Origin of the sequence: Malikia spinosa (assembly GCF_002980625.1) — a bacterium.
Taxonomy (GTDB): domain Bacteria; phylum Pseudomonadota; class Gammaproteobacteria; order Burkholderiales; family Burkholderiaceae_C; genus Malikia; species Malikia spinosa.
This window is the reverse complement of the sequence record NZ_PVLR01000022.1, coordinates 1-57,065: the sequence shown is the minus strand read 5'-3', so window position 1 is coordinate 57,065 and position 57,065 is coordinate 1. Positions and strand designations below refer to the sequence as shown.

Here is a 57,065-nt window from a genome sequence, read left to right as displayed (position 1 = left end):
CGGCCAGGGCACGGCTCAGCACCGGCCTGACCGCCAGCGAGTCGGGTCCGAACAGCACGCCGACGCGCTTGTGCTCGGGCAGGGCCAGCCGCAACAGCCTGGCGATGCGCTCGGGCGGCTGATCCAGGAACAAGGCCGAGGAATTGCGCGCCAGCACCTTGGCCGCCAGCGCCGGGTAACTGGCCTGCGGCAGCAAGGTCGCCAGCAGGGGCACGCGCGCCAGCGCCGGATTGGCCAGCGTCAGCTCGACGGCCTCGAGGCAGGCCCTGGCACCCAGGGTCACGGTCAGCTGGGGCAAGGGCTCCAAGTCCAGCGGCAGTTCGGACCAGGTCGCGACGCGCCAGTTCAGCGCCAAGCGGAATTCACGCGCCCAGGCCTCCTGCAGGGCCCGGACTGCCTCGGCATAGGCACCACCGTTCTCGGACAGGACGACCCAGACCTCGGCCTCGGCCGCCTGGGCCAGACGTCCGGGCAAAGCCAGGCCGGCAACGCCGCCGAGCAGCGTTTGCAGGCAATGGCGGCGCGAATGGTCCAGTTAATGCTCCAGTCTGAGGGTCAGAAAGGCGCGGCGCTCGAACTGGTACTGGTACTGCCGGCCACCACCCGCGCGGGAGTTGAATTCGATCTGGTCGCCGTTCAATGACTGCAGCGTGAGTGCCACCTCGGCCTTGCGGCCACCCTCGAGCCGCCAGGGACGGGCCAGGCGCAGGTCGAGCCGGCGGGCACTGGGCAGCGTCTGCGCCGTGCCGGCCCAGGTCATGGCTTCGCGCTCATGCCACATCAGCGCGAGGTCGAGCCCGCGCGGCAGCGACTGCAACCAGGCCAGCGTGCTGGTGCGCGGCGGCGGCAGGTTGGTGCTGCGGGCCGGATCGGACCATTCGAGCTGGCTGAAGTTCTGCTGCCACTGCAGCTGAGTCCCGCTACGCGGCGACCAGTTCAACTGGTACTCGATGCCGCGCAGCGTGAAGGAGGCGAGGTTGTCGAACAGCTGCCTGGGAATATCAGGCGCGCCCTTGTTCGCGACGTAATTCGGGTTGGTGACAACGCTGACCCAGTCGCTGATGCGCTCGCGGTAGGCCCGCAGGTCCACCGTCAGATGCCAGGGCCGGAAGCTGCCGAGGTAGGAGATCTCGTGGCTCAGCAGCTGCTCGGGCCGGATGTCGCCGCCCCCCAGGTAGCCACGCCCTGCCAGCTCGCCGGCAGGCGTGTAGTAGTGCATGTCGCCCGCCAGCTCAAGCAGGCTGTTGGTGCGCACCGACCGGTTGACGCCGAAGCGCAGCGTCTGATCGGGGGTGAAGTGATGGTTGAGCATCAGGCGCGGCGCCAGATAGTCGCCGACCCGGCTGTGCTGGCCGGCAAAGAGGCCGGCGTTGACGGTCCAGCGCGGGCTCGGACGCCACTCGAGGTGACCGAAGGCCCGCGCCTCGTCGTAGCCCACGCGGTCGGAGGTCTGGTAATAGGGCAAGGACTGCGCCTGCTCCTGCTTCCAGCCCAGGCCCCAGACCGCGCGCAGATTGGAACTCAGACTGTCCGAATGCTGGAATTCGATGTTGGTGCGTCGGCCCTTGGCGCTGTAGTCCAGTATGCAGCTGTCAATGGCCGGGCGCCCGTTACGCAGGAAGGCGCAGGGCACGACCGAATAATCGGTGATCTGTTCGTCCGACAGGTCGGCGCTGAGCTGCCACTGTGCATCGGCTGACAGCTGGCGCTGCCAGCGGCCCTGCAGGAACCACTCGCGCCACTCCAGGTTGCGTTCGGCATCGCCCGCATTGCCGGCAATGCCACGACCACTCTGCAGGTCACCGACACCGGCTCTCAGCATGAGGTCGTCGCCACCATTGGGCTGGAGGTCGGCGCGCCAGTCCAGCGCCTGCAGCCGCCGGTCGTCAAAGGCCTGGGCATAGCCCTGGTCGGCCTTGGAACTGGCCGACAGGCGGTAGGACCTGTGCTCATCGCCCCAGCCATGACTCAGGCGCAGATCGCGTACGCCACCCGCGCCGGTGTTCACGGCCACTTCGCTGCCTTGCGCATCGAAGCTGTGGCGGGTGATGATGTTGATGACACCGAACATCGCATTGGCGCCATAGGCGGCCGAGTTGGCGCCACGCATGACCTCGATGCGCTCGATGTCGTCAGGCGACACCGCCATCATGCCGTAGTGGGTGTCCCCCAGAAAGGAGGAGGAATAGACCGAACGGCCATCGATCAGCACCAGGTTGCGAATGCCGAACTCGTCCTGTGGCACGTGATAGGCCGCGACCGGGTTGGCGCCATTGACGCCGCCGATCAGATAGCCCGGCACCAGGCGCAACAGCTCGGTGACGTCGCGCGCGCCCCAGCGCCGGATCTGGTCGCGGTCGATCACGGTCATCGAGCCCGGCACATCGTGCAGCGACTGGCGCAGGCGGCTGGCGGTCAGCACCACCGGAACCTCGGACAGGTAGTCGGCCTCGGTCAGGGACTGCGCCCTAGCTGGGCTGGCCCATGCCGCCAGCAGCGCCAGCGCCGCCGGCTGCAACCAGCCGCCAGCAGGCCGCAGTCGGCCGGGGAAAACGGTCGAAGCCCGTCGTATCGAAGGCAGCTCACTCTGGCAGCTGTCGGTATCAGTCCACTCGTCTGTCATGAGCAGGATTATCCAGGATCGATCGACGAGAAGGTCGCAAGCCTCGTCCGATCCACCCCGGCCATGGAATACCCTTAGACTGTCCGTCATCCCCTTCACTTCCTCCGATCGAGACCTGCGGCTTGAGCCAGATGATGAAAAAATTCACCGGAACCGAGAACTATGTCGCCACCCAGGACCTGATGCTGGCGGTCAATGCCGCGCTCCAGCTCAGGCGTCCGCTGCTGGTCAAGGGCGAGCCCGGCACCGGCAAGACCTTGCTGGCCGAGGAGGTCTCGGCCGCACTGGACATGCCGCTGCTGCAGTGGCACATCAAGTCGACCACCAAGGCGCAGCAGGGCCTGTACGAATACGACGCGGTCAGCCGGCTGCGCGACAGCCAGCTCAACGACCCGCGCGTGGGCGACATCCGCAATTACATCGTCCAGGGTGTGCTGTGGCAGGCCTTCACCGCCGAGCAGCCGGTCGCGCTGCTGATCGACGAGATCGACAAGGCCGACATCGAGTTCCCGAACGACCTGCTGCGCGAGCTCGACCGCATGGAGTTCTACTGCTACGAGACGCGCGAGCTGATCAAGGCCAAGCACCGGCCGCTGGTCTTCATCACCTCGAACAACGAGAAGGAGCTGCCCGACGCCTTCCTGCGCCGCTGCTTCTTCCACTACATCAAGTTCCCCGAGGCGGCGACGATGAAGCAAATCGTCGATGTGCATTTCCCCGGCCTGCGCGATGAGCTGCTGGGCGCTGCGCTGAAAGCCTTCTTCGACATCCGCAGCCTGCCGGGCCTGAAGAAGAAGCCGTCTACCTCCGAGCTGATCGACTGGATCCGGCTGCTGCTGGCCGAAGACATCCCGCTGCACCGCCTGCAGGGCGAGGGCCAGCAGATCGCGGTGCCGCCGCTGGTCGGCGCGCTGCTCAAGAACGAGCAGGACATCGCGCTGTTCGAGAAGCTGGTGCTGATGAACCAGCGCCACCGCTGAACCTGACGACAGCGCCCCCCCCCCCTTCCGCCACCCCGACCAGGAGCCCGACATGAGCGCGATCACGACCCCCGTCAGCCTCGAGGGCCGGCATGCCCGGCTGGTGCCGCTGTCGCATGAGCAGCACGATGACCTGGTCGATGCGGTCTGCGACGGCGAGCTCTGGCGGCTCTGGTACACCGCGATCCCGACCCCCGACGGCATGGCCGCCGAGATCGAGCGTCGCCTCGGCCTGCACGCGCGGGGCAGCATGCTGCCGTTTGCCGTGATCGCGACCGAAGGGCCGCTGGCAGGCCGCGCCGTCGGCATGACGAGCTACATGAACATCGACGCCGCCCACCGCCGGGTCGAGATCGGCTCGACCTGGTACCGGCAGGCGGTCCAGCGCAGCGGCGTCAACACCAGCTGCAAGCGGCTGCTGCTGGCACATGCCTTCGACCAGCTGGACTGCATCGCGGTCGAATTCCGCACCCACTGGTTCAACCAGGCCAGTCGGCGCGGCATCGAGCGCCTGGGCGCCAAGCTCGACGGCGTGCTGCGCAACCACCAGATCAACCCGCACCCCGACGCGGCCGGCTCGCTGCGCGACACCTGCGTCTACAGCATCATCGACAGCGAATGGCCGGCGGTGAAGGCGCATCTGGACCATCAGCTGCACCGCCCTCGCACCAGCAGGCCCGCATGAGCGTCAATCGCCGCGCCCGTCTGGTCGAGTCCCGGATTGCGCCACTCTGAACCACCCCAGTCGCCATGCTGATCGATTTCTTCTACTCGCTGCGCGCGGCCAAGCTGCCGGTCTCGGTCAAGGAACTGCTGACGCTGCTCGAATGCCTGCAGGCCGATGTGGTCGGCCCGCGCGCCGAGGCCTGCTCGCTGGACGACTTCTACTTCCTGGCGCGCACCGTGCTGGTCAAGGACGAGAAGCATTTCGACCGCTTCGACCGCGCCTTCGGTTCCTATTTCCACGGCGTCGAGCAACTGACGGACTTCAGCCGCGAGATTCCGGCCGACTGGCTCAGGCAGCAGCTCGAGCGGCTGCTGTCAGCCGAGCAGAAGGCCAACGCGCCCAAGCTGGACTGGGATGAGCTGATGAACACGCTGCAAAAAAGGCTGGAGGAGCAAAAGGAAAAACACGAAGGCGGCAACAAGTGGATCGGCACCGGCGGCACCAGCCCGTTCGGCCACGGCGGCCACAACCCGCAGGGGATACGGATCGGCGGCCAGAGCCGCAACCGCAGCGCGGTCAAGGTCTGGGAGCAGCGTGCCTACCGCGACTATGACGACAGCCAGGAGCTCGGCACGCGCCACATCAAGCTGGCGCTGCGCCGGCTGCGCCAGTTCGCGCGCAACGGCAACGAGCTCGAACTCGACCTGCCCGGCACCATTCGCGCGACCGCGGCCAATGCCGGCTGGCTCGACCTGCGCATGGTCCCCGAGCGCCACAACAGCGTCAAGGTGCTGCTGCTGATGGATGTCGGCGGCAGCATGGACGACCATGTCAAGCAGGTCGAGGAGCTGTTCTCGGCCGCCCGGACCGAGTTCAAGCACCTCGAGTTCTACTACTTCCACAACTGCGTCTACGACCACCTGTGGCGCCACAACCAGCGCCGCCACGCCGAGCGCATCGACACCTGGGACCTGATCCGCAAGTACCCGCGCGACTACAAGCTGGTCTTCGTCGGCGACGCCACCATGAGCCCGTACGAGATCCTGCAGCCGCACGGCAGCGTCGAGTACAACAACCCCGAGCCCGGCGCCGAATGGCTGCAGCGCCTGACCGACGCCTTCCCGCATTGCGCCTGGATCAACCCGGAGCCGCAGGGCGTCTGGCAGTACCGCCAGAGCGTGGACCTGATCCGCCAGCTGATGGGCAACCGCATGTACCCGCTGACGCTGCAGGGCCTGGAGCAGGCGATGCGCCAGCTCATGAAGTGAATCCGGCGCGCGGCCGGCAGCGCGCCGGCGCTTCGTCCGTTCGGTTTTCCGAATGATGTGGCAGGCCAGAACGCGGATTTCCGAACGCCAGCCTGGCGCTTGAGAAATATTATTCAGCCAAATCATTGACTTGAGACTCCGCTCGCGTCCCTGGCAACAAGGCACGAAAGCTGCAATGGAAAGGGTCGACCCGGCCCGAGCAGGCATAGCCCTGCGGGTACCGGTCCACCCTCGACCACAGCCACCGCCCTGCCCCGGGCGGCCACGGAGACCTCAATGAAAATGAACAAGCTCACGACCTGGATCCTGCTGGCGCTGCTGGCCGGCATCGGCGTCGGCTACCTGTGCCACGCGCTGGCACCCGACGCCGCCGCGGCCAAGGAAATCGCCGGCTATTTCTCGATCCTGACCGACATCTTCCTGCGCATGATCAAGATGATCATCGCGCCGCTGGTGCTCGCGACCCTGGTGTCGGGCCTGGCCGGCATGGGCGACGGCAAGGCGGTCGGACGCATTGGCGGCAAGGCGCTGGGCTGGTTCCTCGGCGCCTCGCTGTGCTCGCTGCTGATCGGCCTGGTGATGGCCAACCTGCTGCGCCCGGGTGACGCGATCTCGCTGCCGCTGCCCGACGTCAGCGCGACGACCGACCTCAAGACCTCGTCGCTGAACCTGAAGAACTTCATCACCCATGTGTTCCCGAAGAGCATCTTCGAGTCGATGGCCAACAACGAGATCCTGCAGATCCTGATCTTCGCGCTGTTCTTCGGCATCGCGCTGGGCAAGCTGCACGACAAGACCGCGCTCGGCCTGGTCAAGACCTGCGAGGAAATCGTCCATGTGATGCTGCAGGTCACCGACTACGTGATGCGCTTTGCACCGGTCGGCGTGTTCGCCGCGGTCGCCTCGGTGATCACCATCCACGGCCTGGGCGTGCTGGAGGTCTACGGCCGCTACATGGCCTACTTCTACCTGGCGCTGGCGCTGCTGTGGCTGGTGCTGATCACGGCCGGCTATTGCGTGCTGGGCAAGGAAGTGTTCCGCCTGATCAAGCTGATCCGCGGCCCGATGCTGATCGGCTTCTCGACCGCCAGCAGCGAGTCGGCCTACCCGAAGCTGATGGAGCAGCTCGAGAAGTTCGGCATCAAGGACCGCATCACCGGCTTCGTGCTGCCGCTGGGCTACTCGTTCAACCTCGACGGCTCGATGCTCAACACCGCCTTCGTCGCGATCTTCATCGCCCAGGCCTACGGCATCGAGATGTCGATCGGCCAGCAGGTCACGATGCTGCTGGTGCTGATGGTCTCGTCCAAGGGCATCGCCGGCGTGCCGCGCGCCTCGCTGGTGGTGATCGCGGCCGTGCTGCCGATGTTCAACCTGCCCGAGGCCGGCCTGCTGCTGATCCTGGGCATCGACCATTTCCTCGACATGGCGCGCACCGTGACCAACGTGCTGGGCAACTCGATCGCCACCGCCGTGGTCGCCAAGTGGGAAAATGCGATCGAGCCGGTCGATGCGGCGCTGGCCGAGTCCGATACGGTGCTGCCGCTGGCGAGCGAACAGCAGCCGGCCGCACTGGCTGCCTGAGCCTGAGCAGCGAGCGCCAGCCTGGAGACAGGCTGGCCGCAGCCGGGCCGGACTGGCCATGCTGACTGCCCCGGGCGCGCTGGTCGCGCCCTCTTTCACCCGGATCTGACGATGGAATTCAACTGGTTTTTGCTCGCTGGCGCCGCCTTCTTCGCTGGCATGGTGGATGCCGTGGTCGGCGGCGGCGGGCTGATCCAGATCCCGGTGCTGCTGTCGCAGTTTCCCCAGACCGCGATCCCGACCCTGTTCGGCACCAACAAGCTCTCCAGCCTGGCGGGCACCGCGTCGTCGCTCTGGCGCTATGCCCGGACGGTTTCGATTCCCTGGGCCGTGGTGCTGCCGGCCACGCTGGCAGCGCTGCTGGGCGCCTGGCTGGGCGCCGCCGTCACGGCCTGGCTGCCGCGCGAGGCGATGCGCCCGCTGGTGCTGGTCATGATGCTGGCGGTCGCGCTCTACACCTTCCTGCGCAAGGACTTCGGCCATGTCGAGGCCCGCGCGCTGGTGCCGGCCGACCGCTGGCGCGCCGCCGCGCTCGGTCTGGTGATCGGCTTCTATGACGGCTTCTTCGGTCCGGGCACCGGCAGCTTCCTGATCTTCGGCTTCGTGCGGCTGTTCGGCATGGACTTCATCAAGGCCTCGGCCAGCGCCAAGGTCATCAATGCCGCGACCAATATCTCGGCGATCGCCTTCTTTGCCAGCCACGGCCCCATCCTGTGGCTGGTGGCGCTGGTGATGGCGGTCTGCAACCTGGCCGGGGCCCAGCTCGGCACCGCGCTGGCGCTGCGCCGCGGCGCGGGCTTCGTGCGCCAGGCCTTCTTGCTGGTGGTGACGGTGCTGATCGGCAAGCTGGCCTGGGACATGCTGGGCGGCTGAGCGGCCGCCAGCACATTCGGAAAACCGAACACCCATGCATTCGCGCCAGAAGCTGCTGCGCCTGAGCCTCCTGCTGCTGGCCTTTGCCGCCCTGATCGCGGGCACCGGCCTGCTGGCCTACCGGCTGAGCCTGGCGATGGGACTGGCCGAACTGCAGGTGACCGGGCGCCATCGGCTCGACCTCTACGCCAGCAGCCTGGAACGCGAAATCGACAAGTACGCCTATTTCTCGACCACGCTCGGGCTCGAGCGCGATGTGCTGCAGCTGCTGGCCAGCCCGCAGCCGGCGCTGGCCGGCCAGGTCAACCGCTATCTGGAGCAGCTCAACGAGCGCGCCGGCACGCTGGCGATCTATGTGCTCGACGCGCAAGGCCGGGTCGTGGCCAGCAGCAACTGGCGCCGGCCCGACAGCTACCTGGGCGAAGACCTGTCGTTCCGGCCCTATTTCCGCCAGGCGCTCGAGACCGGTGGCGGGCGCATCTTCGGCATCGGCACCACGCGCGGCGAGCCGGGCTACTACCTGGCCTCGGCGCTGGGCGGCGCCCAGGGCACGCTGGGCGTCGCGGTGGTCAAGGTCGGCCTGCAGCAGCTCGAGCAATCCTGGGCCACGGTCGAGGCTCCGGCGCTGGTGGCAGACGAGAACGGCGTGGTGATCCTGGCCTCGGTGCCGGACTGGAAGTTCACCACCTTGCAGCCGCTGGACCCGGCGACCCGGCGCGCCTTCGACCAGACCCAGCAATACAACCGGCGCGCGCTGGCGCCGCTGGGCGTGATCGAGCTCGAGCGGCTCGAGCATGGGGCGCGGCTGGTGCGCCTGCCCCGGGTCGGGCCGGAACGGGTCTCGATGTTCCCGGTCGCCGGCAAGTTCCTGGCCCAGACCCAGGCCCTGCCCGGCACGCCCTGGAACATCACCGTGTTCTCGCAGCAGGAAGAGGTGCGCGGCATGGCGGCCAGCCGGGCCACGCTGGCCGGCGCGGGCACGGCCTTCCTGTGCATCCTGGCCTTGATGCTCAACGAGCGACGCCGTCACCTGAAGGACCGGCTGGCGGCGCGCGAGGCGCTGCAGCAGGCGCATGACGAGCTCGAACGCAAGGTGGCCGAACGCACCGCCGACCTGTCAGCCGCCAACTTGCAGCTGCAGGCCGAGGTCGCCGAGCGCACCCGGGCCGAGCGCACCTTGCGCGCGGCACAGGACGAGCTGGTGCAGGCCGGCAAGCTGGCGGTGATCGGCCAGTTGGCCACGGGCATCGCGCATGAGCTCAATCAGCCGCTGGCCGCGCTGCGCACGCTGTCGGGCAATGCGCGCAAGTTCCTGGCGCGCGGCGACCAGCCGACCGCCGACGGCAACCTGGCGCGCATCGCCGAGCTGGTCGACCGCATGGGCCGCCTCACTGGCCAGCTCAAGTCCTTCGCGCGCAAATCGTCCGGACGGCCGCAGGCGGTGCCGCTGCGGCGTGCGATCGACAACGCACTGTTTCTGCTCGAGCAGCGCTGCCAGCGCGCCGGGGTGCTGGTCAACATCGAGCTGGCGCCGCCCGAGCTGCTGGCCTGGTGCGATGCCAACCGGCTTGAGCAGGTGCTGGTGAACCTGATCGGCAACGCGCTCGATGCCATGGCAGGCCAGCCGGCACCCAGGCTCGACATCAGCGCCAGGCGCGATGGCGAGCGGATCGAGCTGCAGGTGCGCGACCGCGGGCCTGGCCTGGCCGAGGAGGCGCGCAGCCATCTGTTCGAGCCCTTCTTCACCACCAAGGACGCCGGCAGCGGCCTCGGGCTCGGACTGGCGATCTCGGCCGGCATCGTGGCCGACTTCGGCGGCAGCCTGTCGGGCGACAATCATCCCGAGGGTGGCGCTGTCTTCACCCTGGACCTGCCCATTGCCCCGGAACCCGGACATGAATGACCCGCTGCAAGTGCTACTGATCGAAGACGACCCCGATGTGCGACTGGGCTGCGAGCAGGCGCTGCAGCTCGAGGACATCGCGGTCAGCGGCGTCGCCAGCGCCGAGCAGGCGCAGCGCCGCATCGGGCGCGACTTTGCCGGCGTGGTGGTCAGCGACATCCGGCTGCCGGGCATGGACGGCATGGCGCTGCTCAAGGCCTTGCGCCTGATCGACCCCGAGCTGCCGGTGGTGCTGATCACCGGCCACGGCGATGTGTCGCTGGCGGTGCAGGCAATGAAGGACGGCGCGCACGACTTCATCGAAAAGCCGTTCTCGCCCGACCTGCTGGTCGAAGTGGTACGGCGGGCGCTCGACAAGCGCCGCCTGACGCTGGAATTGCGCCAGCTCAAAGCCCGGCTGGCCAGCCGCGACCGGCTTGAAGCCCAGTTGATCGGCCGCTCGCCCGCGATGGCGCGGGTGCGCCAGCTGGTGGCGGACCTGGGTAACAGCGCGGCCGACATCCTGATCCAGGGCGAGACCGGCAGCGGCAAGGAGCTGGTGGCACGCTGCCTGCACGAGGCCGGCCCCCGGCGCAGCGGCCATTTCGTCGCGATCAACTGCGGCGGCCTGCCCGAGGCCCTGTTTGAAAGCGAGATCTTCGGCCACGAGGCTGGCGCCTACACCGGCGCCGGCAAGCGCCGCATCGGCAAGATCGAATACGCCAGCGGCGGCACCCTGTTCCTCGACGAAATCGAGTCGATGCCGATCGCGCTGCAGATCAAGCTGCTGCGCGTGCTGCAGGAGCGCAGCCTGGAGCGGCTGGGCTCCAACACCCTGATCCCGGTCGACTGCCGGGTGGTGGCCGCGACCAAGGCCGACTTGAAGGCGCTGTCGGACCAGGGCCGCTTTCGCGCCGACCTCTACTACCGGCTCAGCGTCGTCACGCTGGCGCTGCCGCCGCTGCGCGAGCGGCGCGAGGACATCCCGCTGCTGTTCGAGCATTTCCTGCTGCAGGCCGCCGCGCGCCACCAGCGCCCGCTGCCCGCCGCCGACCCCACGCGCCAGGGCCGGCTGCTGGCCTACGACTGGCCGGGCAATGTGCGCGAGCTGCGCAACGTGGCCGACCGCTGCGTGCTCGGCATCGCGGCCGGTGCGCCGCCCTTCAGCGACGAGCCGCCCGCCGGCCCGCGGCCGCTGGCCGCGACGGTGGAAGACTTCGAACGCGCCCTGATCGCCGAGGCGCTGGGCCGACACGCCGGCAGCCTGGCGCGCACCGCCGAAGCGCTCGGCATGGCCAAGACCACGCTGCACGACAAGATCCGCAAATACCGGCTGGCCCAGCCGCCGGACTGAGCCCGGCGGACCCGGCCCGCTGATCAGCCGATCGGCCGGTCGCCAAGCCTGGGTGGGGCTGTTAAATTCACAGCCTCAGCATCCGAAGGAAACCATGCTTGTCGCGAATCCCGAGCCGGCTGGCGCCAAACGGCGGGCAGCCGCGCACGCCCTCCAGCCATGACGTCCTCCATCAGGCCCGCCTTGCCCGACCCGCCCAAGGCCAGCCGCTGGCCAGCGCGGGCTGCTGCGCTGCTGCTCGCCAGCCTGGCCGGGATGGGCAGCGCGTGGGCGCAGGCGCAAGACGCCTTGCCAGCGCCGGAGGCAGCCGCCAGGCAAGACAGCAACCAGGCCAGCGCTGCCGCCCCCACGGCAGCCCGCACACCATTCAGGATAGAGCTGATCGCACCCGCACCGCTCGACGCCTGGCTGCTGCGCCATGCCGAACTCGAACGGCTGCGGACCCTGCCCGACCTCGGCGAGACCGAGCTCGAACGCCTGCTGCTGACCGCGCCGGCCGACCTGCGCCAGCTGCTGGCCAGCCAGGGCTATTTCTCACCCCGGATCACGATCGAACGGACCGGCTCGATCGACGCCAAGGACGCCAACAACAGCACGGGTGCCACCGCTGCGCCCGCGCTGGTGCGGATCGAGGTCGAACCCGGACCGCTGGCCCAGGTCGCCGACTGGCAGATCCTGCTGAGCGGCCCGGTCCTGGACGACCCGGCAGCGGCCGAACAACGTGCGGCCCTGCAGGAAGACTGGAAGCTGACCGCGGGCCGGGTCTTCACCCAGCAGGACTGGGACGATGCCAAGCAGGCGGCGCTGCGCGCGCTGAGCCGGCTGCGCTACCCCGAGGCGCGCATCACGCACAGCCTGGCCGACATCGACCCGGACCGGCATCAGGCCCACCTGCGGCTCGAACTCGACTCCGGCCCGGCCTATCGCTTCGGCCCGCTGCAGGTGCAGGGCAGCGAGCGCTACCAGCCCGAGACCATCCAGCGCCTGGTGCGACTGGCCGGGGTCGAGCCAGGCCTGGACTACGACGAGCGCCTGCTGCAAGCCGCGCAGCAACGCCTGCTCGACAGCGGTGATTTCGAGTCGGCCTTCGTGCGGCTCGACACCAGCGCCGACCCCGAGGCGGCCCCGGTGCAGGCCAGCGTACGCGAGGCCAAGCAGCAAAAGCTGGTGATCGGCGTCGGCGCCAGCACCGACAGCGGCGCCCGCCTGAGCTTGGAGCACCTGCACCGGCGCGTACCGGGACTGGACTGGCGCGCTGCCACCAAGCTGCAGCTCGAACGCGACACCAGAACCCTGAACGGCGCGCTCGACTCGCCGATCGATGAACGGGGCTGGCGCTGGAACCTAGCCGCGCAGCTGCAGCGCCAGCAAGACGGCCCGCTCGTGACCTCAAGCCAGCAGCTGCGGGCTGGGCGTTCGCAAGGCGGGCGCCAGCTTGAACGCCAGCTCTACGCCCAATATGACCGCGCCAGCACGCAGGACCCGGCACTGGCGGTGCAGGATGACGCCGCGGCCTCGCTCAGCGCGCATTACGGCTGGACCCGGCGCGCCTTCGACGACCTCTACAACCCGACGCGCGGCCAGGGCCTGGCGCTTGAGCTCGGCGCCGGCCTGACGCTGGCGCAGCGCCAACCCTATCTGCGCGCGCGGGCGCGCTGGCAGGCCTACCGACCGGCCTTCGAAAGCAGCGACCGGCCCAGCCGCTGGGCGCTGCGGCTCGAGGGCGGAACGGTCTGGAGCCGCGACGGCGACAACGTGCCGGCGACCCAGCGCTTCCTGGCCGGGGGCGAAGGCAGCGTGCGCGGCTACGGCCTGCGCGAGATCGGCGTGCCGCGCGCACAAGGCGGCGCCGACCCGGGCCTGCTGCTGACGATTGCCAGCCTCGAATGGCAACGCCCGGTCTGGATCGACGGCCGCCGCAGCGACTGGGAAACCGCCCTGTTCGTTGATGCCGGCGCGGTCGCCAACCACAGCCGCGCACTCAGCCCCCAGATCGGCATTGGCGTGGGCCTGCGCTACCGCAGCCCGGTCGGTCCGCTGCAGGTGGACCTGGCCTACGGCGTCGAGCGCCAGGCGCTGCGCCTGCACATGAGCGTGGGATTCGCATTTTGAGCCAGTCACCCACTCCGCCCTCGAGCCCGAGCCCGAGCCCGAGCCCGGCACCGGCCCGCCGTCCGGCGCTGGCGCGCGCGCTATTGCGTCCGGCCGTCGGCGTGGCCCGGCTGTTCGGCACCACGCTGGCGCTGGTCGCCGCGCTGCTGCTGTCGGCCTGGCTCTGGAGCGGCCACGCGCGCTCGCTGCCGCTGACGCTGGACTGGCTGCAGGACTGGCTCAACGGCCCCGACAGCGAAGGCCCGCTGCTGGTACGCGACGCCAGCGGCAGCCTGCGCGAGGGCGGCCGCATCGGCTATCTGCGCTGGCGCCGCAACGGACTCGAGATCGAGCTCGAAGACCTGCAACTGCGCTGGCCGGCCAAGCTCTGGCCCGATTTGCTGCTGCGGCGCGAGCTGCGGCTCGACCCGATCGACCCGCTGCAGCTGGCCAGGCTGCGCCTGCGCGACGACAGCCCGCCCAGCACGGACCGCCAGCCACCGACCGACCTGCTGCTGCCCTGGCTGGAATCGGTGCAGCTGCCGCTGCGGGTCGAGGCGATCGTGATCGAAGGCAGTCCGCAGCTGGCGCTGGGCCCGCTGCAGGCGGACTACCGCTACCGCCGCGGGCCGGAAGGCGACCTGCGGCATGAGCTGCAACTGCAGCAGCTGCACTGGGCCCAAGGGCAGTACCAGCTGCAGGCCCGGCTGCAGGCGAGTGCGCCGATGCAGCTCGACGCGCAGCTGCAAGGCCTGGCGCAAGCCAGCTTGCCTGGCGGGCGCCGCCAGTCGCTGTCGGCCCAGGCCCGCCTGAGCGGCCAGCTGGCAGGCCAGGAGGCCAGCCTCGCGTTCGAGGCCAGCGTGAACCCGACCGCATCGGCACAGACCCAGACCCGAGCAGGTGCCGGTGCCGGTGCCGGTGCAGGTGCCGGTGCCGGTGCCACATTGAAGGCCAGCGCCACGATCACGCCCTGGGCCACCTTGCCGTTGCCAACCGCCGAGCTCGAACTGCGCGAGATCGACCTGGCCGCCTTCTGGCCGCAAGCCCCGCGCACCCGCCTGCAGGGCCGTTGGCAAGCCAGCAGCCGATCGAATGGGCCCGATGCGACGGCTCAAGACGCGCGCTGGGAACTGGCTGGCGAACTGCGCAACAGCGCCGCCGGCCCCTGGCAGCGTGGCGCGCTGCCGCTCGAGCAGCTGCGCGCCGCGCTGGCCTTCGCGGGCGGCGCCTGGCAGCTGCAAACCCTGGAGGCCCGGCTCAGCGACAACGGCCGACTGCAGGCCGCCGGCAGCTGGAGCGGCCAGCGCGTCGAACTGCGCCAGGCCGAACTCAAGCTGGCCGATGCCAGCGCCAAGGCCAGCGGCCGGCTGGAGCTGGGCAATCAGCAGCTCAGCGGCGAACTGGCCCTGGCCCTGCCCGGCGCCAATGCCAGCGCGCAGGCGCGCGCGTCTGGCGGCCAACTGCAACTGGCCCTGACTGATGCCCAGCAGCTGCAGCGCTGGCTCAATGGCCCGCTCAAGCGCTGGCTGCCCGCCGGCATCGGCCCCGAACAGCTGCCCGAGCCCTGGCGCAGCGCCCTCTGGCGCGGACAGGCCAGCCTGCAAGCCGGCTGGACCGGTCCGCTGCACACAGACCGACTGCCGCGGGACTGGAATGCCAAACTCCAGGCACCGCAGGCCCAGGTCCAGTGGCCGGCTGCCAGCGACCTGCCGGCGTTGCAACTGAAAGACTGGCAGCTGGCGCTCGCGGGACGCGACCAGGCCGTGACCCTGAGCCTGGCCGGCGCGGCCACAAGCGCCGACTGGAGTGCCAGCAGCCGACTGCGCGCCAGCGGCCAGTTCGGCCGCGACCGCCAGGGCCCGGTGGCCGATGTCCGGCTCGAGCTGGCCGAACTGCAGCTCTCGGATGCGACCCGCCAGCTCTCGGGCCAGCTCACTAGCCCAGGCGGCACCCCGCTGCGCTGGGACTCCGGGGGCCTGACCGTGGCCCCGGGCCGGGCCAGCCTCGCGCTGTCGGCGCGGGACGGCACCGCGGCGCGCCCAGCGGCCGAACTCGCCTGGGACAGCACGCGCTGGTCGAACGGCCGGCTTGAGTCGCGCGGTCGTGCCACCGGACTGGCGCTGGGCTGGATCGATACCCTGCTGGTCAGCCCGGCAGCACCGCGCGGGCCGCTGGCGCAGGCCGGACTCAGCGGCGAGCTGACGCTGCAAGGCAGCTGGGACCTGAGCCTGCCACTGCAACCCACGGGCAAGAACGCCCCGGCAACCAGGGCCCGGATCGAACTGGCCCGCAGCGGCGGCGACCTGAGCCTGCTGCTGCCCGACAGCACCGGCGGCAAGCCGCAGCCGGTCGGGGTCGAGCAGGTCGCGGCCAGCGTGATGCTGGACGGCGTGCAACTGCAGAGCCGGCTGCGCTGGACCAGCCGGCTGGCGGGCCGACTCGACGCCGAGCTCGGCACCCTGTTGGCGCCGCCCTCGCCCGCCTTGGCGCAATGGAGCTGGCCGGCCGAAGCCGCGCTGACAGGCCGGGTCCAGGCCGAGCTGCCCCAGTTCGGCCTCTGGTCCAGCCTGCTGCCGCCGGGCTGGCGCCTGCGCGGCAGTCTGCAGGCCGATGCCAGCCTGAGCGGCACGCGGCGCCAGCCCGAATGGCATGGCCAGCTGCAGGTCAATGAACTGGCACTGCGCTCGCTGGTCGACGGGCTCGACTTCAGCGGCGGCGAACTGCGCGCCACGCTGGCCGGCGACCAACTGCGCTTTGACAGCCTGAAGCTGCGCGGCGCCGGTGGCGACAACGGCGGCCTGTTGCTGGGCAGCGGCTTGCTGCGCTGGAGCCGGCCCGACACGCCAGCCGGCCAGGCCATCGCGCCGCTGCTGCCGGTCATGACGCTCGATCTGCAGGCCAAGCAGCTACGACTGCTCGCGCGCGCCGACCGGCGCCTGACGCTGTCGGGCCGGCTCGCGGTGCGGATGGACGAGAAGCTGCTCGACGCCACAGGCCGGCTGGTGGCCGACCAGGCCTTGTTCATCCTGCCCGACGAGAACCGGCCCACGCTGGGCGAAGATGTGGTCGTGCGCGGACAGGGCCAGCCAGGCCCTGCCACCACGGCAACCGAGCCGGCACGATCGACCACCTCAGCGACTGCAAAGCCGATCCGGCTGCGGCTCGAGCTCGGATTGGGCGACGACTTCCAGCTGCGCGGACAGGGGCTGGACAGCCAGCTCAAGGGCGAACTGCTGCTGAGCCTGGACCCCGGCCAGTCGCTGCCTCAGCTCACCGGCCAGGTCCGGACCGAGCGCGGCCAATACCGCGCCTGGGGCCAGCGACTCGAGATCGAAACCGGACTGCTCAACTTCAACGGCCCCTACGACAACCCCACGCTCGAACTGCTGGCGCTGCGACCGCTGCCAGACCAGCGCGTCGGCGTCCAGCTCAGCGGCACGGCGCTGGCGCCTAGGCTGCGCCTGTACGCCGATCCCGACCTGCCCGAAAGCGAGAAACTGGCCTGGCTGGTGCTGGGCCGCCCGGCCGGTGGCACCGGCGCCGAGACCGCGCTGCTGCAACAGGCGGCACTCGCCCTGTTCAGCAGCCGCAGCCGGGCCAATGACGGCGGCTTCCAGCGCTCGCTCGGGCTCGACGAACTGTCGTTCCAGGGCGAGACGCAAAGGGCCGACGGCAGCGCCCAGGCCGCCGCACTGACGCTGGGCAAGCGGATCTCGCGCCAGCTCTACCTGAGCTACTCGCGCAGCGTGGTCGGCACCACCGGCACCGTCGCCATCCTGTACGATCTGGCGCGCCACCTGACGCTGCGGGCCCAGGCCGGCGACGACAACGCGATCGAGCTGATCTACACGCGCCAATACGACGGCCGACGCGCGCGTTCCAGCCCGGCCGCGCCGAAAGCGGTCGATGGCGCCGCTACAATGCGGGGATCCTCTCCGTAGTTCAATGGATAGAACAGCCGCCTCCTAAGCGGCAAATACAGGTTCGATTCCTGTCGGGGGGACCATTGACAAAGCCGCCACCGTTGACACGGTCGCGGCTTTTCTGCTGTCCGGGGCTTTTCAGTCCAGCCGCGCGAGCGCCGGATCAGCATCGCCCCCCAGGACCCGACCTCAATGCATGTGGCCGCCGGACGGATGCGGCTGATGGCCCTGCCCCATGGTCTGGGCATTGAGCGCGCGCACCGGCAACTGGAGCTCGACCTGCTCGCGCTGGCCGTCCTGGCCCTCGAGCAGCAGCGTCAGCGGCACCTGCTGACCGGCGCTGACCGGCGCCTTCAGGTCCAGCAGCATCACATGGTAGCCACCGGGCTTGAGCTCGACCGTCTTGCCTGCCGGCAGCGCCAGCCCGGGAACGGCGCGCATGCGCATGATGCCGTCGTTGAGCGCCATCTCATGGATCTCGACCACACCCGCGATCGGCGAACGGGCGGACAACAGGCGCAGCTCGCGCTCGGCGGTCAGCCGCATGAAGGCGCCAGTGGCCTTTTGCTGCGCCACGGTGCCGCGCACCCAGGCGTCCTCGACCTTGAGCCGGGACTGGGACTGGGCCCAGGCGCCCAGGCTGGCGGCGGCCAGGGTGGCGATGAGGGTGTGACGGAGGATTTTGTTCATGATCGGATTTCTTTCTGACTGGGTTCCAATGACGGCGGACTTGGGGCCGGCCGTCGCGAGACGGGTGGAATCAGACGAAAGAAGGCGGCGCTCGCGCCTGCACACGCCAAGCCGCCAGCCGCGCGGGCGGCGCACGCAGCGCGGCGACGGGATCGGATGCGTCCGGACCGGCATGGAAACCGACAGCAAAGGATGGGGGCAGGATGGCCGGTGCGTCGAGCAGGCACCACTCGCAATGCAGGCCAGCCAGGACCGGGCGACTGTCCTGGGAGAACTCCCGGGCCGGTTCGGCCGCGCGCAGGATGCCGGTGCTGCTGCAGACCTCGAACGGCAGCGCGGGTGCCATCCGCAGCGCCGCTTGCGCGACGGCAGGCGCCAGGGCGTGCAGCAGGACCGCCCACAGGACCCAGCCCGTAGTCCATCGTCGCACAAGGCTCTTGCAGCTCATGGCTTCAATTGTAGCCACGCGACGCCGTTACACTGTGTGTCAGCTTCAGGCAAGGTAGGCTTGCTTGAGGCTCCCAAGGAGCACTAGAAAATATGACCCCCGCAGAACAAGCGTTGCGCGACGCCGCACTGGACTATCACCGTTCGCCCAGCAAGGGCAAGATCAGCGTCAACGCGACCAAGCCGCTGTCCAACCAGCGCGACCTGTCGCTGGCCTACTCCCCCGGAGTGGCCTACCCCTGCCTGGCGATCGAGCAGGACCCGACCCTGGCGGCCGACTACACCAGCCGCGGCAACCTGGTCGCCGTGATCACCAACGGCACCGCCGTGCTGGGCCTGGGCAATATCGGCCCGCTGGCCTCCAAGCCGGTGATGGAAGGCAAGGGCTGCCTGTTCAAGAAGTTCGCCGGCATCGACGTGTTCGACATCGAACTCGACGAGAACGATCCCGACAAGCTGGTCGACATCATCGCCTCGATGGAGCCCACGCTGGGCGGCATCAACCTGGAAGACATCAAGGCGCCCGAGTGCTTCTACATCGAGAAGAAGCTCAAGGAGCGCATGAACATTCCGGTGTTCCACGATGACCAGCATGGCACCGCGATCATCTCGAGCGCCGCCCTGCTCAACGGCCTGGAACTGGTCGGCAAGGACATCGGCGCGATCAAGATGGCAGTCTCGGGTGCCGGCGCTGCCGCCATCGCCTGCCTCGACGTCATGATCGGTCTGGGCGTCAAGGTCGAGAACATCCTGGTCTGCGACTCCAAGGGCGTGATCCACAGCCAGCGCGCCGATGCCCTGGCCGGCAAGCTCGACGCCTCCAAGCAGCGCTTCTGCCGCGACACCGACAAGCGCACCCTGGCTGACGCCATGGTCGGCTGCGATGTCTTCATGGGCTGCTCGGCCCCCGGCGTGGTCGACGCCGAGATGGTCAAGTCGATGGCCGACAAGCCGATCATCCTGGCACTGGCCAACCCGGAACCCGAGATCCGCCCCGAGATCGCCAAGGCCGCGCGCCCGGACTGCATCATCGCGACCGGCCGCTCGGACTACCCGAACCAGGTCAACAACGTCCTGTGCTTCCCCTACATCTTCCGTGGCGCGCTCGACTGCGGCGCGACCAAGATCACCGAAGAGATGAAGCTGGCCTGCGTGCGCCAGATCGCCGACCTGGCCAAGAGCGAGATCAGCGACGAAGTCGCCTCCGCCTACGCCGGCCAGGAACTGGTGTTCGGCCCCGACTACCTGATCCCCAAGCCGTTCGACTCGCGCCTGATCCTCAAGATCGCGCCGGCCGTCGCCCAGGCGGCCGCTGACAGCGGCGTCGCGACCCGTCCGATCCAGGACATGGAAGCCTACAAGGAGAGCCTGGGCCGCTTCATTTACCAGACCGGCATCCTGATGCGTCCGGTCTTCAACGCCGCCAAGGCCATCGCCGGCGACAAGAAGCGCATCGCCTTTGCCGACGGCGAGGACGAGCGCGCGCTGCGTGCCGCCCAGGCCGCGATCGACGACCATCTGGCGACCCCGATCCTGATCGGTCGCCCGGCCGTGATCAGCACGCGCATCGCCAAGGCCGGCCTGCGCATCCGCCCCGGCATCGACCTCGACATCGTCAACCCCGAGGACGATCCGCGCTTCCGCCAGTACTGGGAAACCTACCACCAGCTGATGGGCCGCAACGGCGTCACCCCCGATGTCGCCAAGGCCGCCGTGCGCCGCTCCAACACCATCATCGCCGCGCTGATGGTCAAGCTCGGCGATGCCGACGCCATGATCTGCGGCCTGGTCGGCAACTACGAGACCCACCTCGAGCGCATCGAGAGCATCATCGGCCTGAAGGCGGGCGCGAACCAGTTCGCCGCGCTCAATGCACTCAACACCGACCGCGGTCCGCTGTTCATCGCCGACACCTATGTCAACGACTGCCCCGACGCCGAGCAACTGGCCGAGATCGCCTGGCTGTCGGTCAAGGAAGTGCAGCGCTTCGGCATTCCGCCCAAGGTCGCCTTCCTGTCGCATTCGAGCTACGGCTCGTCGAGCCGCCCGTCGGCGCGCAAGATGCGCCTGGCACGCGAGCTGTTCGCCGCCGCCCACCCCGAGATCGAATGTGACGGCGAACTGCACGGCGATGCCGCGCTGGAAGAGGACATCCGCCGCAGCTACCTGGCCGACTCGGCCCTGAGCGGTTCGGCCAACATCCTGATCTGCCCGAACCTCGATTCGGCCAACATCCTGTTCAACGTCCTCAAGACCACGACCAGCGGTGGCGTGACCGTCGGCCCGATCCTGATGGGTTCGGCCGCCAGCGCGCATATCCTGACCCCGGCCGCGACCATGCGCCGCGTGCTCAACATGACGGCCGTTGCCGCCGTCAGCGGCGCCGACAAGGCCTGAAGCCTGCTTGCCCGGGGCCACGAACGGCCCCGACAGCCAATACAAGGAGCGCCCTCGGGCGCTCTTTTCCATTGGGGCTGGCGTCGGGGCTGGGGCTGAAAGCGCAGAGGCCAGATGGCCGGGTGGCAACCGCCTTTGGTAAGCTCGCCACATGAGCCATTCCCCCGCCACGGCCACCGTCCAGGTGGTCTGCCTCTGCGCCGCCTGGTGCGGCACCTGCCGTGAATATGCCGAGCCCTTCGAGGCGCTGGCCCGGGCCCAGCCGCAACTGCGCTGCCACTGGGTCGATGTCGAGGACGAGGCCGACCTGCTCGATGAGCTGGACGTCGAGAACTTTCCCACCCTGCTGATCGGCGTCAACGGCCAGCCGGTCTTCTTCGGCGTGCTGCTGCCGCATATCCAGACGCTCGAACGGCTGCTGCAGGAAGCGGCCGGACTGCGCCCGCTGCCCGAGGGAGAGCACAGCGAGACGCTGCGCCAGCTGCTCAAGACCCTGGCCGAGCGCCCGCTCTGAACGCCGGGTCCGGCAACTACAAGAAATTGCGCCCGGCTACCGGGGTCAGCGGACAGGCTTGCCCGGCAGCCGCTGTGGGCCCAGGCATGTCGCTGATCTCAAGGGACCAACCACTGCCCGGCCCAATGGCTGGCACGGGTGAATTGCGCGCGTCGATGGTCAGCGCCCAGATGCAGCAGCTCCATCGATCGGATGGTCAGGGACAACACGGCAAACACCGCTGGGTCAGCTTGCTGGTCATAGTCCAACGCGCCTGGTATCGGATGGCCGGGTCGCTGACTGCTGCTGTAGGCGCTGCGCGAGTGCTCTGGCACCCTGGCCCAGGCTGCGGCCACCTCAGGCCCGGTAGCGATTGCCACGTCGGCCTCCAGCCTGATCTGCAGCCGAGAGCCGTGGTCCCAGACATGGAGCGCCGCCACCGGAGTCACCCTGAGATCAGCGATCTTGGCTGAATGCAGATTGGTGTGCAGTTCCAGCCTGCCGGTTGATGGATCCGCGGCACGCAAGACCACGGTGCGAGCTTTTGGCAAGCCATCCGGGCTGACCGTGGCCAATGTCGGATGGCGTGCCGGCGCATGACGGTCATGCACGCCCCGCACCAGTCTTTGCCAGGCATGGTCATGCAGCGTGACGAGCTCCCTGGCCCAAGGGTGTGGATCAAGCGTCATTTGTAGAACTCGCGTCGATCGGTAAACTGCCGCACCCGCTTGCGCCACGCCACATAGCTGCCTGGCTTGAGCTCGCGCCGCATCAAGGCCTTGACCTCATCGGGCGCCAGACCGTGCAAGGCCTGGATCTGAGCAAAGCTGATGTGGTCACTGAGCGCCATGGCGATCACTTCGCCGACCGTTGCCGCATCAGGCTGGAGCCGTGCCATCGTCAGTGGGCAACTTCGATTCCGAACCCTCATCGCTGCGCTGACTGTCAGCGGGGGCCGGATGACACATGCGCGTGCCGTCCCAGCGTTGGCCGCACCAGCAGTAACCCTTGGCATTGATGATGCAGGTGCCGCTGCCGCAGCAACGTGTGTCTTCCATGATCTGGCCCCAGTGATTTGAATCCAGTCGAGCTTAGGGCCACAGCAGAGGCCCGGGTGCGGCAGGGGGCATGTCGATATGGCGTTCAATTGTGCCCAAGCAAGGGCGAGCGTCCGATCCTGGCTTTTTCTACCTTGAGCTTCTCTGGCGCGGAAAACCCATCAAATGCGTCACCAGGACTCCAATCTCCTGTGGCATAAACCCGCTGGTCACGCAAACCCTGCACGCCTTCAGCCCAGGCCATCAGCATGCGTTTACCGATGTCGCCAAAGCCGGGGTGCTGCTGCATTGCCTGGCGTACCTGCGGCCCCACATCGGCCACGGCGTCGCTGATGGCCTGCACCATCTGTTGCTGCTCCTTGGGCTGAATACCCAAGGTCGCAGCAATGAACTTTTGCAGGTTCTTGCCCGGCGTCCAGGTCTTCTTGGCCATGAACTCGATGCCGGGTGGGTTGTGCTGAAAGCCCGCGTACACGCTGGTCGTGAGCATGTCGTAAGCGGGGGTGAGCTGCACGTCGGCCCGGCTGGTGTAGCGCAAGGCCAGGTTCTTGGCGTGGCAATCGGCATTGCGCAGCGCGTAGGTAAGGAGCAAGGTGGTGGCGAGCTGCCGATACATGTCCAGTCGCTGCGGGCCGGGCACATGGTCGCGCACAGCTTTGGCGATGCGCTCCCAGGTGGTGTCGTACTTGGCAGCGGGGCGCAGGCCCAGCAGGCTGCAAAAGTCTTCCATGCCCCAATGCGGCTGGCCTTGTTCATCCACGTCGAAACGGTGCACCACCAGGGCCTGGCCGTCGTCGGATACTTCCGTCTTGGCCGTCGGCATGACGCGGCTGGCCACCTGCATGCACAGGTGCTCGTTCAAGGCCACAAAGGGCAGTTGAGCACTGGAGCCCTTGATGATGTGACGGCGGGTGACAAGGCTGGCTTTCCTGTGCTGTGCCAGGGGAGCGCCATCTTCGGCCTGCGAATCGAGAAACTTGGGCACCACGCCCGACACACCGCTGGTCGCATGCTGGCGTACCAGGGCGGCAAAGGCGGCTTCCGAGTTATCGCCCTTCAGCAATGCGGCCACCTCAACCGACTTCGCCGGCTCACTGAGTTCGGCGCCAGGCGCGGCCACCTGCAGGCGGCCCACCATGTTGCGGCCGATCACAGACAGCAAGGCAATCGGACTGGCGCCGATGTGCGGGCCGAACTGCTCTTGCAACATCTGGAGCAAATAGCCCTCGGGCAAGTTCATCTGCAACACGGGCGCAAGCTGGTCGTCCCAGACATAGGATTCGGTGCGAACAGGCATGGTGAGCGACACGAAGTCGTCTGCCGCCACCTGGGGGTGGTAGGTCAGCACGCTCCTGAAGTCGCCCGATTGCTCCAGCGTGGCCACTTCGCGGCCCAGCACGTACACGGATAACGGCATCACCGGGTGCCTTGGCCAGAATTGCCGATGGAACCCCGCGCCGGCCCAGTGACAGCCTGTGCACGCTCACGGCGCAGTTCGTCCAGATTGCCCGACTGGCCCTGAGCCATCACGTCCAGCTCGGCGCCCAGCACCGCCAACACCGCCAGCAACTTGCGCGAGCCGAATTCGGCTGTCCTGCCGCGCTCGAAGCGCGACAGGGATTCGGGCGTGATGCCCGCCTTGCTCGCCACGTCGCCCTGCTTGAGACCCAGCAGCTTGCGGCGTGCGGCAACGGCTTCACCCAGTTCTTGAAGGGTTTGCAATTGATATTTACGTCAATTTAAATTTGTTTACGACAACTTTTTGATGTAAAAATCAAAAAATAAGTAGCTCCAGTGTACCAGTCACTGACCACCGGAGGTGGCTGCAGACTGCCTGCCAGCTACGCCGGAACGAACAAAGGCCCGCTTGCGCGGGCCTCGGGTGGATGGCCTAGATGGCCCCGGCGAGACTGCCAGACCCGGCAGGCGCCGGGCGCGTCAGGCCGTGTTGGGCAGCATCAGGCCGCGTTGGCCTTGGCCAGGCGCTTGCTGCGTGCCCGCAGGTTGAGGGCCTCGACCGCGAGCGAGAAAGCCATCGCCGCGTAGACATAGCCCTTGGGAATATGCACTTCGAAGGCTTCGGCGGTCAGCGCCATGCCGACCATGACCAGGAAGGCCAGTGCCAGCACCTTGACCGAGGGGTGCGAGTCGACGAAGTCGCCGATCGGCTTGGCCGCGAACATCATCACGCCGACGGCGGCGATCACGGCAGCAACCATGACGGCCAGGTTGTCGACCATGCCGACCGCCGTGATGACCGAGTCCAGGCTGAACACGATGTCGATGATGGCGATCTGACCGATGATGCCCCAGAACAGGCGCTGGCCGGCGGCCTTGAGCGTGGCGGCGTCGGTGTCAGGCGCATGGTCTTGCTCGCGTGCCTCGACCTCGACGAAGATCTCGTGCGAGGCCTTCCAGAGCAGGAACAGGCCACCCGCCAGCAGCACGATGTCGCGTCCGCTGATGCCCTGGCCGAAAACGGAGAACAGGTCGGCCTTCAGGCCCATGATCCAGCTCAGCGAAGCCAGCAGCAGCAGGCGCGAGATCATCGCGAAGCCCAGGCCCAGGCGGCGCGCCTTGTCGCGCTGCTCGGGCGGCAGACGTCCGACCAGGATCGAGATGAAGATGATGTTGTCCACGCCGAGCACGATCTCGAGCGTGGTCAGCATGGCAAAGGCGATCCAGATGTTGGGGTCGAACAGGAAGTCCATCTTTTTTTTCCGTAAATGAATGAGCCTGGGCAGGCAAGATGTCCAAGGATAACGAGTCTTGATGACACTGACCAGCAGTCCAGGCGGGGCCAACCCTTCGGAAAAACCGAAGGGTTGCTAACCCAGTATCAGCCCTTGCCGGCCAGCGCGGGCAGCTACCGACCAGGGACGGCCCTGGCGCCGGGCACGGAACTGCCGAACTGCAGCAACTGTGCCGCGACGCTGGCGGCGATCACCGCCGGCTGCTTGCCCGCGATGCCGGGCAGTCCGATCGGACAGATGACCGAGGCAAGCTCCTGCGGCGCGAAGCCGCGCGCTTGCAGGCGCTGGCGAAAGCTGGCCCATTTGGTCTGGCTGCCGATCAGGCCGATGAAAGGCAGGTCGGCGCGCTCGCGCTGGCGCTGCAGGCAGGCCGCGACCAGCTCGAAATCCTCGACATGGCTGAAGCTCATGATCAGCACCAGACTGCCCGGCGCGAGCTCGGGCACGGCAAGCTGGACCGGATCGGACGACTCGGCCTGCACCGTCTCGGGCAGGCCGGCAGGAAACAGGCCGTCCCGGCTGTCGATCCAGCGCAGGGAAAAAGGCAGCGGGAGCAGCGCCTGCACTAGCGCCTGGCCGACATGGCCGGCGCCGAAGATCGCCACCGGCACGCGCGCCGGCTCGAGTCCGGGCAGCCGGCTGGCTGCGGCCGCATCGGCCAGGTAATGGAATTGCAGCTCGGCACTGCCGCCACAGCATTGGCCCAGGCTGGGCCCGAGCGCATAGCGCCGGATCTGTCCGTTCAGGGGGGAGGCGCTGCCTTGCTGCAGCAATTCGCGCGCCGCGGCGATCGCCTGCAGCTCAAGGTGTCCGCCGCCGACGCTGCCGAGCAGCCAGTCGGCGCCGAGCGCCAGCCAGGCGCCGGGCTCGCGCGGGACCGAGCCCCGGGTGGCGCTGACCGTCACGAGCACGGCCGGCCCCTGCTCAAGCGCGCGCAGCAAGGCGGCGCGGTCGGTCATGGCAGCAGCGAAGATTGACATGCTGCCCAGTATGCCAGCGGCTGGGGCCGGGACCGCTGCGCCACCGCTCAGGTCACTTGACCAGCGTGACCCGGGTCTTGGCCTGTTCCGAGACTTCGGCCGCGACCGAGCCCATCAGCAGCTGCAGCAGGCCGGTGCGGCCGTGGCTGCCCATGACGATCTCGTCAAAGCCCTGCTCGGCCGCAAAGCGGCTGATCTGGTCGGCCGGGTGACCGACCAGCACATGCTGCTGATAGGCCACGCCGGCAGCGTCGAGCAAGGCCCGCGCGATGGCGAGTTCGGCCAGGCCTTCGTCGCGGTGGTAGGCATTGAGCTCGTCGCTGCTGACGAAGCTGCGCACATTGCCATCGACCGGCAGCTGCACATTGAGCAGATGCAGCTCGAGCCCGGCGGTGCCGCGCTGCAGCACCTGCTCGATGGCGCGCGCGCCAGCAGCCGAACCGTCGAGGGGGATCAGGATCTTGGTCATGTACGAGTCCTCTCAGTCTTTCTTGGCCAGGTCGACCAGCGGGGCCTGCTCGGCCGGTGCCTGGCGCGCAGCGATCAGCTTGCCAACCACGACCACGAACAGCGCACCGACGACGGCGGTGACGTAGTGCAGCCAGGAGGGCGCATCCTTCAGGTAATCCTTGAGGAATTCGTCGGTGACGAACATGCCGCCAGCGATCCAGCCCAGCAGGGCCGCGCCCAGCGTGATCACGACCGGGAAGCGGTCCATCAGCGTCAGCACGAACTTGCTGCCCCAGACGATGATCGGGATGCTGAACAGGATGCCGAACACGACCAGGCCCATGTTGCCATGGGCGGCACCGGCGACGGCGATCACGTTGTCCAGGCTCATGACCGCATCGGCGATCACGATGGTCTTGATCGCGCCGAACAAGGTGGTGGCGCCCTCGACGTTGTCGTGGTCATCGTCCTCGGACTGCAGCAGCTTGACGCCGATCCACAGCAGCAGCAAGGCGCCGATGATCTTCAGGAACGGCAGCGCGAGCAGCTGCAGCGCGAAGAAGATCATCACGATGCGCAGGCCGATCGCGCCGACCACGCCCCAGGCGATGCCCTTGTTGCGCTGCGACTCGGGCAGCTTGCGGCAGGCCAGCGCGATCACGACCGCGTTGTCACCGCCAAGCAGGATGTCGATGGCGATGATCTGCAGCACCTGCAGCAGAAACGCCAAGCTTAAATACTCTTCCATTGTCACCTCTTGCTAAGTCTTGCTCAGGATGGTTGCGTGGCATACAAGACGCCGGTGGCGGCATCGTACACCAGGGTTTTGCCGCTGCCGATGTGGAAACTACGGCGTTGCGGCAGGCCGGTACAGCAGCGGAAACTCGCGCGCCACCACGGAGCCCGCGATGTCCCAGGCGGTGCAGGTGCCGAGGTAGGCCGGCGTTTCGTCGGGCGCTGCGTCGGCACGGCCGCGCTCCATGCCCTGGAAGGCAGCCGTCGCCATGTTGAACAGCAACTCGCGGATATGGGTGCAACCCTGCGCCTTGCCCAGATGCTGGTCGATCGCCTTGCGCCAACCACCGGCCATGGTGCAGCCGACCATGCGCTGCATGTGCGCCATGGCCTGCGGGCAGATGCCGTGCGGGTAGGCCTCCATCGAGACCGCGATCTCGTGCACGACCTTGGCGTCGTCGATCGTCGCGCGGATCAGCATGTGGTGGATCGGCTCGCCGGGCTGCCAGCTGCGCTCGTTGCGGATCGTGAACAGCTCGGACTTGGTGTCGATCAACTCGCCCTCGACGTCCCACAGGCCATCGTCGCGCAGGAAACAGCGGAATCGGGTTTCGCGGGTATTGACCTGTCGTCGGGGCTGGGGAGCGGGAAGCGGCATGTTATCGACTCGGAAACGGTAAGGGTTGAAAAAATGGCGTGCGCTGGCCTCAGTCGGGCAACGGCAGGTCGAGCCGCTGGGCCAGTTCGCGCCGCAGCGCCTCGGCCCAGGTCCGGCGGTCGCGGCCCTGCGCGGTATCGGCCAGGCCGACATGCAGCTCGGCCTGCAAGCCGGTGGCGCACGCTGTGCGCCAGAGCGACTCGAGCAGGCTGGTGTCACCAATATAGGTCGGCGCGTCGTGGCGCAAGCCGCTGCGCGCATCGGTGTACTGCAGCCCGAGCAGCTGCACCGGCATCTCGGTGGCGACGGCGGCCTGCAGCAGGTTGGCGTGAAACGGCAGCAGGCTGCTGCCGTCGCCAGTCGTGCCCTCGGGGAAGACCGCCAGCCGGTCGCCGGCACGCAGCCGCTCGGCCATCAGGTGCACCACCCGCATCGCGTCGCGCCGGCGGTCGCGTTCGATGAACAGCGCGCCCGAGCCCTCGACCAGGCCGCCGATCAGCGGCCACTGCCGCACATCGGACTTGGAGACGAAGCGGCAAGGCAGCGCCGCGTTGATCACGATGATGTCGAGCCAGGAGATATGGTTGGCCAGCACCAGCAGCGGCCCGCGCCCAGGCAGCTCGCCATGCACCTGCAGTTGCAGGCCCAGCAGCCCGAGCAGGCGGCGCGACCAGTGCTGCACCAGGGCCTGGCGCTGCTCGAAGTCGAGCTGACTGAAGCGGCGTCTGATGATCCAGGCACCGTTCAGCAGATGGGCCAGCACGCGCAACAGGCGCCAGCCGGCGCGCAGGATTTTCATGCGGCGACCATTCTCAGGCGCGCGACGCGGCCAGCGCGTCGTAGGCAAGCTGGCCGGCCACCAGCGTGGCGCGCACCGACACCGGCAGCTCGTGGCCGCCAAAGGGGGTGTGCTTGCCGCGGCTGCGCAGCGTATCCTCGCCCACGGTCCAGTAGGCCTTGGGATCGATCACGCAGAGGTCGGCCACGCCGCCTTCGACCACGCGCCCGATGCTCGAAGCCAGCGTGCCCAGGCTATTGCCCAGCACCGCCGCCGGGCCCTGGGTCAGCACGGCCAGCGCGCGCGCCAGCGGCACGCCGTCCTGCTCGGCCCATTTCCAGGCCAGGCCCAGCAGCAGCTCGACGGCGGTGGCACCGGCCTCGGCCTCGGCGAAGGGCAGGATCTTGGCGTCGGCATCGACCGGGTTGTGGTCGGACACCAGTGCGTCGATGGTGCCGTCGGCTAGGCCGCGGCGCAGCGCCTCGCGGTCGCGCTGCTGGCGCACCGGCGGCTGCAGGCGCAGGCGGCTGTCGAAATAGCCGATGTCGATATCGGTCAGGTGCAGGTTGTGCACGCTGATGTCGCAGGTCACCGGCAGGCCTTCGGCCTTGGCCTGGCGCACCAGCTCCAAGCCGGCGGCGCTGCTGATGCGGCACAGGTGCAGCTGGACCTGGGTGCCGGGCGCCTTGCAGACGCCGCGCAGCAGCTCGAACAGGGTCTGCAGCGCGATCACCTCGGCCGAAACCGGGATACCGGCCAGGCCCAGGCGGGTCGCGAGCGGGCCGCTGGCGGCCACGCCCTTGCCGAGCCAGAAGTCCTGCGGCCGCAGCCAGACGCTGTAGCCGAAGGTGGCGGCGTACTGCAGCGCGCGCTGCAGCACCTGGGTGTTGACGATCGGCACCTCGGCCTGGCTGAAGGCGACGCAGCCCGAATCGGTCAGCTCGACCATCTCGGTCAGCACTTCACCCTTCAGGCCGCGCGTCAGCGCGCCGAGCGGGAACACGCGCGACTGGTGCAGGCGTTCAGCGCGGTACTTGAGCATCTGCACCAGGCCGGGCTCGTCGAGCACCGGCTCGGTGTCGGGCGGGCAGACCAGGCTGGTGACGCCACCGGCGACGGCCGCGGCGGTTTCGCTGGCCAGCATGCCGGCGTATTCCTGGCCGGGCTCGCGCAGCCGCATCGACAGGTCGACCAGGCCCGGCGCGACGATGCAGCCGCTGGCGTCGATGACGCGGTTCGGAGTGAAATCAGCCGGCAGCTGGCCGATGCCGACGATGCGGCCGGCCGCGATGGCGATGTCGGCCAGGCGGTCGGTGCCGCTGGCGGGGTCGATCAGGCGACCGCCCTGGATCAGGGTTTTCATGTGAAGTCCTTGTCTGTAGCGGTTCAGGCCATATTGCCAGCGACGATGCCCATGACGGCCATGCGCACCGCGATGCCGAAGGTCACCTGCGGCAGCACCACGCTCTGGCCGCCATCGACCACGCTCGAGTCGATCTCGACGCCGCGGTTGATCGGGCCCGGGTGCATCACGATCGCATCGGGCTTGGCCCATTGCATGCGCTCAGGCGTGACGCCAAAGCTCTTGAAATACTCGTGGCTCGAGGGCAGCAGCGCGCCGCTCATGCGCTCGTTCTGCAGCCGCAGCGTGATCACGACATCGGCGTCCTTGATGCCCTCTTCCAGCGTATGGCAGACCCGCACGCCCATGTCGGCGAACTCGGCCGGCACCAGGGTACGGGGCCCCACCACGCGCAGGTCGGGGCAGCCCAGCGTGGTCAGCGCGTGGATGTCGGAGCGCGCCACGCGCGAGTGCAGCACGTCGCCGACGATCGCCACCGACAGATTCGTGAAGTCCTTCTTGTAGTGGCGGATCGTGTACATGTCGAGCAGGCCCTGGGTCGGGTGCGCGTGGCGGCCGTCACCGGCGTTGACGACATGGACATGGGGCGCGACATGCTGGGCGATCAGGTAGGGCGCGCCCGATTCGCCGTGGCGCACGACGAAGATGTCGGCCGCCATCGCCGACAGGTTGGCAATCGTGTCGAGCAGCGACTCGCCCTTGGCGGTCGAGCTGCGCGCGATGTCGAGGTTGAACACATCGGCCGACAGGCGCTTGGCCGCGATCTCGAAGGTGGTGCGGGTGCGGGTGCTGTTCTCGAAGAACAGGTTGAACACGCTTTTGCCGCGCAGCAGCGGCACCTTCTTGACCTCGCGGTCGCCGAGGCTGACGAAGTTGCCGGCGGTGTCGAGGATCTGGGTCAGGATCTCGCGCGGCAGGCCTTCGGTCGAGAGCAGGTGGATCAGCTCGCCGTTCTTGTTGAGCTGGGGATTGCGTTTTTTCATGTCAGGCCTCCGCGTTCTTGTCTTGCACCACAAAGCTGAAATGACCTTGCGCGTCGCGCGCGAGCTCGAACGACTGGCTGACCGGCAGCGTCAGGCGCACGGCGGCGAAGTCGGCCTGCATCGGCAGCTCGCGCCCGCCGCGGTCGACCAGCACCGCCAGCTGCACGCTGGCCGGGCGACCGTAGTCGAACAGCTCGTTGATCACGGCGCGGATGGTGCGCCCGGTATAGAGCACATCGTCGATCAGCAGCACCTGGGTGCCATCGACATCGAACGGCAGCCGGGTCTGCTCGCTGCTGGCGCTCAAGCCGCGCTGCTTGTAGTCATCGCGGTGCATGGCCGACGAGATCACGCCGATCTCGCCCTCCAGCCCCAGCTCGCGCTGCAGGCGCGCGGCCAGCCAGGCGCCGCCCGAGGTCACGCCGACCAGCTTGAGCGGGCCCGCGCTCATCGCGATCAGGCCCTTGACGCCGCGCAGCAGCTCGGCATAGAGCGCTTCGGCATCTAAATGAATGAAACTCAAGGCAAACTCCTCAAAAATTGTTCCAGGATGATGCAGGCCGAAGCCGCATCGGCGTCCTTGGCACCCAGGCTGTGCGCCTCGGTCGTGCTGTAGCGCTCGTCGACCTCGTAGACGGCCAGGTTGAAGCGCCCGCGCAGCTGGCGCGCGAACTTGAGCGCGCGCGCGGTGTTCTCGTGCGCGGCGCCGTCCGGGTGGAACGGCACGCCGACTACCAGTGCGTCGGGCTGCCATTCCTTGATGCGGGCCGCCACCTGCAGGAAGCGCGCGTCGCTGCCTTCGGCCTTGATCGTGGCCTGCGGCGTGGCGGTGCGCGTGATGCGGTTGCCGCTGGCGACACCGGTGCGCTTGGCACCGAAGTCGAACGCCAGGAAGCTCATCTGGGCCGGCGGCACGACCGGTGTCGGCAGGCCGCTCATGCTCGCCCCGCTCCGGGCGCCAGCATCCAGGACTCGAGTCCCAGCAAGGCCATGGCCTTGTCGTAGCGCTGCTCGATCGGGGTGTCGAAGATCACGGCCGGGTCGGCCGCCACGGTCAGCCAGCTGTTCTCGGCCAGTTCGGACTCGAGCTGGCCTTCGCCCCAGGATGAATAACCCAGCGAAACCATGACCTTGCGCGGACCGGCACCCGAGGACAGCGCTTCGAGCACGTCGCGCGAGGTCGTCATCTCGAGCCCGCCGTCGATGCGCAGGCTGGAGGCATAGGCCGATGGCGTCTCGGGCTTGACGTCCTCAGACGCGCCATCGGACTCGGCCGGCTCGGTCAACAGCGAGGGCGAAGCCACGCGCTCGAGGCTGCCGAGCGCTTCGCGGATCGCCTCGCGCAGGGCGGGCGGGGTCTCGTCGCTGCCGAAGGCCTTGGCCTCGCCCATGGCCTCGTGCAGCACGAAGCCGCGCTCGGTCTGGATCGGGCCGCCACGCATCAGCGGCGCGCCCTGGAGGTCGGCGCGGCGCAGCTGCAGGTCGAGCCGATCGAACAATTCCCCGAGTCCGATATCGGCCGGCTTGTTGATGATCAGGCCCAGGGCGCCGCGCGCGCTATGCTCGCACAGATAAACCACGCTCTTGCCAAAGAGTTCGTCGTTCAGCCCGGGCATGGCGATCAGGAAATGATGGGTCAAGTTAATAGGGGCGGTATCCGAACTCATGGCTGCGAATTCTAAGCGGCGCGACATGACACTGACTTCCAAGAAATATGACAGCGGACTGATTTGGTTCCGGCGCGACCTGCGCGCGAGCGACCAGGCTGCGCTCTACCATGCGCTGAAGGACTGCAAAAAGGTCTGGTGCGCCTTCGTCTTCGACACCGACATCCTGCAACCGCTGCTGGAGCGCGGCCTGAAGGCCGACCGCCGGGTCGAGTTCATCCACGAGTCGCTGCTCGACCTCGACGAACAGCTGCGCGGTCTGGGACGTGCCAACGGCATCGAGGGCGTCGGGCTGATCGTGCGCCACGGCCCGGCCGGCAGCGAGATCGCGCAACTGGCGAGCGAACTCGGCGTGCAGGCGGTCTACGCCAACCACGACGACGAGCCCGGCGCACGCCAGCGCGACCAGCGCGTGCTCGGTGCGCTGGCCCATGCCGGCATCATGCTGCACCTGCACAAGGACCATGCGATCTTCGAGCGCCACGAGCTCGTGACGCTCAACGGCCGGCCCTACGGCGTCTTCACGCCCTACAAGAACGCCTGGCTCAGGAAGGTCACGCCCTTTCACCTCAAGCCCTACTCGGTCGAGCGCCATGCCGGCGCGCTCGCGCCCTGCCCGGCTTCGCATCCAGCCGGCGTGCCGGCGCTGGCCGAGATCGGCTTCGAGCCGACCAATCTGCGCACGCTCAAGATCCGTACCGGCAGCCGCGGCGCCCAGGGCCTGTTCGAGGATTTCCTGACCCGGATCGAGCGCTACCAGCAGGCGCGCGACTTTCCCGCCGTCAAGGGCCCGAGCTACCTGAGCGTGCACCTGCGCTTTGGCACCATCAGCATCCGCCAGCTCGCCGGCGTCGCGCACCAGATGCACCTGCAAGGCCTGGTCGGCGCCAGCACCTGGCTGTCCGAGCTGATCTGGCGCGACTTCTACCTGCAGATCCTGGCCAATTTCCCGCAGGTGGCCACCGGCTCCTTCAAGCCCGAGTACGACGCGATCAAGTGGGAGCATGGCAAGCAGGCCGACGAACAGTTCCAGGCCTGGTGCGAGGGCCGCACCGGCTATCCGCTGGTCGACGCGGCGATGCGCCAGCTGAACCAGACCGGCTACATGCACAACCGTCTCCGCATGGTCACGGCCAGCTTCCTGTGCAAGGACCTCGGAATCGACTGGCGGCGCGGCGAAGCCTATTTCGCCGAGCGGCTGATCGACTTCGACCTGTCGGCCAACAACGGCGGCTGGCAATGGGCCAGCTCGAGCGGCTGCGACGCCCAGCCCTATTTCCGCATCTTCAACCCGGTCAGCCAGAGCGAGAAGTTCGACCCGCAGGGCAAGTTCATCCGGCGCTATGTGCCCGAGCTCGGCCAACTGCCAGACGGCGCGCTGCACGCGCCCTGGCTGGCGGGCGCGCTCGAACTCGAAGCCGCCGGCCTGGTGCTGGGCCGGGACTATCCGCGCCCGATCGTCGACCACGCCCAGGCGCGCGAGCAGACGCTGGCGCGCTACGCGGTGGTCAAGAAATCCTGACGGCCGCCACTCGCGGCCGGGCCCGCTCTGCTCTTGCACCCGCCTAGGGGGTCAATCAGCGTCTTATAGAATGAATCGATTCGATCGGGGACTCCCCCGACCCAGCTTGTTGATGACCCACTCCTCCGAACTGCCGTCCGACCCCGAGTCCAGCGACGACGTCCAGGGCCTGCCCTGCGTCATGACTTTCAATGCCAACGACCCCAGCGGCGCCAGCGGCCTGGCAGCCGATGTGGCCGCGATGGTCAGCGCCTCCTGCCATGTGCTGCCGGTGCTGACCGCGGTGCTGATCGGTGATACCCGCCGCGTGCAACACCATGTGGTGATCGACGAGGAAACGGTCGAGGAACAGGCGCGTTGTGCGCTCGAGGACATGGCGGTGCAGGCCTTCAAGGTCGGCTATGCCGGCAACCCCGAAAACCTCGGCGCGATCGCGCGCGTGCTGTCCGACTACGACGGCGTGCCGGTGATCGCCTACATGCCCGACCTGTCCTGGTGCGAGGAATCCGCGCTCGAGGACTACCTCGATGCCTGCGCCGGCCTGCTGCTGCCGCACACCACCGTGCTGGTCGGCAACCACAGCACGCTGTGCCGCTGGCTGCTGCCGGACTGGGACGAGGAACGCGCACCGAACGCGCGCGAAGTCGCGCGTGCCGCCTCCCAGCTCGGCCCGCCCTACACCCTGGTAACCGGCCTGATCGCGCCCGACCAGTTCATCGAAAACCACCTGGCCACGCCCGAGACGGTGCTGGCGAGCGCGCGCTACGAGCGCTTCGAGGCCAGCTTCAGCGGCGCCGGCGAGACGCTGTCGGCCGCGCTGTGCGCCCTGCTCGGCGCCGAGAGCGAACTGGTCGATGCCTGCGCCGAAGCCATGACCTACCTCGACCGCAGCCTCGGCGCGGGTTTCCGGCCCGGCATGGGGCGTGCCGTGCCCGACCGGCTGTTCTGGGCCCACGAGTCCGAAGACCAGGCCGGTGCGGGCCCCGATCCCAGGATTTCCGACGCCGATGCCGGTCACGACCTGCTGACCACCCTTTCCAGCGATGCCACGCCGCACTGAGCGCGGCTTCTTACTCCTCACGCCATGACCGACCGCAACCAGACCCTGTTCGAACGCGCCAAGACCCTGATCCCGGGCGGCGTCAACTCCCCCGTGCGCGCCTTCAAGGCCGTCGGCGGCACGCCGCGCTTCGTGCAGCGCGCCCAAGGCGCCTATTTCTGGGACGCCAACGACCAGCGCTACATCGACTACATCGGCTCCTGGGGCCCGATGATCCTGGGCCATGGCCACCCGGCCGTGCTGGAAGCGGTGCAGAAGGCCGCGCTGGAAGGCTTTTCCTTCGGCGCACCGACCGAGCGCGAGATCGAACTGGCCGAGGAACTGGTCAAGCTGGTACCGAGCATCGAGATGGTGCGCCTGGTCAGCTCGGGCACCGAAGCCGGCATGAGCGCGATCCGGCTCGCGCGCGGCGCCACCGGACGCAAGAAGATCATCAAGTTCGAGGGCTGCTACCACGGCCACGCCGATGCGCTGCTGGTCAAGGCCGGCTCGGGCCTGGCCACCTTCGGCAACCCGACCAGCGCTGGCGTGCCACCCGAGGTGGTGCAGGACACGCTGGTGCTCGAATACAACAACGTCGAGCAGCTCGAGGCCGCCTTTGCCGAGCATGGCGCAGCCGTTGCCTGCCTGATGATCGAACCGATCGCCGGCAACATGAACTTCGTGCGCGCCTCGGTGCCGTTCATGACGCGCTGCCGCGAGCTCTGCACCCAGCATGGCGCGCTGCTGGTGTTCGACGAGGTCATGACCGGCTTGCGCGTCGGCCTGGGCAGCGCCCAGGGCCATTACGCCAGCCTGATCCCGGGCTTCGAGCCCGACATGACCGTGCTCGGCAAGGTGATCGGCGGCGGCATGCCGCTGGCGGCCTTTGGCGGCAAGCGCGCGGTGATGGAGCTGCTGGCGCCGCTGGGCGCGGTCTACCAGGCCGGCACCCTGTCGGGCAACCCGGTCGCGACCGCCTGCGGCCTGGCCACGCTGCGCGAGCTGCAAAAGCCCGGCTTCTACGAGGCCTTGTCGGCCCGCACCCAGCGCCTGGTCGCCGGCCTGACCGAGGCGGCCCATGCCGCCGGCCTGCCGTTCTGCGGCGACAGCCAGGGCGGCATGTTCGGCTTCTTCTTCTTCGACCAGCTGCCGCAGAACTACGCCCGCGTCATGAGCACCGACGGCGCGCGCTTCAACAAGTTCTACCACGGCATGCTGGAGCGCGGCGTCTACTTCGCTCCCGCGCTGTACGAGGCCGGCTTCGTGAGTGCCGCCCACACCGACGCCGACATCGAGGCCACGGTCGCGGCCGCGCGCGAGGTGTTCGCCCAGCTCTGAGCGGCGAATCAGCCCGATCTAGCCGCCGAAGCTGATTCGCGGCTAGAATCCTGGGCTTGTCAGGAGAGAGTCGCGCCGGGTCGTCCGACCCGCGAGGCCGCCGAAGGCGCAGGAGACCCGCTACCCCGCAGGTCCTGAACGCTCAGGCAAAAGGACTGACAAGCGTCGGCTGCGAGGCCGGCGTTACCCCCTGGAGAGAGCCGCGCCCCGAGCGCGGCCACCGAAGGAGCAAACGCTCAAGGCCGTTGCGGCCGGCGTGAATCTCTCAGGTAAAGCGGACAGGTGGGCAGTACATGCACCGTAGCGGTCCCGGACCGCACGGCGTATGCTTCACGCTGCTGAAAACTGCCTCAAACCGCCATGTCCGACCACAACACACTGCTGACCACCCCGCTCAACGCCCTGCACCTCGAACTGGGCGCGCGCATGGTGCCCTTTGCCGGCTACTCGATGCCGGTGCAATACCCGGCCGGCCTGATGGCCGAACATGCCCATACCCGCAATGCGGCCGGCCTGTTCGACGTCTCGCACATGGGTCAGCTGCGCCTAGTCGGCCCCGATGCAGCCGCCGCCTTCGAGAGCCTGATGCCGGTCGACGTGATCGGTCTGGGTGTCAACAAGCAGCGCTACGGCCTGCTGCTGACCGATGAAGGCACCATCATCGACGACCTGATGTTCGTCAACCGCGACTACGCCAACGGCGGCGACCTGTTCGTGATCGTCAACGGCGCCTGCAAGGCCGGTGACATCGCGCATATCCAGGCCAAGATCGGCCAGCGCTGCGAAGTGATCCCGATGCCCGAACGCGCCCTGCTGGCACTGCAAGGCCCGCAGGCCGTGACCGCGCTGCAGCGCCTGGTTCCCGGCGTCGAGCAGCTGGTGTTCATGACCGGTGGCAACTTCGAGTGGAACGATGCCGAGCTCTACATCACGCGCAGCGGCTACACCGGCGAAGACGGCTTCGAGATCTCGGTGCACCAGGCCCAAGCCGACGCGCTGGCCCGCGCCCTGCTGGCCGAGCCCGAAGTCAAGCCGATCGGCCTGGGCGCGCGCAACTCGCTGCGCCTCGAAGCCGGCCTGTGCCTGTACGGCAACGACATCAACACCACCACCACGCCGGTCGAGGCCGCGCTGAACTGGGCGCTGCAGAAGGTGCGCCGCACCGGTGGCGAGCGCGCCGGCGGCTTCCCGGGTGCCGACAAGGTGCTGGCCCAGCTTGACGCCAGCCTGCCGCTGACGCGCAAGCGCGTCGGCCTGATCGCCAAGGACCGGGTGCCGGTGCGCGAGCATGTCGAGCTGCAGAACGCCGCGGGCGAGCGCATCGGCGAAGTCACCAGCGGCCTGATCGGCCCGACCATCAACCAGCCGATCGCGATCGGCTATGTCGAGCCGGCCTATGCCGCGCTCGGCACCGCGGTCAATGCCATCGTGCGCGGCAAGGCCGTGGCGATGGAAGTCGCGGCCATGCCCTTCGTGCCGACCCGCTACTACCGCGGCTGATCTTCTTCGACAATTGGGCACCGCGCGCCGCGGTGTCCGACCCACCTTTTTTCATCTGGAGCCCCCATGAGCCTGAAATACACCCCCGACCACGAATGGCTGAACGTCGAAGGCGACGTCGCAGTCGTCGGCATCACCCACCATGCCCAGGATGCCCTGGGTGATGTGGTGTTCGTCGAGCTGCCCGAAGTCGGCACGACCTTCGCCGCCAAGGACGTGGCCGGCGTGGTCGAGTCGGTCAAGGCCGCTGCCGATGTCTACATGCCGGTCAACGGCGAGATCATCGAAGTCAACGAAGCGCTGCGCGACGACCCGTCGCTGGCCAACAGCGACCCGCTGGGCGCCGGCTGGTTCTTCAAGGTCAAGCTGTCCAACCTGGCTGAGCTCGACGGCCTGCTGGACGAGACGGCCTACGGCAGCCTGACCCAGTAAATCGCGCCTCATCGGCCACCGTCGGACTCGGCGGTGGCTTTCCTTTTTCTTGCCCGGAATCCACCCGCCATGTCGACGCCCACCGCCCGCCCCCTGGCCGACCTCGAAAACGCCAGCGAATTCATCGCACGCCACATCGGCGTCTCCGCTGCCGACGAAACCCACATGCTGTCCGTGATCGGCGAGGCCTCGCGCCGCGACCTGATCGACAGCATCGTGCCGCGCTCGATCGCGCGTGGCAGCCGCATGGCGCTGCCCGACGCGATCACCGAGGCGCAGGCGCTGGCTGACCTGAAGGCGATTGCCGGCAAGAACAAGATCTTCAAGAGCTACATCGGCCAGGGCTACTACAGCACCCACACGCCGGGCGTGATCCTGCGCAACATCCTGGAAAACCCGGCCTGGTACACCGCCTACACACCGTATCAGGCCGAGATCAGCCAGGGCCGCATGGAGGCACTGGTCAACTTCCAGACCATGGTGACCGACCTGACCGGCATGGCGATCGCCAACGCCTCGATGCTCGACGAATCGACCGCCGCGGCCGAAGCCATGACGCTGGCCAAGCGCTCGGTCAAGGCCAAGGGCAATGTCTTCATCGTCGGCGGCGACTGCCACCCGCAGACGATCGAGGTGATCCAGACCCGCGCCGCGACGATGGACATCCAGGTCAAGATCGCTGCCACCGAAGCCGAGTGGAATGCCGCGATCGCTGGCGACGACTACTTCGCCGCCCTCAACCAGTACCCGGGCAGCAGCGGCTGGCTGTGCGACTGGAGCGAGTCGGGCCAGACCATCCACGACAAGAAGGCCGCGCTGATACTGGCCGCCGACCTGCTGGCACTGACCCTGCTCAAGGCCCCGGGCGAGATGGGCGCCGACATCGTGATCGGCACCACCCAGCGCTTCGGCATGCCGATGGGCGCCGGCGGCCCGCATGCCGCCTACATGGCCTGCCGCGACGAGTACAAGCGCTCGATGCCGGGCCGCCTGGTCGGCATCAGCGTCGACGCGCATGGCAACCCGGCCTATCGCCTGGCGCTGCAGACGCGCGAGCAGCATATCCGCCGCGAAAAGGCTACTTCCAACATCTGCACCGCCCAGGTGCTGCCGGCTGTCGTCGCCAGCATGTACGCGGTCTACCACGGCCCGCAAGGCCTCAAGCGCATCGCCGAGCGCGTCGCCAGCTACACCGCAATCCTGGCCCAGGGCCTGCAGTCGCTGGGCTACTCGCTGGTGCACCATACCGCCTTCGACACGCTGACGGTCAAGACCGCCAGCACCGGTGCCGCCCACGCGCTGATCCAGCATGCCGCCGCCAACGGCATCAACCTGCGCCAACTGCGCAATGACTGCGTCGGCCTGTCGCTCGACGAGACCACCACGCGCGCGGACATCGCCCAGCTCTGGTCGCTGTTCGCCCAAGCCGGCCAGGCCTGCCCGCAGGTCGATGGCTTCGCCGCTGGCGTCGAAGCCATGATCCCGGCCGCACTGCGCCGCAGCAGCACCTACCTGAGCCACCCGGTCTTCAACAGCTACCACTCCGAGACCGGCATGCTGCGCTACATCCGCGCGCTGTCGGACAAGGACCTGGCGCTGGACCGCAGCATGATCCCGCTGGGCAGCTGCACCATGAAGCTCAACGCGACCAGCGAGATGATCCCGATCACCTGGCCCGAGTTCGCGCTGGTGCACCCGTTCGCGCCGGCCGACCAGCTCGAGGGCTACCGCCTGCTCGACGAGCAGCTGCGCGCCTGGTTGTGCCAGGCCACCGGCTACGCCGCCATCAGCCTGCAGCCCAACGCCGGCTCGCAGGGTGAATACGCCGGCCTGCTGGCGATCAAGGGCTACCACGACGCCCAGGGCAACGGCCACCGCAACATCTGCCTGATCCCGTCCAGCGCGCACGGCACCAACCCGGCGTCCGCCCAGATGGCCGGCATGCAGGTGGTGGTGACCAAGTGCGACGAGAGCGGCAACGTCGACATGGCCGACCTCAAGGCCAAGTGCGAGCAGCACAGCGCGAATCTGGCCGCGGTCATGATCACCTACCCGAGCACGCATGGCGTGTTCGAGACCGAGGTCAAGGCGCTGTGCGAGCTGGTGCACAGCCATGGCGGCCGCGTCTATGTCGACGGCGCCAACATGAACGCGCTGGTCGGTGTCGCGGCACCGGGCGAGTTCGGCGGCGACGTCAGCCACCTGAACCTGCACAAGACCTTCTGCATCCCGCACGGCGGTGGCGGCCCGGGCGTCGGTCCGGTCTGCGTGGTGGCCGACCTGGCCCCCTACCTGCCCGGCCATGCGACCGCCAGCGCCCAGGGCGCCTATGTCGGTCCGGTCAATGACAGCGTGCCGAGCGCCAAGCCGGCAGTCGGCGCCGTCTCGGCCGCTCCGCTGGGCAACGCCGCCGTGCTGCCGATCTCGTGGATGTACATCCGCATGATGGGCGCCGACGGCCTCAAGCACGCGACCGAAACCGCGATCCTGAGCGCCAACTACATCAGCCGCCGCCTGGCCGACCATTACCCGACGCTGTACGCCAGCGAAGGCAAGGACGGCAAGCCGGGCCATGTCGCGCACGAGTGCATCCTCGACCTGCGCGGCCTGAAGGACAGCAGCGGCGTGATGGCCGAGGATGTCGCCAAGCGCCTGATGGACTACGGCTTCCACGCCCCGACGCTGAGCTTCCCTGTCGCCAACACGCTGATGGTCGAGCCGACCGAGAGCGAGACGCTGGAAGAACTCGACCGCTTCATCGACGCGATGATCGCGATCCGCGACGAGGTGCGCAAGGTCGAAGCCGGCGAATGGCCGCGCGAGGACAACCCGCTGAAAAACGCGCCGCACACCGCGGCCAGCCTGCTCGGCGGCGAGTGGAACCGCGCCTACCCGCGCGAAGTCGGTGCCATGCTCAAGACCGGCCAGGCCGTCAAGTACTGGCCGTCGGTCGGCCGGGTCGACAACGTCTACGGCGACCGCAACCTGTTCTGCAGCTGCCTGCCGGTCGGTGACGCCGAATAAGGCTCAGCCTGCATGAACCAGAAAGCCCGCTTCGAGCGGGCTTTTTGTTGTAGTAAGTTAGCCCGCGAAAGCCAATCGAGTCAAGACTCCAATTTAATTTATTACCACATTACTCGAACACCTGCTCAACGGCTCGCTCCAGTTTCTCTTTGACCAAGAGGTTGACCTCCATCCAGCAGTGCGTCATCAGCCGCCACATAGTCTCGATGCGGTTGAGCTGCGGTCTTCGTGTCGCTGGTCGTGCCGCAATTCTACGAAAGTGGCTTGACTTGCGGAAAATTTAGTAGCACCAACTAGGTATTAGCTCGCGCGCACGCCAGTCTGGTGACTTCCCGATCACCTGCGCTAGTTACAGCCGATCTTACTCGCTCACCCGGGTGTCGATTCGCTTATCCATCCCAATCCCGCGTCCTAGTGACGCTGCACTGACTAGGATTAAAACTGATGGCAGGCCAAAGCAGGAATATCGATCGAAAAATTTCTGAGGATCAATTTAGAGACCAGTCTAATCGTCACTCAACCTCTTCGCAGAAATAGATTTCTGACTGGAATCACTCGGGATTTTTTCACGTTCAGCCACAAGCCTTTTTCGTTCAAAATCCTTATTAAAACGCTCCATCTACTTATTTAGACCATCAAGTCCTGATGATAGTATTTCGAGCAAGTTTGAAAGTGCAACAAAGAAGCCGCAGATCAACGAAAATATGCTTCTTATTATGCGGAACATAAATCAATCTCCAAGTTCTTTCAATCTCGCATCAATTTCCAAAATCCTCTTATTCGGCGTCTTTTGGACCATTGAATCAACTTCCTTAGGGGCCAAAAAATAGGTTAACACCCCAAATATGATGATCACCGGAACCGCAACATAAGTCAGATAAACACCCACATACGAGACGGTTATCAACGTCAAAACATAAGTTACCAACGTGAGAGCAAAAACAACCGACGAAAATTTATAGAGCCATTTTTTCAACATGATTCTCCGCGCTACCGCTTGACGCAAATTCCACTACTAAATTTCAACAAAATCCGGCCAAGTCTCACCGTACATTTTTAACTGTGTATCTTTTGATATTACCGTCAAAAAGCTACCATCGATGTGACGCTTAATACGGGTGAGGCCAGTATAGAGCAAAGAAAGAGCTTGAGGCGTTGTGCCACGCTCGATATAAATGACCAGTATTCTAGCCTCCCACCCTTTAAAACTGTGAAGTGTTGTTGCCTTAACCCTGGCATCACCCATATAAAAACCCACCTTCTGCCTTCGACTTTCCTTTTCATCTGGATCATATGTGTGAACGCAACGAATCCCCTTCACACCTAATCTCTTGACCACTTCATAACCGATACTCTTAACATCACAAAGAAAAGTCACATCAGCCATCGACAACCCAACGGAACCTGCCCTAGTGAATAAACCCAATATCTCATCACAACACAACTGAGCGTCATCCACCCCGGTATGCTGGACCCACCTTAGGTAACAGGGCTCCAACGTCATATCAATTTGCGAAAGTCGCGGAACGATTCGAAGGCTTTCAGGAAGATATTTAGAGGCAAAGTTGGCCGCCATTTCCAACGCTGTTGCCGGCATCCTATAGTTAACCTCCAACTCTGCCCATTTTCCTGAAAACCCTGCGCCGATCATTGCTTCATCAGTCCAAGATGAAGCAGTTCCATAGATATCCTGAGTAGCATCGGCAACCAATAGCATTTCACCACCAGGCTTACAAATTTTTCTTAGAACGCTCCACCACCCCGGAAGAAAGTCCTGACCCTCATCGACCAGCACTGCGTCATACAGTTCGATATTTTCGGAATTATCCAAAATATATGATATCAAGGCGGGCAGATCATAATTTAAAACTGTCTGCGTATCGCCTCGACTCCAAAGCTGCCTGTACTCTTCATCGGCATCATTTTCCATGCATATGCGACGACACCAGGCATGAAAATTTAACCAAGTAATGTCTTTTCTCGACCTACCTGTAGACCCTGGATAACGAACGGCAATATCCATTAGATAGTGAAGCAACGTAATATTGAACGTCACCACCAATACTTTGCTACCCATCTTGAGTAACTCCGATGCTCTTGCCGCCAAAACCAAAGACTTTCCTGATCCAGCAGCCCCCCTTATTCTTCGATATCCAGATTGCGTACGCGTATTCACATAGGCAAGCTGCTCTTTATCAAGCCCAATAGAATCTCTTTGACTTGCAGATACATCAGGCTCAATAAGCCAATTTCTCAAATCCATAGCCTGAATTGGCGACATAACAAATGAACTCCCTCTTGCCGCCTGCGGGAATATTTTTAAAATATCACCATTAAAAAAAGACTCCAAACCAGAAACTGGATTGCATTGGGGATATTTATCCATCCCTCGATACTCAAGACACGGACCTAAAAGTTCAAACAACTGCCTTTCAGGGCAAAAAGGAAATATAACACCAGCAGTCACCGCAGCAAATCCGCCATTTTTTTTCAAACGAGGGCAGTAGATGCTGAATATTTCATTTCGGTAAACCTGAACTTTTTCAACTGGATTCTGTGACTGCAGGGAGAAGCGCTTTCCGCCAGACTCACCCCAAAGCAGCGGAGGCTTGCCCTCTCTCTTGTCTACGCCATAGCGCATAGCCGACAAATCCCAATCCTTAACTTCAAATACAGCAATCCCCACATTTGGATTCAAAAGAACAAAATCAGGCCTCAAACCATTGAGGTGAGGCTGAATATAAATCTCCCATTGGGGACTTAAGTAAGTATTAAAAAACTCAAATACTTTCATCTCCCCCAGCGTCAATGGCTGCCGCAATGAAAATATATCTTTCACGGGCGGCGAGACGAATCTCTGACTTTGAAAATTAAGAGATTTATCTTTAATCACAAACTACCCCATAATTTTTTATGACAATAAAATGCTCGTGTACGAATAAGCATCGATCACGCCCAACGGCATCCGGCCCAGCGTGACGGTATACGTCGGGTGCAGGTACAGTCCGAGCGTGACCTTGCCCTCGAATCCAGCTCGGTCGTGTCCTGCGGGCAGAGCACCACCGTGGTTGGCGCATGCGCTGCGCCGTAGCATCCCAGTGCGGCTGCATGATGTCCTGCCAGTCGAGCTTGTCCTGAGTTAGGAAACAGTAGGCTGCACGCATCTCCGCCCAGCCTCGGCTCGTCTGCGTAATACTCTCAGAAGGGCTCCCGGCCAGGCGCGTCACCAGCTTGGCTAGACTGCGACTCAGCCTCGCATCGCCCAGCGGCGCATCCCCCTGTTCCTGCTCTACCCAAGTCATGCTAGTTATCATTCAAAAGTTCGTCAAAAACGTAACTTTACCGCAGTACGAGGGGGAAAATGTGTGCCATGAAACGGGAAAAGCCCAGGCAGTCAATCACGCAAGGTAGTGCTGACGAAGCGGCGGAACCAGCCCATGGCCGGCGCCTCGGTGCGGCCCTGCAGCGTGATGTAGGCAAAGCGCGCCTGCGAGCGCAAGGCGGGCTGCAGCTTGAGCTCGACCAGCCGGCCGGCCGCCAGCCCGTCGCGCGCGGCCGCCAGGATGCCAAGGTAGACCGCCTGCGAGCGCTCGACCGTCGCGATCAGGCTGTCGACCTCCTCGCCCTGCAGCGAGACCATCAGCTGCGGATCAGCGGCGGGGCCGTACTGCTCGACCAGCAGCCGGGCCACCTCGTCGGACAGCGGCGTCGAGGCGACCGGATAACGCAGCAGCTGCTCGAGCCCGACCCGGCGCAGCTGCAGCAGCGGGTGGTCGGCGCGACAGACGAAACCGGCCGGCTGGTCGCCCAGCGGGTCGATCTGCAGGTCGGGCGCCGGTGCCACCCGGCGCGCATCGACCACCAGCGCGTCGAGCTGGCGTGCGCGCAGCTGCAGCAATTGCAGCTCGGTCGGGCCGCGCGTGATCGACACCCGCAAGTCGGGATGCTGCTCGGCCGCATGACACAGCAGCGGCGTGGTCAGCAAGGCGCCGGGGCCCGAGCCCAGGCCGACCCGGATCGAACCGCCCCCGCCCTGCATCCGCTCCGCGCTGCGCCGCAGCTCGGAGGCTTCCAGCACGATCCGGCGCGCGCGCGCGACTACCTCGCGCCCGAGCGGGGTCAGCTCGTTGCGCTTGCCGATGCGGTCCAGCAACTGGCCGCCGAGCTCCTGCTCCAGGTTCTGGATGCTGCGGCTCAGCGCCGACTGGGTCAGGAAGCATTGCTCGGCCGCGCGGCTGAACGAGCCGGTATCGGCCAGCGCCAGCAGATGTTCAAGCGGTTTGATGTTCATGCCAGATCATTCTACTAACGAATAGCTACCATCGAAATAATGCATTGGACACATCAAATAGCCCCCCATAAGATGAGCTGACTTACAACATCGACAGGAGACAAGCATGGACCATCGCAAACGTTTCACCCTCAAGCGCACCACCGCCTTGCTCGCCGGCATGACGCTGGCAGCCAGTGCCATGGCGCAATCGGGCAAGCCCCTCACGCTGATGGTGCCCTACCCGGCCGGCGGCGTGTCGGACGTCATCGCGCGCATAGTCAGCCCGGTGCTGGCCAAGCACCTCGAGCGCAACGTGATCGTCGAGAACCTCGGCGGCGCCGGTGGTGCGATCGCCGCGCAAAGGGTCCTGAACTTGCCTGCCGACGGCAACATCATCTACCAGGGTTCGCCCAACGAGCTGATCCTGACGCCGATGGCCGTGGCCGCCGTCAAGCACAAGAGCGAGGACTTCCGTCCGGTGCAGTCGATCACGCTCAACGAGATGATCGTGTTCGCGCGCAAGGACCTGCCGGTGGGCAACGGTGACGAACTCGCCGCCTACGCCGCCAAGATGGCCAAGGAAGGGCGGCCCCTGACCTATGCCAGCGTCGGCCCCGGCTCGCTCTACCATGTGCTCGGCGAGCAGATGTCCAAGGTGCTCAACGTGCCGATGACCCATGTGCCCTACAAGGGCGGCGCGCCCGCCACGCAGGACCTGATGGGCGGCCTGGTCGACATCTTCATCACCCCCTACGGCAAGTCCTATGTCGAGCTGGTCAACAGCGGCAAGATCAAGGCGGTGGCGGCCCTGTCGGCCGAGCGCCAGGCGGCGTTCAAGTCGGTGCCGACCCTCAACGAGAGCAAGGCTCTGAAGGGCTTCACCTTCGATACCTGGCAGACCTATTTCGTGCGCAAGGACACGCCCGAGCCGGTGGTGCAAGCCCTGCACAAGGCCCTGAGCGAAGTCGCCAACGACGCGGGCGTGCGCACGACGCTCGAAGCCCAGGGCATGATCGTCCCGAAACCGCAGGCACTGGACAAGGTGACCAGGACCTACCACGACGAGATCGCGCAGTACCGCGCCATCGCCAAGTCGATCAACCTGCAGGCCCAGTGACACCATGTCCGACACACTGATCCAGCTGCAAGCCCTGTCGGACGAGTTCACGGCGCTGCGCCGCGACATCCACCAGCACCCGGAACTCGGCTACCAGGAGTTCCGCACCAGCGAGCTGGTGGCCGAGCGCCTGGCTGCCTGGGGCTACCAGGTCACGCGCGGCCTGGGCGGCACCGGCGTGGTCGGCCAGCTGGTGCGCGGCAAGCGCGGAACAAGCGGCCAGGGCGGCAAGCGCCTGGGCCTGCGCGCCGACATGGACGCGCTGCCGATCCAGGAAGCCACCGGCCTGCCCCACGCCAGCTGCCACGCCGGCCTGATGCATGCCTGCGGCCATGACGGCCACACCGCAACGCTGCTGGCCGCAGCCAAGCACCTGGCCGAACAAGGCGACTTCGACGGCACGCTGAACCTGATCTTCCAGCCGGCCGAGGAAGGCCTGGGCGGCGCCAGGAAGATGATGGAAGACGGGCTGTTCGAGCAGTTTCCCTGCGACGCGATCTTTGCGATGCACAACATGCCGGGCTTCCCGCGCGGCAAGCTGCTGCTGCGCGAGGGCGCGACCATGGCATCGAGCGAGAACATCACGATCACGCTCGAGGGCCAGGGCGGCCACGGCGCGATGCCGCATGTCGCGATCGACCCGGTGGTCGCGGGCTCGGCCATCGTGCTGGGCCTGCAGACCATCGTGGCGCGCAATGTGCCGCCGCTGCAGATGGCGGTGATCACGGTCGGCGCCTTCCAGGCCGGCCAGGCCAACAACGTGATCCCGCAACGCGCGACGCTCGAGCTCAGCGTGCGCTCGCTCGACCGCGAGGTGCACCAGCTGCTGAACCGCCGCATCCGTGAACTGGTCGAGGCGCAGGCGCAAAGCTACGGCTGCCAGGCCAGCGTCGAGTTCCGCGGCGGCTATCCGGTGCTGGTCAACACCCAGCCCGAGACCGACTTCGCGCGCCAGGTCGCGCTCGAGCTGGTCGGCCCGGAAAACGTCGAGCTGCAGACCGCCCCGCTGACCGGCAGCGAGGACTTCGCCTTCATGCTCGAGCAGCTGCCGGGCAGCTACCTGTTCATCGGCAACGGCGACCAGGCCAGCGGCGGCCACGGCGCCTGCATGGTGCACAACCCGAACTACGACTTCGACGACGGCAACATCGCGATCGGTGCCGCCTTCTGGGTCAAGCTGGCCGAGCGCTTCCTGTCGGCCTGAAGCCGCCGCTGGAGCCACAGCCGCCAGAGCGGCTTGAGAGGCCGGCCGCTGCACAAGCGCCGGCCTCTTCCCTTTCAAAGCCTCAAAGACCCAGCGCCGCGATGCCGGCGCGCGCGATCTGCGCATCCTCGTTCGACTTGACGCCGCTGACGCCGACCGCGCCGATGCACTGGCCGTCCTTCATGATCGGCACGCCGCCTTCGAGCATGCCTTGCACGCCCGGCACGCTCAGGAAGGAAGTGCGGCCACCGTTGATGACCTCCTCGTAGACCTTGGATTCGCGCCGGCCCAGCGCGGAGGTATGCGCCTTGGCCGGAGCGATCTGGGCCGAGATGGCCGGTGCGCCGTCCAGGCGTTGCAGCCACAGCAGATGGCCGCCGTCATCGACGATGGCGATGGTCACGGCCCACTGGTTCTGCAGCGCCTCGGCTTCGGCAGCGGCCGCGATGGCCTTGACATCGGCGAGTTCGAGTACGAATCTGGTTTTCATGATCGAGGTGTTCTGGATTGAGAATACGGGTTGAAGAAATCAGTTGCGGCTGGCGCTGACGGTCACGCCACCGGCGGGAATGGACTCGGCAGCTTGCTCGTTGGCGAAATACTCGCGCGTCAGCTTGACGATCACCGGGCTCAGCACCAGCAGCGAGATCAGGTTCGGAATCGCCATCAGCGCATTGAGCGTGTCGGCTACCAGCCAGGCAAAGTCCAGGCTCAGCACGGCGCCGAAATAGACCGAAATCGTCCACAGCAGGCGGAACGGCTTGGCGGAGACGGTGCCCAGCAGGTACTCCCAGCATTTCTCGCCGTAGTAGCACCAGCCCAGGATGGTGGTGAAGGCAAAGATCGCCAGCGAGATCGCCAGCAGATACTTGCCCACACCCGGCATTGCGGCCTCGAACGCCATCGAACTCAGCACGGCACCGTTGGCACCCGAGGTCCAGACGCCGCTGACCATGATGGCCAGGCCGGTCATGGTGCAGACGATGATGGTGTCGATGAAGGTGCCCATCATGCCGATCAGGCCCGAGAACACCGGATTCGAGGTCGCGCCGGCGGCCTGCGCGATGCCCGCGGTGCCGAGGCCGGCTTCGTTCGAGAAGATGCCGCGCGAGACGCCCTTCTGGATCGCCATGATCACGGTCGCGCCGAGGAAGCCGCCGCTGGCAGCGGTCGGATTGAAGGCCTGGTTCAGGATGGTCGCGAAGGCTGCGGGGATGCGGTCGGCAAACACGAACAACACCACGCCGACGGCCACGATGTAGCCGATGCACATGAAGGGCACCAGCACCTCGGCCACGGCACCGATGCGCTTGATGCCGCCCAGCACCACCGCGCCAGTCAGCAGCGTCAGCACGACACCGGTGATCCAGGTCTCGACACCGAAGGCGTTGTGCACCGCGCTGGCAATGCCGTTGGCCTGCACCATGCTGCCGATGCCAAAGCCGGCCAGGCCACCAAAGATCGCGAAGGCGGTGCCAAGCCAGCGCCAGTTCCGGCCCAGGCCGTTCTTGATCGCGAACATCGGGCCGCCGGCATGCTCGCCATGCTCGTCGACCTCGCGGTACTTGACCGCCAGCACGACCTCGCCGTACTTGGTCGCCATGCCGACGAAGGCCGTCATCCACATCCAGAACAGCGCGCCCGGGCCACCGACCGCAATCGCGGTCGCGACGCCAGCGATGTTGCCGGTGCCGACGGTGGCCGACAGCGCAGTCATCAGCGCGGCATAGGGCGAGATCTCGCCTTCGGAATCCTTGCCCGGCTTGCGGCTCTTCCAGATCATCGCGAAGCCATGGCCGATCTTGCGCAGCGGCATGAAGCCCAGGCGCAATTGCAGATACAGGCCGGTGCCCAGGATCAGCACGATCATGGGTACGCCCCAGACGATGCCGTTGAGCCATTCAAAAAACACATGTAGGGATTGCACGGTAGTGCTCCTTTCCGGCCTGCGACAGCCTAGGGTGGTGAAAATGCCGCCGCTTCGTGAGCCACGGCAAGGGAAAAAATGGTCAGGCGCGCAGCGGGAACAGCGGCTTGCCTGGGGCAGCGCCGACCTGGATCGGCTGGTCGTAGGCCTGCGCCACGACGCCGGCGATCATATCGGCGGTGACCGCCGACAGCGTCCAGCCCAGATGGCCGTGGCCGGTGTTGTAGAACACATTGGCCTGGCGACCGCGCCCGACGCGCGGCAACATGCTCGGCAGCATCGGACGCAGGCCGGCCCAGGGCAGGACCTGGCGCGTGCTGACGCCCGGGAAGCACTGGTTGACCCAGTCGACCAGCGGCTTGATGCGGTCGGCGCGGATGTCCTTGTTGTAGCCGTTGAACTCGGCCGTGCCGGCGACACGGAAGCGATCGACGCCGAGCCGGCTGGTCACGAGCTTGGTCTCGTCGTCGAGCAGGCTGACCGTGGGCGCGGCGCGCTGGCTCTGCACGTCGAGCAGGTTGACCGTGATCGAATAGCCCTTGACCGGATAGATGTTGACACGGTCGCCGAGCTGGGCTGCCAGCTCGCGGCTGGCGACGCCGGCGCAGACCACCAGGGCGTCGAAGCGGTGTTCCTGCAGGCCGGCCTCGTCGGCCACCTTAACCAGCGCCGTCTGGCCATCGCTGTGCAGCGAGCGCACCTGCTGGCCGAACAGCAGCTTGACGCCGAGCCGCTCGGCCGCGGCAGCCAGGCCGTTGGTGAACAGGTGGATGTCGCCGGTCGAATCGCTCTCGGTGAAATAGCCGCCGTAGTAGTTGCCGGCCAGCGTCGGCTCGATCGCGCGCATCTCGGCCGGCGTGACGGCACGGCGCGACAGGCCGCCGGCGGCCAACAGCTTGGAGACCTCGCCCGCATGATCAAAACCGGCCTTGTCGCGGTAGATATGCAGGATGCCTTCCTGCTTGAGGTCGAAGTTCACGCCCTCGGCCTCGGCCCAGGCAAACAGGTGCTCGCGCGCGGCCACGGCCAGGCGGGTGGTCTCGATCGTATTGCGCTGGTAATGCGGGATGTTGGCGATGAACTCGGCAAACCAGCTCAGCTTGTGCCAGCTCGGCTTGGGGTTGACCAGCAGCGGCGCATCGCTCTTGAGCATCCACTTCAGCCCCTTGATGAGGGTGGAGCGGTGGGTCCAGACCTCGGCATTCGAGGCCGACAGCTGGCCGCCATTGGCGAACGAGGTTTCCATCGCCGCATAGTGGTGTTTTTCGAGCAAGGTGACGGAATAGCCACGCTTGGCCAGCGCGTAGGCGGTGGTGACGCCGGTGATGCCACCGCCGATGACTGCGATCGATTTCATGAGGACAGGTTCCAAACAGGTCGATGGAAGGAGCACGCCGCGCACACTGCGCCACGCACGCCCCCTCTGTTTGGTACCTGAGAGATTCACGACAACGCCGATGGCGCTGCGCTTGCTCCTGCGGTGTGCCGGGTGACTAAATCCGGCAGCTCTTCAGAGTTCAAGAATTCGACCGGTCCTTTTGCCTGAGAGTTTCCGGGGCGGTTGCTCCTTCGGCGTCGCCGGTCTGGGCCGGCGATCTCTCCCGATCGAACATCGGCACTGGGCCGAAGATACGAGTGATTCAGCAATCATCGTGCCAGACCGAACCAGGAAAAACATCCGGGTTTACGCTTAAATCCGCACCAGTTTGGCGCAAATTATGCTGATCTGGTGCGGTCCCGCCGCTGGCGGCGTGCCGCTGAATCGGCGCCGACGCCGGAGCTGATTGGCGTTATGAAGATAAGATCGCCTGCCGGCATGGGCGGGGCCTTGCGCTGTCCGCCCGCCGGTCCATCCCCGCGCCCAGGAGTCCGCCCCATGTTCAATCCGTCCTGCTGAGAGGCACCGCACACCATGGCCGTCAGCGTTTTCGACCTGTTCAAGATCGGCATCGGGCCGAGCAGCTCCCACACCGTGGGCCCGATGCGCGCGGCGCGCCTGTTCGCGCTGCGACTGCAGCATGCCGGCGTGCTGGCACAGACCGCGCGCGTGCGCTGCTGGCTCTACGGCTCGCTCGGCGCCACCGGCAAGGGCCACGGCAGCGACACCGCGGTGCTGCTCGGCCTGGCCGGCCGTGAGCCCGACACGGTAGATGTCGACCGGGTGCCGGAGCTGCTGCAGGCGATCCGCGACCGCCGCAGCCTGGCGCTGCTCGGCGAACACGAGGTGGCATTCAACGAGCGCGAGGACCTGCTGTTCATGCGCCGCGAGAGCCTGCCCTTCCACGCCAACGGCATGCGGCTGGTGGCCTATGACGCGCAGGGCCGGGAGCTGGAAAACCGCTGCTACTACTCGGTCGGCGGCGGCTTCATCGTCAGCGACGAGGTCGCGGCCGACGGCAGCCGACAGAAGGTGATCGCACCCGACGCCACCGTGCTGCCGCTGCCCTTCACCAGCGGCGCCCAGCTGCTCGAGATCGCCCGGCGCGAAGGCTTGAGCATCGCCCAGGTCATGCGACGCAACGAACAGCACTGGCGCAGCGACGCCGAGATCGATGCCGGCCTGCTGCGCATCTGGCAGGTGATGCAGGACTGCGTGCAGCGCGGCTGCCGCACCGAAGGCATCCTGCCGGGCGGCTTCAAGGTCAAGCGCCGCGCCGGTGCGCTGTACCGCGCGCTGACCGAACACCCGGAGGCGACGCTGCGCGATTCGCTGGCCGTGCTCGACTGGGTCAACCTCTATGCGCTGGCGGTCAACGAGGAGAACGCCGCTGGCGGCCGGGTCGTGACGGCGCCGACCAATGGCGCCGCCGGCATCGTGCCGGCCGTGCTGCATTACTACGCGCGCTTCATCCAGGGCGCCAACGACGCCGGCGTGATCGATTTCCTGCTGACCGCAGCCGCGATCGGCATCCTCTACAAGGAAAACGCCAGCATCTCGGGCGCCGAGGTCGGCTGCCAGGGCGAGGTCGGCGTCGCCTGCTCGATGGCAGCCGGCGCGCTCTGCGCCGTGCTCGGCGGCACGCCTGAGCAGGTCGAGAACGCGGCCGAGATCGGCATGGAACACCACCTGGGCCTGACCTGCGATCCGGTCGGCGGCCTGGTGCAGATTCCCTGCATCGAGCGCAACGCGATCGCCGCCGTCAAGGCGCTCAACGCCGCGCGCATGGCGCTGCGCGGCGATGGCAGCCATTTTGTCAGCCTGGACAAGGTCATCAAGACCATGCGCGAGACCGGCGCCGACATGAAGAGCAAGTACAAGGAGACCGCGCGCGGCGGCCTCGCGGTCAACATCGTCGAGTGCTGAAGACCGGCTGCCGATGAACCTGTCCGTCCGCCAACTCCGGGCCTTCGTGCTGGCCGCCGAGCACGGCTCGTTTTCTGCGGCGGCGGCGGAAATGGGCGTGACCCAGCCCGGCATCTCGCTGCTGATCCGCCAGCTCGAGGACGAACTCGGCCTGCAGCTGTTCCACCGCACGACGCGCCGAATCGAGCTCACGGTCGTCGGCCGCGAGATGCTCGACAGCGCCAGCCGCACGCTGAACCAGCTCGGTGCGCTGGAGCGCCATGCCCAGGACCTGCACAGCGGCCAGCAAGGCCGGCTCAGCGTCGGCGTGATCGCCTCGGTGGCCTGCAGCCTGTTTCCGCCGGCCCTGGCCAGGTTCCAGAAACAATGCCCCGGCGTCAAGCTGGAATTCCACGAGGAGCAGGCCGCGCCGCTGCTGGAACGCCTGCGCAACGGCGAGCTGGAAATCGGCTGGGGCCTGTACCCGAATCCGCAGCCGGACCTGCTGTTCGAGCCGCTCTACCGCGACCCGATGGTGGTCGTGATGCACGAGAACCATGCCCTGGCCAGCCGCGAGCATGTCAGCTGGAGCGCGCTGAAGAACCACAAGTTCATCTCGGCGTCGCTGCAATCCGGGGTGCGCATCTACACCGACCGGGCCGCGGCTGCCGCGGGGATAGAAATCCGTCCGGCGCATATCACGCCGTCGCTGACCACCGCGATCGGGCTGGTGCGCCAGCAGATCGGCTGCGCCGTGCTGCCGATGCTGCCACTCGAGAACCTGAACCTGGAACGGCTCGTGATGCGCCGGCTGGAGCGACCGGGCATCTGGCGAGAAAACGGCCTGATCACGCCCAAGGACCGGCCGCTGTCGCCAGCTGCCCAGGCCTTTGTCGAGGCCGCGCGCGTCACCGCCAGCCGCTACACCCTGCCCGAGGCGATGGCACGGCAGGCCAGGCAGCTCTAGTCGATCCGGGACCCGAGCGATTGCGCCAGCGCACGCCAGCGGCGTGACTCGCGCCGCAGCAGTGCCGACAGCTCGGCCGGGCTGCCGCTCTGGATGCCCGCGCTCTGGGCCGCGAATTCGGCCTGCAGCGCCGGCGACTCGAGCGCCCGGGCCACGGCGGCATTGAGCTTGTCGACTGGCGCGCTCGGCAATCCCGGCGGGGCCAGCAGGAAGACCTGGGTCACGGCCTGGAAACGCGGCAGCAGCTCGGCGACGGCCGGCACCTCGGGCAGGGTCGGCGCGCGCTTGGCGCTCGTGACGGCCAGCAGCCGCACGCGCTGGGTCCTGGACGCGGCAATCGCTGCCGGCAGGCTCAGGACCCCGAGCTGGAGCTGGCCCGAAGTCAGATCAGCCAGGATCGGGCCGCCTCCCTTGTAGGGAATGTGCAGCAGCTCGAGTCCCAGGCTCTGGCTGAACAGCTCGGCACCGAGATGGGCGATCGTGCCGACGCCGGGCGAGGCATAGCTGTACTGGCCGGGCCGGGCCTTGAGCTCGAGGACCAGCTCGCGCAGGTTGCTGGCCGGAAACGAGGCATGTGCCAGCCAGGCGAACGCCAGCGAAGCCACCGGGCTGACCGGCGTCAGCTGCAGCGGGTCGGTCCAGTTGCCCTCGTGCAGCAGCGACACCAGCAGGATGCCGGTGTCGGCCAGATAGAGCGTGTAACCGTCGGCCGGCGTGCGCGCCAGTTCGGCTGCCGCCAGCGCCCCGCTGACCCCGGGCTTGTTGACCACCACCACCGGCTGTCCCAGCTCCTTGCCCAGCCTGGCGGCAAACAGGCGCCCGAGCAGGTCGCCGCCACCGCCAGCCGGATAGCCCAGCAGCAGCTTGATCGGGCGTTGCGGGTAGTCAGCCCAGTCGTCGGCGCGGGCCTGCGGCGTACCGGCCAGCAGCGCCGCCAGCCAGCCGAGCCAGAGCCTGCTGCGCCAGCTGCGGGCGTTCGCGCCAGCGACCAGGTCCAAGCGTGAACCGTTCAGCCAGCGACGGCAGGCACCGATAACGACGGCGAAGCAGCGACTGGCTGAATTCATACTTTTAGCTTATGGATTAATCATATTCAAGCATCAATTGTCCCATCTAATGAAGTTCTGATCTTTCTTCATAGGGGTTTTTCCATGCACAGTTCACTTCCTACCCAGCGCAGCGGCCTGGAGCGCCTGCGCCATGTGGCACGCCCGGTGATGGCGGTCGCCACCGGCCTGATGGTGGCAGCCCTCGCCACCGGCTGCGGCGGCAATGACCTGCTGGCGGGCTCGCTCGACACCCATTTCGGCAAGGCCAGCGACGGCACGCCCGACGGCATCGTCAGCCTGTCGCTCGGCAGCGGCAACGATTCCGCCAAGGCCATGGCCGTGCAGGCCGACGGCAAGGTCATCGTCGCCGGCACCAGCACCAGCACCGGTGGCAGCAGCAACATCGTGATCGAGCGCTTCAACAGCGACGGCACGCTCGACAGCAGCTTCGGCGCTGACGGCAACAGCGACGGCACGCCCGACGGCGTGGTCAACCTCGACCTGGGCACCAGCAGCGACGACGCCAAGGCAGTGGCGATCCAGGCCGACGGCAAGATCGTGGTGGCGGGCAACAGCACCCCGACCGGCAGCTCCAGCAACGTGGTGCTGGCGCGCCTGGACAAGAACGGCAAGCTCGACGCAACCTTTGGCGCCGACGGCAATGCCGACGGCACTCCGGACGGCGTGGTCCAGGTCTCGTTTGGCAACGGTGACGACGCGGTCGACGCGATCGCGATCCAGCAGGACGGAAAGATCGTCGTCGCTGGCGACACCACCAGCAACACCGGCAACGGCAGCCAGAACATGGTGGTCGCGCGCGTCAACGCCAACGGCAGCCTGGACGCCAGTTTCGGCGCCGGCACTGCCGACGGCACCCCGGACGGCGTGGTCAGCCTGTCGCTCGGCGCTGGCAACGATGAAGCCAAGGCCGTGGCCATCCAGGCCAACGGCAAGATCGTGATCGCCGGCAACACCATCGGCAGCGACAACAGCAGCAACATCGCGGTGGCACGACTCAACGGCGACGGCAGCCTGGACGCGACCTTCGGCGTCGGCAATGCCGACGGCACCCCGGACGGCGTGGTGGCGGTCTCGCTGAGCAATGGCGACGACAAGGCCAAGGCAGTCGCACTGCAGGCCGATGGCAAGATCCTGGTCGGCGGCGTGACCTTGGCGGCTGACAACAGCAGCAACGTCGCCGTGGCCCGCCTCAACAGCGACGGCACGGCTGACGCCAGCTTTGGCGCCGGTCCTGCTGACGGCACGCCTGACGGCTCGGTCGCGGTGTCGTTCGGCGCTGGCGACGACAAGCTCAAGGGCCTGGTCGTGCAAGCCGACGGCAAGATCCTGATCGCGGGTTCCAACACCGCCGCTGACGGCTCGACCAATGCCGTCGTGGCTCGCTTCAACAGCAACGGCGCACTCGACAGCAGCTTCGGCGAAGACAGCAGCGACGGCACGCCCAACGGCGTGGTCAGCATCTCGCTCGGCAGCGGTGACGACTCGGCCGAAGCCCTGGCGCTGCGGGCTGACGGCAAGATCCTGATCGCGGGTGACCATGTCGCCAGCGACGGCTCGAGCAACATCTTCGTCGCCCGCCTGATCAACTGATCACGCCACCGACGGTCCCATGAGACCGCAGCTGCCTCGGGGCGGCTGCGGTCTTTTTCGTGTGCGCCCAGCATGGGCG

General features: G+C 66.8%; 49 protein-coding genes, 1 tRNA gene and 3 riboswitches (1 of these 53 running past the window's edge). Of the genes, 23 read left to right on the top strand and 27 right to left on the bottom strand.

Translation table 11 applies throughout. The annotated features are described in order from the left end of the window. Both C6P61_RS08810 and C6P61_RS08805 read right to left on the bottom strand, forming a co-directional pair. Positions 1-475, bottom strand: the 5' portion of a protein-coding gene (locus C6P61_RS08810) for an ABC transporter substrate-binding protein (RefSeq protein ID WP_170067350.1). Its footprint begins 428 nt before the window's first position; only the first 475 of its 903 coding nucleotides appear in the window; it begins with the start codon at positions 473-475; the stop codon falls past the left edge of the window. Positions 476-535: 60 nt separating this feature from the next. Beyond that, entirely contained in the window at positions 536-2,623 is a 2,088-nt protein-coding gene (locus C6P61_RS08805; protein ID WP_170067349.1) for a TonB-dependent receptor plug domain-containing protein, read from the bottom strand. Between the two features lie 131 nt (positions 2,624-2,754). Between C6P61_RS08805 and C6P61_RS08800 the strand changes: the two genes are divergently transcribed. From C6P61_RS08800 to C6P61_RS08755, 10 genes are all read left to right on the top strand, one after another. After that, positions 2,755-3,603, top strand: coding sequence for an AAA family ATPase (locus C6P61_RS08800; RefSeq protein ID WP_211296950.1), 849 nt, complete (start codon positions 2,755-2,757; stop codon positions 3,601-3,603). 52 nt (positions 3,604-3,655) lie between these two features. Beyond that, on the top strand, positions 3,656-4,288 hold the full coding sequence (locus C6P61_RS08795) for a GNAT family N-acetyltransferase (protein WP_105729559.1): 633 nt from the start codon (positions 3,656-3,658) through the stop codon (positions 4,286-4,288). A gap of 65 nt (positions 4,289-4,353) precedes the next feature. Continuing rightward, entirely contained in the window at positions 4,354-5,538 is a 1,185-nt protein-coding gene (locus C6P61_RS08790; RefSeq protein ID WP_105729558.1) for a vWA domain-containing protein, read from the top strand. A gap of 276 nt (positions 5,539-5,814) precedes the next feature. After that, positions 5,815-7,122 carry a dicarboxylate/amino acid:cation symporter gene (locus tag C6P61_RS08785; protein ID WP_105729557.1) on the top strand — a complete coding sequence of 436 codons (1,308 nt, stop codon included), beginning with the start codon at positions 5,815-5,817 and terminating at the stop codon, positions 7,120-7,122. A gap of 111 nt (positions 7,123-7,233) precedes the next feature. Continuing rightward, a complete protein-coding gene (locus tag C6P61_RS08780; protein ID WP_211296949.1) occupies positions 7,234-7,995 on the top strand; it encodes a sulfite exporter TauE/SafE family protein in 762 nt (253 codons plus the stop codon). Positions 7,996-8,029: 34 nt separating this feature from the next. Beyond that, a complete protein-coding gene (locus C6P61_RS08775) occupies positions 8,030-9,898 on the top strand; it encodes a sensor histidine kinase (protein ID WP_105729555.1) in 1,869 nt (622 codons plus the stop codon). After that, positions 9,891-11,231, top strand: a complete 1,341-nt coding sequence (locus tag C6P61_RS08770; protein ID WP_105729554.1) for a sigma-54-dependent transcriptional regulator — start codon at positions 9,891-9,893, stop codon at positions 11,229-11,231. The genes C6P61_RS08775 and C6P61_RS08770 overlap by 8 nt, the downstream gene beginning before the upstream one ends. Positions 11,232-11,390: 159 nt before the next feature. Further along, positions 11,391-13,343, top strand: a complete 1,953-nt coding sequence (locus tag C6P61_RS08765) for an autotransporter assembly complex protein TamA (RefSeq protein ID WP_105729553.1) — start codon at positions 11,391-11,393, stop codon at positions 13,341-13,343. Then, positions 13,340-17,263, top strand: coding sequence for a translocation/assembly module TamB domain-containing protein (locus C6P61_RS08760; protein ID WP_146115008.1), 3,924 nt, complete (start codon positions 13,340-13,342; stop codon positions 17,261-17,263). Before C6P61_RS08765 ends, C6P61_RS08760 begins: the two co-directional genes overlap by 4 nt. After that, positions 17,254-17,328: transfer RNA gene (locus C6P61_RS08755), tRNA-Arg, on the top strand. The genes C6P61_RS08760 and C6P61_RS08755 overlap by 10 nt, the downstream gene beginning before the upstream one ends. 106 nt (positions 17,329-17,434) lie before the next feature. Here C6P61_RS08755 and C6P61_RS08750 read toward each other — a convergent pair. Together C6P61_RS08750 and C6P61_RS08745 are read right to left on the bottom strand one after the other, a co-directional pair. Continuing rightward, positions 17,435-17,935, bottom strand: a complete 501-nt coding sequence (locus C6P61_RS08750) for a copper chaperone PCu(A)C (RefSeq protein ID WP_105729551.1) — start codon at positions 17,933-17,935, stop codon at positions 17,435-17,437. A 70-nt stretch (positions 17,936-18,005) separates the two neighbouring features. After that, positions 18,006-18,365 carry a DUF2946 family protein gene (locus C6P61_RS08745; RefSeq protein ID WP_170067348.1) on the bottom strand — a complete coding sequence of 120 codons (360 nt, stop codon included), beginning with the start codon at positions 18,363-18,365 and terminating at the stop codon, positions 18,006-18,008. A 110-nt stretch (positions 18,366-18,475) separates the two neighbouring features. Between C6P61_RS08745 and C6P61_RS08740 the strand changes: the two genes are divergently transcribed. Together C6P61_RS08740 and C6P61_RS08735 are read left to right on the top strand one after the other, a co-directional pair. Continuing rightward, positions 18,476-20,779 carry an NADP-dependent malic enzyme gene (locus C6P61_RS08740; RefSeq protein ID WP_105729549.1) on the top strand — a complete coding sequence of 768 codons (2,304 nt, stop codon included), beginning with the start codon at positions 18,476-18,478 and terminating at the stop codon, positions 20,777-20,779. A gap of 151 nt (positions 20,780-20,930) precedes the next feature. Then, positions 20,931-21,293 carry a thioredoxin family protein gene (locus C6P61_RS08735; protein WP_105729548.1) on the top strand — a complete coding sequence of 121 codons (363 nt, stop codon included), beginning with the start codon at positions 20,931-20,933 and terminating at the stop codon, positions 21,291-21,293. 98 nt (positions 21,294-21,391) lie between these two features. Here C6P61_RS08735 and C6P61_RS08730 read toward each other — a convergent pair whose 3' ends face one another. From C6P61_RS08730 to C6P61_RS08655, 16 genes are all read right to left on the bottom strand, one after another. Continuing rightward, positions 21,392-21,961: a pyridoxamine 5'-phosphate oxidase family protein gene (locus C6P61_RS08730; protein ID WP_105729547.1), complete on the bottom strand. Its 570-nt coding sequence runs from the start codon at positions 21,959-21,961 to the stop codon at positions 21,392-21,394. Then, positions 21,958-22,170, bottom strand: a complete 213-nt coding sequence (locus C6P61_RS08725; RefSeq protein WP_105729546.1) for a DUF2805 domain-containing protein — start codon at positions 22,168-22,170, stop codon at positions 21,958-21,960. Before C6P61_RS08725 ends, C6P61_RS08730 begins: the two co-directional genes overlap by 4 nt. Beyond that, entirely contained in the window at positions 22,151-22,330 is a 180-nt protein-coding gene (locus C6P61_RS08720) for a hypothetical protein (RefSeq protein ID WP_105729545.1), read from the bottom strand. The genes C6P61_RS08725 and C6P61_RS08720 overlap by 20 nt, the downstream gene beginning before the upstream one ends. An 85-nt stretch (positions 22,331-22,415) precedes the next feature. Further along, positions 22,416-23,747, bottom strand: coding sequence for a type II toxin-antitoxin system HipA family toxin (locus C6P61_RS08715; RefSeq protein ID WP_105729544.1), 1,332 nt, complete (start codon positions 23,745-23,747; stop codon positions 22,416-22,418). Next, positions 23,747-24,052, bottom strand: a complete 306-nt coding sequence (locus C6P61_RS08710; protein WP_105729543.1) for a helix-turn-helix domain-containing protein — start codon at positions 24,050-24,052, stop codon at positions 23,747-23,749. The genes C6P61_RS08715 and C6P61_RS08710 overlap by 1 nt, the downstream gene beginning before the upstream one ends. 236 nt (positions 24,053-24,288) lie before the next feature. Continuing rightward, the gene (locus C6P61_RS08705) at positions 24,289-25,041 is read right to left on the bottom strand and encodes a TerC family protein (protein ID WP_105729542.1); all 753 of its coding nucleotides are present in this window, start codon (positions 25,039-25,041) and stop codon (positions 24,289-24,291) included. Between the two features lie 155 nt (positions 25,042-25,196). Then, positions 25,197-26,063, bottom strand: a complete 867-nt coding sequence (gene xdhC, locus C6P61_RS08700) for a xanthine dehydrogenase accessory protein XdhC (RefSeq protein WP_425319740.1) — start codon at positions 26,061-26,063, stop codon at positions 25,197-25,199. A gap of 52 nt (positions 26,064-26,115) precedes the next feature. Next, entirely contained in the window at positions 26,116-26,532 is a 417-nt protein-coding gene (locus C6P61_RS08695; protein WP_105729541.1) for a universal stress protein, read from the bottom strand. A gap of 12 nt (positions 26,533-26,544) precedes the next feature. Further along, complete coding sequence (locus C6P61_RS08690) at positions 26,545-27,261, bottom strand: TerC family protein (RefSeq protein ID WP_105729540.1); 717 nt, start codon at positions 27,259-27,261, stop codon at positions 26,545-26,547. 99 nt (positions 27,262-27,360) lie between these two features. Continuing rightward, complete coding sequence (locus C6P61_RS08685) at positions 27,361-27,906, bottom strand: DUF2889 domain-containing protein (protein WP_105729539.1); 546 nt, start codon at positions 27,904-27,906, stop codon at positions 27,361-27,363. A 49-nt stretch (positions 27,907-27,955) separates the two neighbouring features. Then, complete coding sequence (locus C6P61_RS08680) at positions 27,956-28,705, bottom strand: lysophospholipid acyltransferase family protein (RefSeq protein WP_105729538.1); 750 nt, start codon at positions 28,703-28,705, stop codon at positions 27,956-27,958. A 13-nt stretch (positions 28,706-28,718) separates the two neighbouring features. Then, a complete protein-coding gene (locus tag C6P61_RS08675; protein WP_105729537.1) occupies positions 28,719-30,047 on the bottom strand; it encodes a dihydroorotase in 1,329 nt (442 codons plus the stop codon). 23 nt (positions 30,048-30,070) lie between these two features. Beyond that, entirely contained in the window at positions 30,071-31,030 is a 960-nt protein-coding gene (locus C6P61_RS08670; protein WP_105729536.1) for an aspartate carbamoyltransferase catalytic subunit, read from the bottom strand. A gap of 1 nt (position 31,031) precedes the next feature. After that, positions 31,032-31,553, bottom strand: a complete 522-nt coding sequence (gene pyrR / locus C6P61_RS08665) for a bifunctional pyr operon transcriptional regulator/uracil phosphoribosyltransferase PyrR (RefSeq protein ID WP_105729535.1) — start codon at positions 31,551-31,553, stop codon at positions 31,032-31,034. Beyond that, complete coding sequence (ruvX, locus tag C6P61_RS08660) at positions 31,550-31,969, bottom strand: Holliday junction resolvase RuvX (protein WP_105729534.1); 420 nt, start codon at positions 31,967-31,969, stop codon at positions 31,550-31,552. The genes pyrR and ruvX overlap by 4 nt, the downstream gene beginning before the upstream one ends. After that, a complete protein-coding gene (locus C6P61_RS08655) occupies positions 31,966-32,697 on the bottom strand; it encodes a YqgE/AlgH family protein (protein ID WP_105729578.1) in 732 nt (243 codons plus the stop codon). Before C6P61_RS08655 ends, ruvX begins: the two co-directional genes overlap by 4 nt. A 25-nt stretch (positions 32,698-32,722) precedes the next feature. Between C6P61_RS08655 and C6P61_RS08650 the strand changes: the two genes are divergently transcribed. From C6P61_RS08650 to gcvP, 6 genes are all read left to right on the top strand, one after another. Beyond that, positions 32,723-34,219 (top strand): cryptochrome/photolyase family protein, encoded by a 1,497-nt coding sequence (locus C6P61_RS08650; RefSeq protein WP_105729533.1) that lies wholly within the window; start codon positions 32,723-32,725, stop codon positions 34,217-34,219. Positions 34,220-34,331: 112 nt separating this feature from the next. Then, a complete protein-coding gene (thiD, locus tag C6P61_RS08645) occupies positions 34,332-35,279 on the top strand; it encodes a bifunctional hydroxymethylpyrimidine kinase/phosphomethylpyrimidine kinase (protein WP_244908848.1) in 948 nt (315 codons plus the stop codon). A gap of 24 nt (positions 35,280-35,303) precedes the next feature. Further along, positions 35,304-36,599, top strand: a complete 1,296-nt coding sequence (hemL, locus tag C6P61_RS08640) for a glutamate-1-semialdehyde 2,1-aminomutase (RefSeq protein WP_105729532.1) — start codon at positions 35,304-35,306, stop codon at positions 36,597-36,599. Positions 36,600-36,649: 50 nt separating this feature from the next. Next, positions 36,650-36,767: riboswitch (glycine riboswitch) on the top strand. Between the two features lie 12 nt (positions 36,768-36,779). Further along, positions 36,780-36,891: riboswitch (glycine riboswitch) on the top strand. Positions 36,892-36,959: 68 nt separating this feature from the next. Further along, on the top strand, positions 36,960-38,099 hold the full coding sequence (gene gcvT / locus C6P61_RS08635; RefSeq protein ID WP_105729531.1) for a glycine cleavage system aminomethyltransferase GcvT: 1,140 nt from the start codon (positions 36,960-36,962) through the stop codon (positions 38,097-38,099). A 66-nt stretch (positions 38,100-38,165) separates the two neighbouring features. After that, the gene (gene gcvH, locus C6P61_RS08630) at positions 38,166-38,531 is read left to right on the top strand and encodes a glycine cleavage system protein GcvH (RefSeq protein ID WP_105729530.1); all 366 of its coding nucleotides are present in this window, start codon (positions 38,166-38,168) and stop codon (positions 38,529-38,531) included. Positions 38,532-38,600: 69 nt separating this feature from the next. Continuing rightward, entirely contained in the window at positions 38,601-41,555 is a 2,955-nt protein-coding gene (gene gcvP, locus C6P61_RS08625) for an aminomethyl-transferring glycine dehydrogenase (protein ID WP_105729529.1), read from the top strand. 1,015 nt (positions 41,556-42,570) lie between these two features. Here gcvP and C6P61_RS08620 read toward each other — a convergent pair. From C6P61_RS08620 to C6P61_RS08610, 3 genes are all read right to left on the bottom strand, one after another. After that, positions 42,571-44,394, bottom strand: coding sequence for an AAA family ATPase (locus C6P61_RS08620; RefSeq protein ID WP_211296948.1), 1,824 nt, complete (start codon positions 44,392-44,394; stop codon positions 42,571-42,573). Positions 44,395-44,440: 46 nt separating this feature from the next. Continuing rightward, positions 44,441-44,857, bottom strand: coding sequence for an IS4/Tn5 family transposase DNA-binding protein (locus C6P61_RS18350; protein WP_170067347.1), 417 nt, complete (start codon positions 44,855-44,857; stop codon positions 44,441-44,443). A 92-nt stretch (positions 44,858-44,949) separates the two neighbouring features. Beyond that, the gene (locus C6P61_RS08610) at positions 44,950-45,846 is read right to left on the bottom strand and encodes a LysR family transcriptional regulator (protein ID WP_105729527.1); all 897 of its coding nucleotides are present in this window, start codon (positions 45,844-45,846) and stop codon (positions 44,950-44,952) included. Between the two features lie 106 nt (positions 45,847-45,952). Here C6P61_RS08610 and C6P61_RS08605 point away from each other — a divergent pair, with 106 nt between their 5' ends. After that, complete coding sequence (locus tag C6P61_RS08605; protein ID WP_105729526.1) at positions 45,953-46,945, top strand: Bug family tripartite tricarboxylate transporter substrate binding protein; 993 nt, start codon at positions 45,953-45,955, stop codon at positions 46,943-46,945. Positions 46,946-46,949: 4 nt separating this feature from the next. Continuing rightward, positions 46,950-48,149: a M20 aminoacylase family protein gene (locus C6P61_RS08600; RefSeq protein ID WP_105729525.1), complete on the top strand. Its 1,200-nt coding sequence runs from the start codon at positions 46,950-46,952 to the stop codon at positions 48,147-48,149. An 82-nt stretch (positions 48,150-48,231) separates the two neighbouring features. Here the strand turns inward: C6P61_RS08600 and C6P61_RS08595 are convergent, their stop codons facing one another. From C6P61_RS08595 to C6P61_RS08585, 3 genes are all read right to left on the bottom strand, one after another. Continuing rightward, a complete protein-coding gene (locus C6P61_RS08595; RefSeq protein ID WP_105729524.1) occupies positions 48,232-48,639 on the bottom strand; it encodes a GlcG/HbpS family heme-binding protein in 408 nt (135 codons plus the stop codon). A gap of 39 nt (positions 48,640-48,678) precedes the next feature. After that, complete coding sequence (locus tag C6P61_RS08590) at positions 48,679-50,019, bottom strand: alanine/glycine:cation symporter family protein (protein WP_161125951.1); 1,341 nt, start codon at positions 50,017-50,019, stop codon at positions 48,679-48,681. Between the two features lie 139 nt (positions 50,020-50,158). Next, the gene (locus C6P61_RS08585) at positions 50,159-51,433 is read right to left on the bottom strand and encodes a D-amino acid dehydrogenase (protein WP_105729522.1); all 1,275 of its coding nucleotides are present in this window, start codon (positions 51,431-51,433) and stop codon (positions 50,159-50,161) included. A gap of 163 nt (positions 51,434-51,596) precedes the next feature. Further along, positions 51,597-51,690: riboswitch (glycine riboswitch) on the bottom strand. A 298-nt stretch (positions 51,691-51,988) separates the two neighbouring features. Between C6P61_RS08585 and C6P61_RS08580 the strand changes: the two genes are divergently transcribed. Continuing rightward, positions 51,989-53,380, top strand: coding sequence for an L-serine ammonia-lyase (locus tag C6P61_RS08580; protein ID WP_105729521.1), 1,392 nt, complete (start codon positions 51,989-51,991; stop codon positions 53,378-53,380). A 13-nt stretch (positions 53,381-53,393) separates the two neighbouring features. Continuing rightward, positions 53,394-54,326 (top strand): LysR family transcriptional regulator, encoded by a 933-nt coding sequence (locus C6P61_RS08575; protein WP_105729520.1) that lies wholly within the window; start codon positions 53,394-53,396, stop codon positions 54,324-54,326. Here the strand turns inward: C6P61_RS08575 and C6P61_RS08570 are convergent. Next, positions 54,323-55,324, bottom strand: a complete 1,002-nt coding sequence (locus C6P61_RS08570; protein WP_170067346.1) for a tripartite tricarboxylate transporter substrate-binding protein — start codon at positions 55,322-55,324, stop codon at positions 54,323-54,325. The genes C6P61_RS08575 and C6P61_RS08570 overlap by 4 nt on opposite strands. 153 nt (positions 55,325-55,477) lie before the next feature. Between C6P61_RS08570 and C6P61_RS08565 the strand changes: the two genes are divergently transcribed. Further along, complete coding sequence (locus tag C6P61_RS08565; protein ID WP_105729518.1) at positions 55,478-56,986, top strand: hypothetical protein; 1,509 nt, start codon at positions 55,478-55,480, stop codon at positions 56,984-56,986. The last annotated feature ends 79 nt before the right edge of the window (positions 56,987-57,065 follow it).

Bases quoted from the DNA above. Each gene is read 5' to 3' on its own strand.
- C6P61_RS08610 (WP_105729527.1), bottom strand. From the start codon at position 45,846: ATGAACATCAAACCGCTTGAACATCTGCTGGCGCTGGCCGATACCGGC.
- thiD (WP_244908848.1), top strand. From the start codon at position 34,332: ATGACCCACTCCTCCGAACTGCCGTCCGACCCCGAGTCCAGCGACGAC.
- C6P61_RS08685 (WP_105729539.1), bottom strand. From the start codon at position 27,906: ATGCCGCTTCCCGCTCCCCAGCCCCGACGACAGGTCAATACCCGCGAA.
- C6P61_RS08775 (WP_105729555.1), top strand. From the start codon at position 8,030: ATGCATTCGCGCCAGAAGCTGCTGCGCCTGAGCCTCCTGCTGCTGGCC.
- C6P61_RS08600 (WP_105729525.1), top strand. From the start codon at position 46,950: ATGTCCGACACACTGATCCAGCTGCAAGCCCTGTCGGACGAGTTCACG.
- C6P61_RS08580 (WP_105729521.1), top strand. From the start codon at position 51,989: ATGGCCGTCAGCGTTTTCGACCTGTTCAAGATCGGCATCGGGCCGAGC.
- C6P61_RS08575 (WP_105729520.1), top strand. From the start codon at position 53,394: ATGAACCTGTCCGTCCGCCAACTCCGGGCCTTCGTGCTGGCCGCCGAG.
- C6P61_RS08725 (WP_105729546.1), bottom strand. From the start codon at position 22,170: ATGGCACGGCTCCAGCCTGATGCGGCAACGGTCGGCGAAGTGATCGCC.
- C6P61_RS08720 (WP_105729545.1), bottom strand. From the start codon at position 22,330: ATGGAAGACACACGTTGCTGCGGCAGCGGCACCTGCATCATCAATGCC.
- gcvH (WP_105729530.1), top strand. From the start codon at position 38,166: ATGAGCCTGAAATACACCCCCGACCACGAATGGCTGAACGTCGAAGGC.
- C6P61_RS08680 (WP_105729538.1), bottom strand. From the start codon at position 28,705: ATGAAAATCCTGCGCGCCGGCTGGCGCCTGTTGCGCGTGCTGGCCCAT.
- C6P61_RS08780 (WP_211296949.1), top strand. From the start codon at position 7,234: ATGGAATTCAACTGGTTTTTGCTCGCTGGCGCCGCCTTCTTCGCTGGC.
- C6P61_RS08800 (WP_211296950.1), top strand. From the start codon at position 2,755: ATGATGAAAAAATTCACCGGAACCGAGAACTATGTCGCCACCCAGGAC.
- C6P61_RS08595 (WP_105729524.1), bottom strand. From the start codon at position 48,639: ATGAAAACCAGATTCGTACTCGAACTCGCCGATGTCAAGGCCATCGCG.
- C6P61_RS08655 (WP_105729578.1), bottom strand. From the start codon at position 32,697: ATGAGTTCGGATACCGCCCCTATTAACTTGACCCATCATTTCCTGATC.
- C6P61_RS08735 (WP_105729548.1), top strand. From the start codon at position 20,931: ATGAGCCATTCCCCCGCCACGGCCACCGTCCAGGTGGTCTGCCTCTGC.
- C6P61_RS08690 (WP_105729540.1), bottom strand. From the start codon at position 27,261: ATGGAAGAGTATTTAAGCTTGGCGTTTCTGCTGCAGGTGCTGCAGATC.
- xdhC (WP_425319740.1), bottom strand. From the start codon at position 26,063: ATGTCAATCTTCGCTGCTGCCATGACCGACCGCGCCGCCTTGCTGCGC.
- C6P61_RS08765 (WP_105729553.1), top strand. From the start codon at position 11,391: ATGACGTCCTCCATCAGGCCCGCCTTGCCCGACCCGCCCAAGGCCAGC.
- C6P61_RS08585 (WP_105729522.1), bottom strand. From the start codon at position 51,433: ATGAAATCGATCGCAGTCATCGGCGGTGGCATCACCGGCGTCACCACC.
- C6P61_RS08565 (WP_105729518.1), top strand. From the start codon at position 55,478: ATGCACAGTTCACTTCCTACCCAGCGCAGCGGCCTGGAGCGCCTGCGC.
- C6P61_RS08650 (WP_105729533.1), top strand. From the start codon at position 32,723: ATGACACTGACTTCCAAGAAATATGACAGCGGACTGATTTGGTTCCGG.
- C6P61_RS08670 (WP_105729536.1), bottom strand. From the start codon at position 31,030: ATGAAAAAACGCAATCCCCAGCTCAACAAGAACGGCGAGCTGATCCAC.
- C6P61_RS08730 (WP_105729547.1), bottom strand. From the start codon at position 21,961: ATGACGCTTGATCCACACCCTTGGGCCAGGGAGCTCGTCACGCTGCAT.
- C6P61_RS08590 (WP_161125951.1), bottom strand. From the start codon at position 50,019: ATGATCGTGCTGATCCTGGGCACCGGCCTGTATCTGCAATTGCGCCTG.
- C6P61_RS08715 (WP_105729544.1), bottom strand. From the start codon at position 23,747: ATGCCGTTATCCGTGTACGTGCTGGGCCGCGAAGTGGCCACGCTGGAG.
- C6P61_RS08805 (WP_170067349.1), bottom strand. From the start codon at position 2,623: ATGACAGACGAGTGGACTGATACCGACAGCTGCCAGAGTGAGCTGCCT.
- ruvX (WP_105729534.1), bottom strand. From the start codon at position 31,969: ATGAGCGGCCTGCCGACACCGGTCGTGCCGCCGGCCCAGATGAGCTTC.
- C6P61_RS08675 (WP_105729537.1), bottom strand. From the start codon at position 30,047: ATGAAAACCCTGATCCAGGGCGGTCGCCTGATCGACCCCGCCAGCGGC.
- C6P61_RS08785 (WP_105729557.1), top strand. From the start codon at position 5,815: ATGAAAATGAACAAGCTCACGACCTGGATCCTGCTGGCGCTGCTGGCC.
- C6P61_RS08705 (WP_105729542.1), bottom strand. From the start codon at position 25,041: ATGGACTTCCTGTTCGACCCCAACATCTGGATCGCCTTTGCCATGCTG.
- C6P61_RS08790 (WP_105729558.1), top strand. From the start codon at position 4,354: ATGCTGATCGATTTCTTCTACTCGCTGCGCGCGGCCAAGCTGCCGGTC.
- C6P61_RS08605 (WP_105729526.1), top strand. From the start codon at position 45,953: ATGGACCATCGCAAACGTTTCACCCTCAAGCGCACCACCGCCTTGCTC.
- C6P61_RS08695 (WP_105729541.1), bottom strand. From the start codon at position 26,532: ATGACCAAGATCCTGATCCCCCTCGACGGTTCGGCTGCTGGCGCGCGC.
- C6P61_RS08750 (WP_105729551.1), bottom strand. From the start codon at position 17,935: ATGAACAAAATCCTCCGTCACACCCTCATCGCCACCCTGGCCGCCGCC.
- C6P61_RS18350 (WP_170067347.1), bottom strand. From the start codon at position 44,857: ATGACTTGGGTAGAGCAGGAACAGGGGGATGCGCCGCTGGGCGATGCG.
- gcvP (WP_105729529.1), top strand. From the start codon at position 38,601: ATGTCGACGCCCACCGCCCGCCCCCTGGCCGACCTCGAAAACGCCAGC.
- gcvT (WP_105729531.1), top strand. From the start codon at position 36,960: ATGTCCGACCACAACACACTGCTGACCACCCCGCTCAACGCCCTGCAC.
- C6P61_RS08795 (WP_105729559.1), top strand. From the start codon at position 3,656: ATGAGCGCGATCACGACCCCCGTCAGCCTCGAGGGCCGGCATGCCCGG.
- hemL (WP_105729532.1), top strand. From the start codon at position 35,304: ATGACCGACCGCAACCAGACCCTGTTCGAACGCGCCAAGACCCTGATC.
- C6P61_RS08740 (WP_105729549.1), top strand. From the start codon at position 18,476: ATGACCCCCGCAGAACAAGCGTTGCGCGACGCCGCACTGGACTATCAC.
- C6P61_RS08770 (WP_105729554.1), top strand. From the start codon at position 9,891: ATGAATGACCCGCTGCAAGTGCTACTGATCGAAGACGACCCCGATGTG.